Source organism: Shewanella sp. 3_MG-2023 (assembly GCF_030548765.1).
Classification (GTDB): domain Bacteria; phylum Pseudomonadota; class Gammaproteobacteria; order Enterobacterales; family Shewanellaceae; genus Shewanella.
In genome coordinates this window covers 1-57,671 of sequence record NZ_JAUOSH010000004.1, presented here as the reverse complement: position 1 = coordinate 57,671, position 57,671 = coordinate 1, and the positions used below count along the sequence as shown (strand labels likewise).

Here is a 57,671-nt window from a genome sequence, read left to right as displayed (position 1 = left end):
CTACAGCGCCATCAAAAGCCACCAGTAAGTCTTTATTGATGTCGCCCATGTCTTGCTCTGCGCCAGACATCACACCAGGCCAGCGTAGAATGTCGGCTAAGTTAAGCTCGCCATGGCTAGATTCTTTCTTTAACCACTCTGCTGCGTTAAGTAGTTGCTTGGCCAAGTCTTGGTTTAGGCGCATTTCACTGCTGCCAGACTCTGATAGTTCATAACGTAAGTTGACCTCAACCTTGCCGCGGTTTAAGCGTTTACGTAGGCGATCGCGCAATACTGGCTCTAGGCTACGCATTTGCTCTGGTAACCGTAAGTAGGTTTCTAAGTAGCGTTGATTGACTGAGCGGATTTCCCACGAGGCTGTGCCCCATTCGGCTTTGTGCTCAATGCGAGCGTAGGCGGTCATACTTTGGATCATTGTGAACCCTGATTAATTAGCAACGTAAATAGTGTGTCGATTATAGTCTGCTGATTGTGAAGGTCAAAGCTTAGCAAGTTTTATCAACTGGCTTTTGAGCTATTTATACTGGTTAGTGTGCAACTTAAGCGGCTTTTATCAGTCACAGCATTGCGATTAAGGTACGAGTGTCGTCTACCTATCATGGAAATAGTCTGCTGTGGTGACCATAGTCATCGAATTAAGCCGATGAATTGTTTATAGTAGCGGCAATTATTTGCTCACGCCTGCTGCGTGAGTGGTTGTTAATGTTTGGAGTAGTCAATTGGACCATTTTGTGTGGAATCTCGACCCAGTATTAATTTCATTTATGGGTTTACAAGTACATTGGTATGGGGCTTTGTTTGCGGTAGCCATTGCCAGTGGTTTTCAAGTTATGAAGCACATGTACAAAAAAGAAGGTTTAGATGTCGCATCGCTAGATAATTTACTGACTTATTGTGTGGTGGGGATTATTGTTGGCGCCCGTTTAGCCCACTGTTTCTTTTACGATCCAAGTTACTATTTTGCCAATCCAATGAAGATTTTGGCCATTTGGGAAGGCGGTTTAGCCAGCCATGGCGGTGGTTTAGGTGCCATTTTAGCGCTTTACTATTACAAGCGTAAAACCGATATGCCGTTTTTGTTTTTACTTGACCGCTTAGCCATTGCGACAGCGATATTTGGCTTTTTTGTACGGATGGCAAACTTTGCCAATTCAGAGATTTTAGGGCTACCGACCACTAAACCGTGGGGCATTATTTTCGAACGTATTGATATGCTGCCGCGCCATCCGGCGCAGTTATATGAGGCCATTAGCTATTTAGTTATCTTTATTGCTTTGTTTGCTGTGTATAAATTTACCAACTTAAAACAAAAGCACGGGGTTATTTTTGGACTGTTCTTGTGTAGCGTATTCAGCGCACGTTGGGCCATCGAAATGGTCAAGGTTAAGCAAGCCGCTTATGCCACAGATTGGACAATGAGTGCAGGGCAATTATTGAGTATTCCATTTTTAGTGGTAGGTGTGGCGCTGTTGGTGCTGCCTATGATTAAAAAGACTAAGTAGATTTAGCGAGACTATTTACGACTATTAATTGTTTTAAGGCGTTAAAAAGCCGAGTTGGTTGCTGCATGCAGTGATGAGCTCGGCTTTTTTGTATCTAGCTGAAAGCAATGCTAGCGGTATATCAGGGCTAACTTTCTGTAAGTGCTGGCGCTATATAGGTGCGAGTTAAGCTCGGATCATGCGGTAAATCTCATCGATACTGATTGTCTTGCCTTGCTCTAATTTTTTAATTCCTGCGACTATGGCGCTGTTTACTGGGGTTGCCACTTGGTGGTTGAGCCCAAGCTTTACGACTGCGCCATTTAGGTAATCAATTTCTGTGGGGCGCTGTGCGTGTATATCTTGCCACATCGATGAACGTGCGTGCGGGTCGATTGCCAACATGGGTTTTGCTATCAAGGTAAATAAGCTATCAGGTAGCGATAAAATCAGCGGTAGCAAGCGGGGTTTAACTTTGGTGAATTGGGCCAGTGGTAAGTGTGCTTGTTTGCAGACCTTAAGCCACTCTTGCATTGCCATGGCCAGCAGTTTTCGGGTTTTGCGCTGGCTTAATTGCTGCTTTATCGGTACATCACATATGGCGTTTAAGGCGTTATTGAGGTTGAGCAGTAATTTACCATTAATAATGGCCGTCATATCGGTTGCTAATGTGCAGCTGATATTTGCCTGTGCATTGTTCATCGCGGTGTCAATGGCGTGAGTTTGCGGGCATGTTTCGAAGGTAAATACCCCTTCAGTGCCTTTATGAAAGCTGGCGTTGTCTTGCTGCAATACATTAAACGGGGTGATGCCCTGAAAGATTTGCCTTACTTGATTGCGGTTTTTAAAGGCTTGCTGAAGGATTTCAAGGCTACCTAGGCCATTTTGCATTAATACGATGGCGCTTTGCTGGGTTGATATTGCTAATAAGTCATCGATGATGCTGGTGAGTTGGTGGCATTTTAGGGTGACAAAGATGACATCGAATTGCGTTATTTGCTCATTATCGCCGCTATTATTATCACTTTTATTACGGCTCTTATTAACAGACTGGTTGATATCGGTCATCAGTGCATCTGGCATGACGCGTTGATCTAAGCCTTGATAGTCGGTAAGCCGAATACCGTTATTTTCAATAATGCTGTGTTTAATCCGTGGCCGGCAAATAACACTGACATCAAGCTTAGCGAGCTTGAGTTCGCCTGCTAAAAAACAGCCTGTTGAGCCGGCACCAAAGATGGCAATTTTCATGTGTCTCACATCATTTAAACAATATTTAATCCCTCAGTGTGCCGTTTTGTTAATAAAAATCCAATAAGGGTTTTGTTAAGCGTGGCATCCACTGAAACAAGTCACTATAATATGCTGCGAAATTAAGTCATCAATTCCACACTATAGGAAATGCATATGCGTCCAAGCGACAGAACACCTGCACAATCTCGTCCAGTTACGATTACTCGTCAATTTACAGCTCACGCTGAAGGTTCGGTGTTGGTTGAATTTGGTGACACAAAAGTTTTATGTACTGCCAGTTTTGAAGAAGGCGTACCACGTTTTCTTAAAGGCCAAGGCCAAGGCTGGGTAACTGCTGAATACGGTATGCTTCCGCGTTCGACTCATAGCCGTATGCAACGTGAAGCTGCTCGTGGCAAGCAGTCTGGTCGTACTCAAGAAATCCAACGCTTAATCGGCCGTTCATTACGTGCAGCTGTTGATATGAAAGCATTGGGTGAAAACACTATCGTTATCGATTGTGACGTGATTCAAGCTGACGGCGGAACACGTACTGCAGCGATTACTGGTGCTTGTGTTGCATTAGTTGACGCGCTGAACTGGGCTCGTGGTAAAGGTATTTTAAAAACTAACCCGCTTAAGTTCCTTATTGCTGCTGTTAGTGTTGGTATTTATAAAGGTGAGCCAATCTGCGATTTAGAATATATCGAAGATAGCGCTGCTGAAACTGACATGAACGTTGTTATGACAGAAACCGGTAAGATGATTGAGATCCAAGGTACTGCTGAAGGCGAGCCATTCAGTCATGAAGAGCTATTAAGCTTACTTGAGTTAGCCAAGCACGGCATCCGCGAAATCGTGGACATTCAGAAAGCGGCATTAAGCTAAAAATTGATTTGAATTAAGGGCCCATTAGGGCCCTTTTTTAAAATGTATTCTACAAAAAATGATAACAGTATAAAGGAGATAATGTGAAAGCATATCAACGTGAGTTTATTGAATTTGCTCTTGAGCGTCAGGTATTACGCTTTGGTGAGTTCACCTTAAAATCAGGCCGTACTAGCCCTTACTTTTTCAATGCGGGTTTATTTAACACGGGTCGTGATTTAGCGCGTTTAGGTCGTTTTTATGCTGCTGCATTGGTTGATTCTGGTATCGATTACGATTTAGTGTTTGGTCCTGCTTATAAAGGTATCCCGATTGCGACAACTACCGTTGTGGCTTTATGTGATCATCACGATAAAGATGTGCCTTACTGCTTTAACCGTAAAGAGGCGAAAACTCATGGCGAAGGTGGCTCATTAGTGGGTAGCGAGCTTGCGGGTAAAGTGATGTTAGTGGATGATGTGATCACCGCAGGTACTGCTATTCGTGAGTCAATGGAAATCATTGAAGCCCATGATGCAAGCCTTGCAGGCGTATTGATTGCCCTAGACAGACAAGAAAAAGGCAAAGGCGAGTTATCAGCTATTCAAGAAGTTGAGCGTGACTTTGGCTGTGACATCGTGTCTATCGTTAAGCTGTCTGACTTGATCAGCTATTTATCTGAAAAACCTGGCATGGAAAAAGAGCTAGCGTCAGTGAGTGCTTATCGAGCGCAATACGGTATTTAATCTGTTTTGTATTAATAGCGAGAAAGCAAAAGCCAGACATGATGTCTGGCTTTTTTGTGTTTGGTTGTGCAATTACCATCTTCTAATCAATAGTATTTAATTAGCACTTAGACTGATGTAAAAACTCAGCGCGGGTAGCAGGATTTGATTTAAACACCCCACCTAACGCTGTGGTGGTGGTTGAACTGGTTGAGTCCATAACGCCACGGGATTTAACGCAGTAATGCACTGCATCCATTTTTACCGCCACATCTTTGGTTTCAAGCAAGGTTTGTAATGCCACTAACACTTGCTGGGTCAGTCTTTCTTGCACTTGTGGACGCTGGGCAAAAAAGCGCACAATGCGGTTGATTTTTGATAAACCGATGATTTTAGTGCGTGGCAAGTAAGCAACGGTGGCAAAGCCATCAATAGTCACTAAATGGTGCTCACAGGTACTGGTGAGGCTGATATCTTGCACTCGCACCATTTCATCAACGCCCATCTTATTATCGATGACGGTGATTTTAGGGAAGTTCTGGTAATCAAGCCCAGAGAAAATCTCATCAACATACATTTTGGCAATGCGGCGTGGGGTGTCCATCAAGCTATCATCCGATAAATCCAGCGACATTAATGTCAGGATTTCTTTCATATGATGCTCAATTTTCTGCTTACGCTCTTCTGCTGTGTAAGTTTGAGGCAGCATTGGGGTTTCAAGCCCTTGTTCAGTTAGTGCTGCTTTAACTTTCAACGCGGCTTCACTTAGTGCCATCTTATCCTCCAACCACAGGGGTAATACTTAATGAGTGTATGCTAAAAATGACGTTAACGCTTTATGGGCAAGCGCTGCATCAAAGATCAGGGACGGGATAATAACGTGATTTAGGTCAAATTAATATTATTGAAATAAAAAAAGCCGACCTTTTTAGTCAAGTATCGGCTTTGGTGTGAGGCGACAAAATTACAACTTGAGATTATCTTTCAAAAAACTCAACATCTTATTGTAGTATTTGGCTCTATGTTCATCATTATAAAAGCCATGACCCTCATCATCCATGACTAGTTTTTGATAAGGGTATTTGTGCTGCTTTAAGCCTTTTTCTAATGACTCTAACTGCTCAATGGGTGCTCTCTCATCATTGCCGCCATGAACGAGTAATAAGCTGGCTTTAAGCTTATCGGTATTAAAGGCGGGTGACATGGCTTTAAGTTGTTGAGGGTTTTCCCCAAGCACATCTTTTAAATAGCTAGTGCCACTTCGAGATTCTTGTACATCACCTTCTTCAAACATCATTTCTAAATCGTAAACACCGGCAAAGCCAATGGCGCACTTGAATAAATCAGGCTCAATAATGGCACTTTGTAGGGCGCTGTAGCCGCCAAAACTGCCGCCCACAATACAAATGCGATCTTTATCTGCAAAACCTTGGTCAACTACATATTTGGTGCCATCAATGATGTCGTATTGAATCTCAGAGCCCCACTTTTGATAACCGTCTTGTTGAAATTGTCCACCAAAACCACCTGAACCTCGAAAGTTAACCTGTAATACCGCCATGCCTTGATTCGCCAGTAACTGATTTTGTGGGTCAAAGCCCCAATTGTCGCGGATATAATGTGGGCCGCCATGGGGGTTAACAATCAGAGGCAAATTTTTAGCTTCTTTGCCTGCGGGTAAGGTGAGGTAACCAGAAATCGTTTTGCCATCACGACTGGTGAAGCTGATAGGTTTCACTTCAGCCATGGCATCAGGGTCTAGCCAGCTTTTCTCAGACAAAAGATATTCAAGTTTGGTTTTTTCGGTATCAAATAAGTAGTAATCACCAGGGTTGCGGTCATTAAAGGCTTTAACTATCGAGAGTTTAGCATCGTTAGTTTCACTGACTATTTGGATTTGATGTCCAGGTAGTGATGCCAGCAATTGTTTAACTAGTTTGGAGTGGGGATCTTGTTTATCTACAAAGGCATAAGTTGGATATCCGCTATCGAATTCGACGGCATAAAGCTGTTTGGTTTTTTTATTAATCCAATAGTTGCTTGGGTCAACATCTTCATCTTGAACAACCAGTTGCTTTTCGCCGCTAGTTAAATCAATTTTATACACCCCCAAGGTGTGATTGTCTTCTCTGCCTGCGGCAAAAATGGTGTCAGGGTTATTGGCGAATGAAATGGGATAAAAATCAGTCAAACCAAGATTAAGCTTGCTACTGTTCAGCCAATCGCCTTCATGGCGATAAAATATTTGGGTTTTATTTTGACTATCGATACCTGCTACAAATTTTACTTCGCCTGTATGATTGGTTAAAAAGCTAGCTTTACCTATGGGAGAGGTAACGATTTTGCGTCTTTTACCAGTATAGAGATCGACACGATATACATCTTGAAGGCTATCATAACCTCTCGAAAGCGCACTGCTCCATGGTATCGCATTGACCAGCATGTGTTTATTGTTTTCTGGCATTGGATCAAGTATGAATGCAGTGGCATTAATAGCGGTGTTTTTCTTTATATGGGAACCGGTTTGTTGCTCGCCACTGTTATAGCCAAATAAGTATTTTTTGCGTGAGCCATCAGCGTTAATAGCAAATAATTCGCCATAATATTGTGGAATGTCGGACCAACCTTTTAAATAGACTTTTTGTAGCACAATACGTTCATGGTTTGCCCATACATAATTGCCGACTTCGCATTACCTGGAAAGTTGAGCGCATTGAGCAGTTTTTTGGTTTTTGTTTCTAAAATAACTAAGGTTTTTTTGCCATTGTGGCTAGTTAATGCACTGAGGTAATCACCTTCTGGAGAAATTTTGACATCGCTAAACTCTGCCCCTTTACTGAAAAGGCTCGCATCAGATAATGATGCCGCATGAGATATTGAGGGAATAAAGGCCAGCAGACAGGCTGCAATAACAGCAGTGTGTTTCATAAACATCCTTGTTAATTTTTGTAGTGGTAATATTTATCGATAGCTATCGATAAACTAAAGCCAAAGTACGACATTTAATTAACAAATACAATTTATCGGCAACAAAAAACGCACCGAAGTGCGTTTTAGATATGTTGTTGTTTTGTGTTAATTCAACGACCATAATAAGCGATATTAGCAATGCTAATAGGTTAGCTTCTCAACAGTTGCTGCTGAATAAACTGCCACTGTTCATCGAAGTGCTTAGTGGGCTTTTGTTTGAACTCACTACGCACAAACTGAGCGATTCTCCCTTCTGCTACTGCAAGCAGTAGGTTGGCAAGTATGGCTTCGTCGATATTAAAACCTTTGCCTTCACGGAGGGTTTTTTCACGCAGTATTTGTTTGATTTGGGTTTCAATTTTGGCAAACAGTGCGCTAATGCGGCTGCGTAAACGTTCATTTTCACCTAAAAGTGCATCACCATTGAGCACCCGTGAGATCCCCGGGTTACGCTCTGAAAACACCAGTAAGAGTTGCAGTACCAGCTCACAACGTTTCATGGTGTCTTTTTCTTCATCCATGATGATATTCAAGCGCGATAAAATCGCATCTTCAATAAACTCGATCAAGCCTTCAAACATTCTCGCTTTACTTGGGAAGTGGCGATATAACGCCGCTTCTGAAACACCAACTTCAGCTGCCAACTTAGCAGTGGTAATACGTTGACCAGGGCTGGTTTCCAGCATATGCGCAAGGCACTGTAAAATGTGCTCACGACGATTTATTTTTGGGCTAGCCGCCATTATTTATTCCTAGGATTGTGACTACTTGTAAAGGTTATTTGGTGCCAGAATGACCAAATCCACCTTCACCACGTTCTGAGGTATCAAACTCATCGACTAAGGTAAACTGCGCCTGTACTACAGGCACAAAAACTAACTGCGCTAAACGATCGCCTATTTCGATGCTGTAGGCTTTATCGCTGCGGTTCCAGCAAGACACCATTAAGGGGCCTTGGTAGTCTGAATCAATTAAGCCGACTAAATTGCCTAATACGATGCCATGTTTATGACCTAAGCCTGAGCGAGGCAAGATCACGGCAGCTAAGCTTGGATCGGCAACATGTACAGCTATGCCAGTTGGGATTAATACGGTTTCACCTGGCTCGATAACCATGGTGGTATCAATCATGGCACGTAAGTCCATACCTGCACTGCCTGGGGTGGCATAAGCAGGTAAAGGAAACTCGCTGCCAATACGCGAGTCGAGAAGTTTAAGTTCTACAGGTGTTTTCATGATGTTTTAATCTTTGCTGCTATCAAAGTAAGTAATTGCGTTGCCAGTGTCAGTTTGTCTGTTGCGGGTAGTTTTTCACTACCGTCTTTCCAGAACACCTGCAGCGCATTGTTATCGGCGTTAAACCCTAGACCTGCAATTGATACGTCATTGGCAGCAATAAGATCTAATTTTTTGCGTTCAAGCTTGCCACGGGCATATTCTTCTACGTTATCGGTCTCTGCAGCAAAACCTACAGTGAAAGGTCGATTTTTTAGCGCTGAAACGCTGGCTAAGATATCAGGATTGCGAACGAGCGCAAGTTGCATATGCTCAGCCGACTTTTTGATTTTAGATTCAGCGACGGTGGCGATGCGGTAATCGGCCACTGCAGCGCAGCCGATAAAAATAGCTTGGTCTTCAATGTTTTCCATGACGGCATCTAACATCTGTTGTGCTGATTCGACATTGATGCGCTTAACGCCTGAAGGTGTGGCCAGATTAACAGGGCCGCTAATGAGGGTGACTTCAGCGCCCATTTGGGTTGCGGCTGCGGCTAATGAAAAGCCCATTTTACCTGAGCTATGGTTAGAGATGTATCGAACCGGATCGATTGCTTCACGGGTTGGGCCCGCAGTCAGGATCAATTTGTAACCGTTTAATGGTTTTTCAGCTGGGGCGAAATACTGCACCAGTTGCTCAGCAATGGCCAAGGGCTCTTGCATTCGACCTGGGCCGACTTCGCCACAAGCTTGATCGCCACTGGCAGGCCCCCAAACGGTGATGCCTTTACGTTTAATGTTGGCAAGGTTCTCTTGGGTTGCAAGGTTGCGATACATTTGCTGGTTCATGGCTGGGCAAACGATAATTGGCGCTTCAGTAGCAAGGCAGGTGGTGGTTAACAGTTCATCTGCCATACCTGCATTAATACGCGCAATGAGGTTAGCTGTCGCTGGTGCGACGATAACCACATCAGCCCATCTGGCGAGCTCAATATGTCCCATTGCGGCTTCAGCTGCTGGATCGAGTAAATCTGAGGCCACAGGATGACCTGATAGCGCTTGAATTGTCAGTGGGGTAATAAACTCCATGGCGCTTTGGCTCATGACCACACGAACATCAGCACCGCGCTCTTTAAGGCGGCGTATTAAGTCGGCACTTTTATAGGCAGCAATACCACCACCTATGCCTAGAAGGACTTTTTTATTTGTCAGCATGTTTTGCTCAATCCTGCTCATCGCGATATTGCGGCTAAGATATCACAATCTAAATAAGGATGATGATCCGAAATTAAAAATATAGACCATAATGATGTGCTAAGGGTCACAACAACTAAGGGTCACAACTCGCTATTTACAAAAAGTTATTGCTACCCACTATCTATAACTTACTCATACAAGTATGAGTGCCCCCATCACGGATGACATTAAACAAGGAGTGTTTATGGCGATTAAAGACTGGCCTGAAGGAGAAGGGCCAAGAGACAAATTATTACATTTAGGTGCAGGGCATTTATCGGATGCCGAGTTACTGGCGGTTTTACTGCGAAATGGCATAGCAGGTCAAAATGCGGTCGATCTTGCCCGAGATATGATTGGTCAGTTTGGCGGATTAAGGGCTTTATTTTGTGCACCGCGTAGTCAAGTTTGCCAATTGTCGGGTGTTGGGCCGGTAAAATATGCCCAATTACAGGCGGCATCGGAGATTTCTAAGCGAATTTCGCAAGAAAATCTGCGTAGAGGGCAAATTTTGGTAAATCCTGATTTAACTCGGGACTATTTAATGAGACAATTAGCAGACCGATCCTATGAAGTGTTTGCATTACTATTGTTGGATAGCCAACATAGAGTGATTCAATTTGTAGAATTATTCCGCGGAACGATTAATTCTGCATCAGTCTACCCACGTGAAGTGGTGAGCTTGGTGTTGGAAAAAAAAGCTGCGGCAGTCATAGTGTGTCATAATCACCCGTCTGGCATTGCAGAGCCAAGTCAGGCAGATCGGCAAATTACTGACAGATTAAAAAAAGCCTTATCTACTATCGATGTTTCTCTTTTAGATCATATGGTTGTAGGCGATCAGGAGATAGTTTCTTTTGCTGAACGCGGGTGGATAAATTAAACAACGCTTGACCTTATTTTTGTTATCGTGTATAAAATGCGCCCTCTTTGTGCCTCGGGCGACGGCCACACGAGGCACATAAATGCTCGAGCGTTTTAAAATTGTTTTTGGAGAAGATTGACATGTCAAGAGTATGCCAAGTTACTGGCAAGAAGCCTATGGTTGGTAACAACCGTTCGCACGCTAAAAATTCGACTCGTCGTCGTTTTTTACCTAACCTACAAAACCACCGTTTTTGGTTAGAAGAAGAAAAACGCTTCGTGCAACTACGTGTATCTACCAAAGGTATCCGTATCATCGACAAAAAAGGTATTGAAGTTGTTGTTAAAGAACTTCGTGCCCGCGGCGAGAAGGTATAATAGAAAATGGCTAAATCTAAAGGTAATCGTGAGAAGATCAAATTAGTATCTAGTGCTAAAACTGGTCACTTCTACACTACTGAAAAAAATAAGCGTAACATGCCTGAAAAAATGGAAATCAAGAAATTTGATCCAGTTATTCGCCAGCACGTTATGTACAAAGAAGCTAAAATCAAGTAATTGATTTTGTTCTTTTAAAAAAGTCCCTTTATGGGGCTTTTTTTTTGCCTGTCAAAAATGTAATCCAGATCTCCGCGTTATCAATTTCAATCAGTTATGCTTTTCTCTTGCTTTATAAACAACGCCTTACAGTGATAGAGGTCGTTACGCTTATTTTGTCTTCATTATTCACTTATTGACGCTATATTGCCGCCTTATGCATAAACGCCATTTGAACTATTTGGCGGTTATGTGAGCTTATTTACTGCTTTATAGGCACTATTTATGGTCTAAAACTATTACTAATGCGATAAAATGCTTTTAAAGTGAATTTAAATGCAATATTATTGCGTAATTATATTTGTTAGTGGTTTTGTCACTGACTGTTCTGATTGATTATTTGTTTAGGGGTTAATGTGCCTTTAAGAACCACAGAGCTGGTTGATGGTTTCCGCCATTCAGCGCCATACGTTAATGTTCATCGCGGAAAAACCTTTGTTGTCATGCTTGGCGGCGAAGCCCTGCTGCATAATCAATTTAGAGGCATCTTAAACGATGTCGCCTTGTTGCACTCCTTAGGGATTAAAGTGGTGTTGGTCTACGGCGCAAGGCCGCAAATTGATAGCGCCATGCACAGTGCGGGTATTGAACCGAGTTATCACAACGGCGTGCGCATTACTGATGAAGACTCATTAAAAGTGATTAAACAAGTTGCAGGCTCAGTGCAATTTGATATTACAGCAAGGCTGTCAATGAGCCTTGGCAACACCCCAATGCAAAATGCACAAATCAACCTTGTCAGTGGCAACTTTGTTATTGCTCAGCCTTTGGGAGTCGATGACGGGGTGGATTTTTGCCTAACGGGTAAAGTGCGCCGTATTGATACTCAAGGAATTGAACGCCAGCTGGAAAAAAATTGTATTGTATTGATGGGGCCTATTGCGGTTTCTGTCACTGGCGAATGTTTTAACTTAACCGCCGAAGAAGTGGCCACCAAAGTGGCTATAAAGCTTAAAGCCGACAAAATTATTGGTTTTAGTAATACCCACGGCATTTTGGGCAAAGACGGCGAGGTGATTGCTGAGCTGATGCCAAATGGCGCGCAGTCCATCTTGGATGAAATGCAAACGGCGGGTAAATCCTGTGTGGGCACCATGGCATTTTTAAAGGCCAGTATTGATGCTTGTCGTAATGGCATTCCACGTTGTCACTTGGTGAGCTACCTTGAAGATGGCACTTTGCTACAAGAGTTGTTCTCCCGTGAAGGTATTGGTACCCAAATTGTTACTGAAAGCGCTGAGCGCTTAAGACGCGCCACCATTGGCGATATCGGTGGAGTATTAGACCTTATTCGCCCATTAGAGGAGCAAGGGGTGCTAGTGCGCCGCTCCCGTGAGCAGCTGGAAATGGAAATTGAGCAGTTTATGCTTATCGAGCGCGATAGCTTGGTGATTGGTTGTGCGGCGTTATATCCCTTTGAAGAAGATAATGCCGGTGAGTTTGCCTGTTTAGTGGTGCATCAAGATTATCGTGATGCAGACAGAGGTAGCGTGCTACTGAACAATATTATTGGCCAAGCACGGGTGCGCGGTTATTCGAAATTGTTTGCCTTAACCACCCGCAGTATTCATTGGTTCTTGGAGTTCGGCTTTAATATTGTTGATGTTGAACAGCTGCCTAACGCAAAAAAGAAGCTGTATAACTTCCAACGCAATTCAAAAGTTCTGGCGTTAGATTTGTAAGGTTTCTGAAGGCTAAGCAGCTATAGCAATGCCACCGTGGAGTGTCCTTCACGGTGGCATTTTTGTGACTGCTAATCGTTGTTGCTGACGATTTTGGCAATAGCAGGCCTGTAAAAGCCATACCCGTCAGGATGTTATAAAAATTATGTTAATATTCCAAAATGATTAAACAGATTTTATCTGTTGTAAGACACATGAGTAAGTAGGAACAGAATGACTGAAGTCGCATTAGCAGGATTAAGCAATAACGGCATGTTCAATTTTGTCGGGGTGCTGGTTGGGTTAGTAGGGCTAACGGCGCTGATTTGGGTAAAGAAATTACCGAGCACTGCGTTGTATGTTAGCTACGGGATTATTTTATTCCTGTTTATGCTGTTCTCATGGACCCTGTATCAAACCAATAATAGCCAGTTGACGCTAAAGCCTGACAATAAGCCTTTGACGTTATCGATCCCCCTTTACAGTCAGGATTTCAACACGGATGAATTACTTTGGCAGCAAGTGAGAGTAGTGGACTTAACAACTGAATTAGAATTAACTCCACAGTGGCGTACAAACGGCATAGGCATTGCCGGATACTCACTAGGATGGTTTACCCTTAAAAACGGCGATAAGGCGCTGGTGTCACTCACAAGGGACGATGCCTTGCTACTGCCAACCACTAGAGGCTATGTAATGCTAGTAACCCTAGAGGATAACGAGGCCGCAATGAAAGCCATTGCGGCAATGAAGCATTGAAAAGGCGATAGCTATTAGCTTTGCTTTAAGCGGCGACGGCGCTGCAGCGCCATATCAGCGGTAAACAACACTAATGCACTCCAAATAAAGCCAAATGTGACCCCTTTTTCAATATCAAAAGGCTCTTTGAATAAAAATATTGCCAACATGAACATGATACTTGGGCCAATATACTGGAAAAAACCCAGCATGGATAATGGGATACGAATGGCTGCCCCTGCAAAGCACAATAGTGGAATGGTGGTAACAATACCTGCGGCCACTAAGGTTAAGTTCATTCCAATATCGTTAGTGAGCATATTTGCCGATGCGGTATCAAGCGTTAGGGCTAAATAAGCTAATGCCACAGGCAGTAAAATAGCGGTTTCAACCAATAAACCCGCTTTAGCATCAATGTTGACTTTTTTACGTAATAAACCATAAAAACCAAATGATGCTGCCAGCGCTAAAGACACCAATGGGATAGAGCCAAAGGAGATGAGCTGGATGAGCACCCCGATACAGGCAAGCGCCACCGCAAACCACTGTAATTTTCGTAACCGCTCAGATAAAAATACCGTTCCAAGCAATACGTTAAATAGTGGATTAATGAAATAACCTAAACTGGCATCGAGCATGTGGCCGTTGTTAATCGCCCAAATGAAAATCAGCCAATTAAGTGCAATCAGTACCGAGGTCAGCGCCAACACCAGTAATTGTTTTGGCTTTTTCAATAACAGTGTTAGGCGTGAAAATCCGCCAATAAACTGCATTAAAATGATGATAAAGATAAAGGACCACACCACGCGGTGAGCCAAGATTTCGAAGGCTGACACATCAGCCAGTAATTTAAAATACAGTGGTGCTATGCCCCATAAGCAATAAGCACAAATGGCGAGGATAATGCCTTTACGTGTTTCAATATCTTGCATGAATTTCCACAAACAACTGACAAAGAGAGGGCGATTGTAGGTTGCCTTTGCCGATCTCTCAAGCTAATCGCTGGATCATTTTTCAATAAGATCCACTAATTAGCCTCAGCATTATCGCAGTTGGTATAAAGCGGCAAACTAAGATGTTTTAAGTTTATGTTTATGTTGGTTTTTTATGGATTTAGTCCTAATGAGTTAACCCACCATATAGGTCCCAGTACCGAAGGCGATATGGGTACCTTGTTCATTATGTAATTCCATGCGACAGACTGATACCCGATTACCTGAACGAATGACGCAACCAGTGCCAGTAAATATTTCTCCACGTCCAGGGCGCAAAAAATCAACCCGCATATCAATAGTGCCTAAGGTGGTTAGACGTTGTTGTAATTGCTCCAAGGTCCAGTCGTCTCTGCTTGATACTAAGCCGGCAAAACAGGTCAGCCCGCCAACTACATCGAGCAAGGTTGCCGTCACTCCGCCGTGTAAAATATTTTGATGAATATTACCAATAAGCTCAGGCTTCATTTTTATCACCACTTCGACACCATTTTCGTCATAGCGCTTTATCTCTAAGCCGAGTAAATTATGAAATGGCACATGTTGGTCAAATATTTCAGCGACTTGCTTTAATGCTTGTAGTTGGACATCCGTAGTCATCAGCAGCCTTATGGATATAATTATTGTAGAGTATTTAATCTAACGTGTTTCGCGGGATAAAATCAATGCTGCATTATTAGTGAACCTTGCTTTTCCAATTTTATCAGCGGTTTAACATTCACACTAATGCACTAGCGAATGTATAGAATCAATGGATCATCAGATTACCGTGGTTACTGCTAAATATGCAGTTTTGGAATGTAAATACGAAAGATACTGCGTTTTTACACGTTATTTGTATCAAAGTTTTTTTCTCTATTGCGTAACATTGAAACTGTTAAAGAGATGTAACGGCGCACTTGAGTGGTGTAACAATTGATTAACGTGACAATTGACCCAAGTGCTCACACAAAATTTAGAGGGTAGCCAAATGTCATTAAGTAATCACTTTCTTCCTAAGAAAATTGCTGTAGCAGTAATTTTCGCCTTATCAGGAAGTACAGTTTTGCATGCAGAAGAAGCAAGCAAAGAAAATAGCAATCTCGATAATATTGAAAAAATTGTTGTTTCCGCTCGTGGACGCACAGAAACATTGCAACAAATCCCCGATTCAGTAACTGTATTTAGTGATGAAGATATTAAAGCTGCCCGTATCACGACTATTAAAGATTTTTCCGCACTGACACCAAACTTAAACGTATCGAGTAATTTTCGCTCGGGCCTTAACTTTGTCACAGTGCGTGGACTCATAACGCCACAAGTTGGTGAAGCACCTATCGCTTATGTCGTCGATGGCATAACGGTGCCTAATTTAGAATTTATTAATCAAGGCTTGCACGACATAGAGCGAATCGAAGTATTAAGAGGTCCGCAAGGTGCTTTGTATGGTAAAAATGCCATTGGTGGTGCCATTAATATTGTCACCAAGCAAGCAACGGATGAGCTTGAAGGTAGCGTACAAGCCTCAATTGCAGAAGGCAGTGATAAAAAGGTTAACGCTGCAATAAGCGGCCCTATGATAGAAGATAAAGCCTACTATAGGCTTTCTGCAAACTATCAAGATTTTGATGGATTAATCGACAATAATTACCTTAATGAAACCGTCGATTATGTCGACGGTGCTTTCGGTACTCAAGGTATGCTTAAGTTTTATTTGAGTGACGATACGGCGTTGACTTTAAACGGTAGCTATTCTGAGAAAACTCAGGGTAGTAATTATATGGCCTTTATTACTAAAGAAGAATTAGAAGACTTCTCAGTAAAGCCTGATGCCAATGCGGTTGGTCTTGATGAATCAACACTGTGGTCTGTTTCTGCTAAGTTAGAACAAGGGACTGATTATGGTGATTTGACCCTTATTGCTGCTGCAAATGACTCAGATATTATGTTTTTCTCTGATGGCGACTTTACTCATCAAGAGGCTAGTGAAGATAATTTCTATTTCCCCATCACCCAAATAAATCCAATAGAAGAAGATGCTAGCAGCGCTGAAGCGCGCTTTACTTCGCCAAATGATGACAGTTTACGTTGGTCTGTTGGTGCTTACTATGAAGCAAAAAATAGAAGCGTATCTTATGATCAAGTATGGGATATCACGCCGACTGAACGTGTAACTTATCAGGATGTATTAGCCAACATTGCAGCAGATCCAAGTTTAGTCTTTATTGGTGAAAAAACAGTACAAGAAAGCAGTGCTTATGCGGTGTTTGGGCAGACAAACTACGACATTAAAGATGATTTAGAGCTCACACTGGCACTGCGTTATGACTCTGAAGAGCGTGATGCTTATGATGAAAGAGATCCAAGCGCATCGAAAGTGAATGATACTTTTAGTCAGTTGCAACCCAAAGCTTCAATCGCTTGGCAAATGACAGCAGAACACCTGCTTTATAGCACCTATTCGAAAGGGTTTCGATCGGGTGGTTTTAATGAGTACTCCCCTGCTGTTATTCGAAAGTATGAGCAAGAAATTTCCGATACTGTTGAGTTAGGGCTTAAAACCACTTGGCTAGACGGTGCGCTGTGGTTAAATATGTCAGTCTTTCATATTGAACAGCAAGATGCACAATTTACTCGCTTAAACCCAACGACGTTCACGCTGGAAAATTTAAACATTGATGAAGTCGCTATCGATGGTTTTGAGCTCGAAATGTCTGCATCAGTGACTGATGATATCAGTATTAATTTTGGTCTTGGCTTAATCGATAATGAAATTACCAAAAATACAGGCATTGATATTCTGTCTGGTCGAGATTTAGCTGAAACTGAAGGCGGCACTATGCCGTATGTATCAGATTTTAATTTAAATGGTTCAATTGATTACTCAAAAGAAGCCTTTAGCGACTTTGTATTTAAAGCGCGACTTGCCTTCAACACCTTAGGCCCACGTTCATTCGATATTTTCAATGATGATACTGGCGAGTCCGATGCTCATACCTTTGTCAATGCCAATATAGCCATAGAAAACCAGCAGTGGTCAGTGTCATTATTTGCCTCCAACTTAACCGACGAGGCTTCTCCCGAAACGGTATTCCTATTCAACCCTTTAATTCGTATGCGCAATCAGCCTAGACAAGTCGGGGTGCAGGCGCGTTATAACTTCTAGAACGAGACATCGCTAGCGATAATCGCTGGCTGGTGGCAAGTATTACTTACCATCGATTATGGCTAGTTAACATTTAATATAGCTAGCTCAGTCAATAATATTATGACGGGCTAGAGAGGGTTAATTGCCCTAAATTGCAATTAACTTTTGTGAGTAAAAGGTGCAAATTATGACGGTAAGAGTGGCAACAGATGTCGGTGGAACGTTCACCGATCTTGTTTATATTGATGAAGGTAATGTGAAAGCCGTTAAAAGTGATACGACCGCCCCAAATTTTGAGCGAGGTGTGGTTAATGCTGCGATTAAAGCTGAAATTGAGTTGTCAGAGGTCGATTTTTTCGCCCACGGTTCCACCGTTGTTATCAATGCGATTACCGAGCGAAAAGGGGTTAAAACAGGGCTTATCACCACCAAAGGCTTTCGTGATGTGTTAGAGATTGCACGCGGTAATACTCCGGATATTTTTAACAACACATATCAAAAACCTAACCCGTTTGTTGAGCGTCATTTACGTTTAGAAGTTGAAGAGCGTCTCGATTATAAAGGCAATGTTGTCAAGCCGATAAATTTAGACAATTTACAGCACTTGGTGGATTATTTTAAATCTCAGCAAGTTGAAGCTGTAGGGGTGTGTTTTTTACATGCTTATTTAAATCCTGTTCATGAAATTAAAACAGTGCAGGCATTAAAGCTATTGTGGCCTGACGTTAACGTTATTGCGTCACATGAAATATCAAGTGAGTGGCGAGAATACGAAAGAACCAGCACCACAGTGTTATCAGCCTATGTGTTGCCTCCCGCTCAGCAGTATTTGGATAAACTGCAAAGTAAATTACGTGCCAATGGTTTGAAAACTGATCCTTTTATCATGCAATCTAATGGCGGAATAGCCACATTACAATCAGCTCGTGATAATCCAATAACACTGGTTGAATCTGGTCCTGTTGGCGGCATATTAGGGGCGGCAGCCTACGGTGAAGTGATTGGTGATGGCAACATTATGGCGCTCGATATTGGTGGCACGACAGCAAAATGTTCACTTATTCACGATGGTCAAACACGTATCACCACAGAATATGTTTTAGAAAAAACAGCTAAAAAAGCCGGTTACCCTATCAAAACTCCCGTGATTGATATTGTTGAAATTGGCAATGGCGGCGGCAGTATTGCTTGGATTGATGCCGCTAATAGTTTGCATGTCGGTCCGCAAAGTGCGGGTTCTACGCCGGGTCCGGTCGCTTATGGCCGTGGGGGAAGTGCACCAACAACAACGGATGCAAATTTAATTACCGGTAGAATCAATCGTGACAATTTTGCTGGTGGAGCAATACAGCCCGATATTGCCGCAGTGGAAGCGTCTTTTACAGCATTAGCGCAACAGCTTGATGTCACAGCCATGGATGTTGCTCATGGCGTATTAAATATTGCTAACTCTAATATGGTCAATGCGCTTAAGTTAATCTCGGTTAATCGTGGTTACGACCCTCGCGACTTTTCACTTATGGCCTTTGGTGGTGGTGGCGCCTTGCACGCAACCGCTTTAGCCAAAGAATTGAATGCACGCAAAGTCATCATTCCTCCCTTTGCTGGCGTGTTTTCTGCTTGGGGGATGCTGATGATTGACTTGCGTAGAGATTATATTCAAACCCATAGATTCAGTCTTAATCGTCACAGTAAATGTGAAGTGATTAATGCATTTAAAGAAGTGACTTCAAAAGCCAATCTAGATTATGAAAATGATGGTTTGAGCAAGGATAAAGTGAAGCATGAACGGTATGTGGATGCCCGCTATAGTGGGCAAGAGCATACCGTTAAAATTCATGTACCCAGTACTGAACTTGAAGATGCTGATTTTATTAATGAATTGTCAGAGCGTTTTCACCGAACTCATCAGCAGGAATATACGTTTAGACTCAATGACTCAGCGATTGAAGTTGTGAATATTCACTTAGTTGCTTTTGGCATACTAGACAAAGCTAAACTTGAAAAGTTACCAGTAGGTTCATCTACGAATGCTGATGTTGCTTTGATTGGAATGCGAGTGGTTGATTTTGATAATAATACTCAGCAAGAGGCGGCTATTTATGACCGCGAAAAATTACAGCCTGGTATGAAATTTAAAGGCCCCGCTATCATTGAAGAAAGCACCACAACGACGGTTATATTACCGAGTAACAGGGTTGAAGTGGATGATTTTGGCGGACTTCATATTTATCTTCGTGATTAATTGGTTGCAGTAAAAGTATTAAGTTGAGTAGTAAACTATGAATAAACAAGTCGATATATTTACCATAGAAATAATAAAAAATGCGCTAGTGGCTATTGGCGAAGAAATGTTTTTAGCATTAAAACGTAGTAGTAAAAGTCCGATCATTTATGAATCGTTAGATTATGGCATCGGCGTTACCGATGCTCAGGGACGACTCATTTCTCAAGGCAACGGCATCCCTGGATTTATCGGTACATTAGATGCTGGCGTCCAAAATATCATCGCTAAATTTGATCGTGAGAATATTTACCCCGAAGACGTTTTTATCTTAAACGATCCCTATGCGGGTGGAGGGACACATTTATCTGATGTTTGTATGATCCGTCCCATATTTTTTGAAAATGAACTGGTTGCATGGACTGCTAATAAAGCGCATTGGACCGAAATTGGTGGTAAAGATCCTGGTAGTTATAGTGCTGATGCCACTGAAATCTACCAAGAGGGCTTGCAGTTTCCTGGGATTAAAGTGTTTGAACGAGGCGTGCCTAACCAAGCCTTGCTGGATTTAATTGAAGTTAACGTTCGTTTACCTGATATGACATTAGGTGACTTACAAGCATGTTCAGCGTCATTAAAAGTGGGTGAACAACGCTTTGTTGCTGTGATGGAAAAATACAGTAAACAAGTGACATTAACAGCCATTGATAAGCTACTCGAGCATGGTGATGTCATGGTGTTAGAGAAATTCAAGTCACTACCGAAAGGTGTATTTGAGGCTGAAGACGTCATTGATGAAGATGGTATGGGCAATGGGCCTTTTGCGGTAAAGGTCAAAGTGACCATCACGGACACATTATTCACCCTTGATTTTACCGGGTCATCTAAACAAGCTCCCGGGCCTATTAATTGTACGATGGGAGTATTAATTTCTGCGGCGAGAGAAGTCTTCATGGGCATTGTTCAGCCTGATGCGCCTGCAACCGATGGTTGTTTTCGCCGTTTAGAGGTTATTTGCCCACCAGGCACCTTGTTGACTGCAGAGCGCCCAGCACCGGTATCTTCCTATTTTGAAGCCATGGTATGTGCAGCAGATGTGACGCGTAAAGCGTTAGCCGATGTGTTACCTGGCATTGTTACCGCAGGACAATTTGGTTCCGTTTGTACCATGAATTTATCCGGTGAACTGCCTGAAACGGGTGAGCCTTACCTGTTAGTTGAGCCTTTAGTGGGTGGCTGGGGCGCTGCCGTTGGTAAAGATGGCGAGTCTGGTCAGTTTTGTGTGGGTAATGGCGAAACCAGTAATATTCCTGTCGAAATCACAGAAGCGCGATATGGTGTATTAGTGGAACAATATGCCTTTAACAATGATTCGTCTGGTGCAGGTGAATACAGAGGCGGTAATGGTGTTATTCTCGATTATCGAATCCTTTCCGATAATACTGATATTTCAAGTTTTTTTGGTCGTGGAATCACCGCGCCTTGGGGGATTGATGAAGGTCATGATGGCTCATGTAACTATGTCGAAGTGTTCGATGATCAGGACAATCTAAAAGCACGATTTAGTCGAACCAGTCGATATAAGTTGAAAAAAGGCGATCTTCTGCGGTTAGTGACCGGCAATGGTGGTGGTTGGGGCAATCCAAGTAAAAGGCCTAAAGCGGATGTGTTAAATGATATTAAAAATGGTTTTATAACCGAGCAAGATGCGCAGGTTATTTATAATTTTAAATAGCCTCATTACCGCTAAGTTGAATAGATGACATATCTGACTTTTTTAGAATAGATGGGAATAATTAATGCTGCATAAGCTCTTTAATACCAGTGATCCAGATTTGAAATATGGACTGAGTGGACTCGCAACTGCACCTGTTGGCTACCTTGTTTTATTGTTTTTACCCGTGTATTTGGAAGTCGTTGGGATCAAGTTATCGTTGACGGACCAACAAATTGGCTGGTTAGCATCGACTGATGCTGTGGGGTTAGCACTCGCCACATTTATTTTTTCGATATTTATCAAAAAAGTAAACTTTAGACAGGTGTTACTTGTTGGTGTAGTTATTGCGGTTGCGGGAAATTTTCTTTCAGTGTTCACTGAAAATTTTCTGGTACTTTGCTTGATAAGGTCTATTACCGGCTTGGGCGAAGGATTGATTGTTGCTGTGGGGATAAGTGCAATTGGTATGACGAGCAATCCAAATCGTTGGTTTGGGTTTTATACCGCTGCCATCGTTGTGGTTCAGGCGATTGGACTTGCTCTCGTGCCGATTATATTTGATCGCTTATCGTTGTCAGGGGTGTTTATCGCCATGGGATTATTTTACTTAATTCCGCTTTTGGTGATTAAACTGTTACCGCGTAAAAGTGATGACTATAAAGTGAAACAAGGTGTTGAAAAAACGGGAGAGAAACAGCCAACCAAGCAATTAAATTTAGCCCTATTAGGGATACTCTTTTTCTATATGAGTATAGGTGGGGTGTGGACTTATATGTCTTTGATGGGCACCAGTGCTGATTTGGCGCTATCTTATGTTTCTCAAGCGCTTGCCATTGCGATGGTTGCTGGTCTGGTTGGTGCGTTATTTTTTGCCTTTACGGGTGAGTTTGGTAAGCATACGGGGCTATTATTTGTGTCGTTGCTCGTGATGGCGTTATCGTTATTGGTACTCGATAAGGGCTTAAATGAAACACGCTATCTCGTCTCTTTATGCATATTTAGTTTCTTTTGGAGTATTGCTGGTGCGCGGTTATTTGCGATTATTTCTGATGTGGATCATTCCGGGAAATATATCAGCGCCGCGCAGACGGTGGTTGGTGTGGGTTATATCTTAGGCCCTATTTTGGCTTCAACCTTGGTAGAAGGCACAGGCTATCGTGATGTGGTCATTATGGGGACGATATTATTTGCGCTATCTTTTATATTAGTATTGCCTTTAGCCCGTTTAAAAATTCAACTAGCCGTAAGTTATGCTGAAAGCCAAAACAATCAGTGTTGATTCAAACATGACTAATTTGGCTGATGCATCCATCATTCACAACGGCTAATCGATAATATCGATATTTCATTTTCTAAGTATTCTTGGTTTTCAGCTTTCTGATAAATTAATTCAAGTATGTCTCTACCTTGAGTAATACGTCCGAAGGCTGCAAACCCCAATCCATCATCATAACGTTTACCACCATAATTAAGTTCAGGTTGATCATTGATACAGAAAAAGAAACTACCATCAGCAGTTCCTGGCTCAAATCGGGCCATTGAAACCGTCCCATCTATGTGTGAAAGGCCGGTGTCTTTAGTGGTTTCATGAGGGATCCCGGCTAATAAGCTTGAATGTTCCGGGGGCAACCCTGCCTGAATGACATTGATTTTTGCATTAGCATCTTCAGCTTGCTCTGCATTGTCGTTGGTTACAATTCTAAAAATACTACTGTCATTAAATAGCTGGCTATCGACATATTCTAAAAAGTTAGTCACAGTAATTGGCGCTTCTTGCATAAATAACTTGATCGTAATATTGCCTAATTGTGTTCGAAGCAAAACACTGGGGTGATGATTCATCATATTCCAATTTCATTTGTGATTTTAATTTTTATTATGCGGTATATTCAGGATATATTATTTAGTTTTTGAGGGGTCAAACACAATAATCTGTTGATTTTAAAGTCGCTTGAGCATTTATTTTCATATGGGGCAAAAATGGTAAAAAAACATATTAAGTTAGACAGAATGAATCGTCGTATTTTGTCAGAATTACAAAACAATGCTCGGATTAGTAATAATGATTTATCGGAAATCATTGGTTTGTCGCCAAGTGCCTGTTTGCAACGCGTAAAAGCCCTTGAAGACGCTGGCTTCATTATTGGCTATACCATGGTGACGAATGTGGACAAGTTATGTGTCAACGTGAAGGCTTATGCGCATTTTGTATTGAAAAGTAATACATACCAACATTGCGGAGTATTTGAAAAAGGCATCAAAAAATATACCGAAGTCGTCGATTGTATGAAGGTAAATGGCAGCATTAATTACATTGCTTTTATGATGTGCTCTACGGTTGAAGATTTTAATCGCGTTTGTAATGACATGATGCAAGAAGACTTGGGTATTGAAAAAATCACCAGCCATTTTGTACTGGATACTGCAAAATGGTTTGGTGGCTATCCTTTAGAGACTTTAGAGTGGAAAGCACAAGAAGAATAATGATTTCATTGGCTAGTGGCTAGTGGCTAGTGGCTAGTGGCTATTTATATGATGATATCGCTGTTACTCATCGTGCCATGTTTAATCGGCGCTTACCTAAGCTTTTATGATTAATCAATATTTCCACTGATTGCCTCTGCACTAGGGCTGTTCTAGCACACGATGATATGGCGTATTATTTCCGTGGTTGTTGTTTGTGTGCAGACATATGCACTGCAGTGCTTTAAAATGCCAAATCAGTTCTCAAGCCTTATTGATGGATAATCTTATTTCTAGCCAAGCAGACACTCAAGCTCCAGCGCAAGATCCTGCAACGCCAGTTGTTGAGGATGTGCTTGGACAACAATTACAGCAAATCTTTGGTTACCGTGACTTTCGTGAAGGACAGCGGGAAATTATCGAGCAGACCCTAAGTGGCCAAGATACCCTAGTGATTATGCCAACCGGTGGCGGTAAGAGTATGTGTTATCAATTACCAGCTTTGGTGCTTCCTGGGTTAACCATTGTGGTATCGCCGCTGATTTCATTAATGAAAGATCAAGTGGATAGCTTGACTCAGTCGGGTGTCGCTGCCGCTTATTTGAATTCCTCTTTACCCCGCGATGAAACCGTTGAGATTTTAAAACGCTTACATAAAGGTGAAATCAAACTGCTTTATGTATCACCAGAGCGTTTGCTGCGGCCTGACTTTATCGAGCGGATGCATGAGTTACAAATCTCACTGTTTGCCATTGATGAGGCTCACTGTATTAGTCAATGGGGTCATGATTTTAGACCTGAATATGCCGCCCTTGGCCAACTGAAACAGTTGTTCCCGTATGTGCCACTGATGGCGTTAACCGCGACGGCCGATCAGGCCACCCGTGAAAGTATTTGTCAGCGCCTTCAAATCAGTCCTTTTTGTTTACTCTCCAGTTTTGATCGCCCCAATATTCGCTATACCGTGGTTGAAAAACTTAATGCCGCTAACCAGCTCAAACAGTTTTTACAATTGCAAAAGGGCAGTAATGGCATCATTTATTGTAGTAGCCGTAGGCGAGTCGATGAAGTTGCCGATCGCTTAAAACTGCAAGGCTTTAGTGCAGCGGCGTATCATGCGGGGATGACCCAAGAAGAGCGTGGCGCGATTCAAGATAAGTTTTTAAAAGACAAAATCGATATTGTGGTCGCCACTGTGGCATTTGGTATGGGGATTAACAAATCCAACGTCCGCTTTGTGGTGCATTACGATATCCCCAAAAGTGTAGAGTCTTATTATCAAGAAACAGGCCGTGCCGGCCGTGATGGTTTAGATGCCGAAGCTTATATGTTGTTTGATCCTGCCGATATAGGCCGCGTTAAGCACTTGATTGAGCAATCAGAACCTGGCCCACAGCAAGACGTTGAATTACATAAAATGAATACCATGGCAGCCTTTGCTGAAGCGCAAACCTGCCGTCGACAAGTATTACTGCATTACTTTGATGAAAGTGGCTCAAAACCTTGTGGTAACTGTGATATTTGTCTCGACCCTCCTAAGCGTTATGATGGCAGCGAAGATGCCAAAAAAGTGCTGTCGTGCATTTTTAGACTCAATCAATATTTCGGTGTTAACCAAGTCATTGATGTACTGCGGGGCTCAAAAGCCGCCAACGTGATGGATCGCGGCCATAACAAGCTGTCCACTTGGGGCATTGGTAAAGATCACAGTCATGAATATTGGCTCAGTGTGATTAGGCAACTTATTCATTTAGGTTTAGCTAGCCAAGATATTACTCGCGGCTCTTCAGTAAAGCTAAATGAATCAGCACGACCAATATTACGCGGGGAAGCCAGCTTACAGCTAGCTGAACCTCGCATTCAATTAGTGACTACTAAGCGCCGCACCAGTTCATCACGTGCACCGCAGCAATATGATCGTAAATTGTTTGCCAGGCTCAAGCTACTGCGCCGTGAACTGGCTGAAAAACATGATGTGCCACCATACTTGGTGTTCAATGATGCCACCTTAGCGGAAATGGCGGCGATGGTGCCCATCAGTGCCGGTGAAATGCTGGCAGTAAATGGTGTCGGTGAGCGAAAGCTAAGTCGCTTCGGCGGTGATTTTCTTGATGAAATTAGTCAGTATTTGATTGAGAATTAACTCACTCGCCTTCAAGGCTATGTTAATTGCTTTAGCTTAACCTGCTTATCTGCAGCATTGGCGGTGACTACTTAGCCGCTAATGCTGGTTCTAGTTCCTTATAAACACTCCTACCTAATCATTTGATGGCTTTGATTGCCCTAGTATGTTTGCATTTTAAAACAAGCATGTCATGGTTTATCTTCCTCGCTTAGCCTCGTAAAGAGCTAAGCTTCTTTGTGCTTAGATATAACTAAAGCCTTCCTTTAAACAGATTAATATTAGAAATTTTAAATCCATTTTTTTGCATATTAATAAAGTCAAAAATAAACGATAAATTACGTGTAAACAGCAGTGTACGGGCATGTGGGGATTTATTTGTGCTTAAAAGCGATGAGTAAATCAGGCTTTTAAGCTGCAGTGTTGCACAAAAGATGAATAAATTGGGGTTGACACAGCCAGCTGGTCAGGATAAAAAGTGGGTATAGATAAATTAATCGCAGAATAATTAGTTAAATAAAATGAATATTTATAGTGGTAACATTTTACTGGGTCTCCTTCTTCTCTTACGCAATATTTGCGCGGAGTCCTTTGTGTTACAAGCTAAATAAGTTTACTAGTATTCACAAACCCCGCGCTAATAGCCGCGGGGTTTTTTGTTTCTGCCTCTGATTGATTTATATAACAAACAAAAAGTCTAATGAACTAAATGAGCAAAGCACTCAAATCCATTAGCAAAGCGAACAAACTTTAACGTGAATAACCAGGTTCGATGGAGAAAAAGATGTCCGATAGAGTCATAATATTTGATACCACATTAAGAGACGGCGAGCAGGCGTTAGCAGCCAGTTTAACGGTTAAAGAAAAGCTGCAAATTGCATTGGCTCTTGAGCGTTTAGGTGTTGATGTTATGGAAGTGGGCTTTCCTGTGTCATCGCCTGGTGATTTTCAGTCAGTGCAAACCATTGCAAAAACCATTAAAAATAGCCGAGTGTGTGCCTTATCTCGTGCATTAGAAAAAGATATCGATGCCGCAGCGCAAGCATTATCTGTTGCTGATCAGTTTCGAATTCATACCTTTATTTCAACCTCAACCATTCACGTTGAAAGCAAATTAAAGCGTTCATTTGATGACGTATTAGAAATGGCAGTGAGTGCGGTTAAATATGCCCGCCGCTTTACTGACGATGTTGAGTTCTCTTGTGAAGATGCTGGGCGTACCCCCATTGATAACCTTTGCCGTATGGTAGAAGAAGCTATTAAAGCGGGTGCTAGAACCATTAATATCCCAGATACCGTGGGTTACACCGTCCCAAGTGAGTTTGGCGGCATTATTCAAACCTTATTTAACCGAGTGCCGAATATCGATCAAGCGGTGATTTCGGTGCATTGTCATGATGATTTAGGTTTATCGGTAGCGAACTCAATTACTGCTGTTGAGCATGGTGCTCGCCAGATTGAATGTACGGTTAATGGTATTGGTGAGCGCGCTGGTAATTGTTCATTAGAAGAAATAGCGATGATTTTGGCAACCCGCAAGAATTTACTCGGGCTTGAAAACAACATTAATGCCAAAGAAATTCACCGCACTTCATCCCTTGTAAGCCAGCTATGTAATATGCCGATTCAGGCTAATAAAGCGGTAGTGGGGACTAATGCATTTTCGCATTCATCAGGTATTCACCAAGATGGCATGCTAAAAGCTAAAAATACCTATGAGATCATGACGCCTGAAAGCATTGGCCTTAATCGTAATAACTTGAATATGACTTCGCGCTCAGGTCGACACGTGATTAAGCACCGCATGGAAGAAATGGGCTATAAAGAAACCGATTATGATATGGACAGTCTTTACGATCAGTTTTTGAAATTGGCAGATAAAAAAGGCCAAGTATTTGATTATGATCTTGAAGCCTTAGTGTTTATCGAAGCGCAATCTCAAGATGATGATAAGTACTCACTGCAACATTTAATGGTGCACTCAGATTCAACTGAAGGTGTAGCCACTGCCACGGTGCGTATAGTGGTTGATGACAAAGAAATAACCGAAGCGGCAACCGGTAATGGCCCAGTCGATGCGGCATACAATGCTATTGCCCGTGCAACTGGTCGCAGCATCAATATTACTAATTACAAATTAAGCGCTAAAGGCGAAGGGCAAAACGCCTTAGGCCAAGTGGATATTACAGCTGAATACAATCAGCAAACATTCCATGGTGTCGGCTTGGCAACAGATGTTGTCGAGTCATCGGCTCAAGCGTTAGTTCATGTAATGAACTTAACCTATCGCGCTGATAAAGTGGCTGATTTTAAACAACAGATTCATAAAGAAAGGGAGTTAGGTGGAGTATGAGTTATCAAATAGCTGTATTGGCCGGAGATGGTATTGGGCCAGAAGTCATGGCTGAGGCACGTAAAGTGCTTAATGAAGTTGAAGCCCGATTTGCGCTGGACATTGAATATGCTGAGTACGATGTGGGTGGTATTGCCATTGATAACCATGGTTGCCCGCTGCCTGATGCAACCTTAAAAGGCTGTGAAGCCTCAGATGCCATTTTATTCGGCAGTGTTGGCGGGCCTAAGTGGGAAAACTTAGCCCCCAATGATCAGCCAGAGCGTGGCGCATTATTACCGCTACGTGGTCACTTTGAACTGTTTTGTAATTTACGTCCGGCAAAATTACACGCAGGGCTTGAACATATGTCACCATTGCGAAGTGATATCTCTTCACGTGGCTTTGATGTGTTATGTGTGCGTGAATTAACGGGTGGCATTTACTTTGGTAAGCCAAAAGGTCGTCAAGGCGAAGGCCTGGATGAAGAAGCCTTCGATACCATGCGCTATAGCCGTCGTGAAATAGAGCGTATTGCCCGAATTGCGTTTCAGTCTGCTCAAGGTCGCCGCAAAAAAGTCACCTCAGTAGATAAAGCTAACGTATTAGCCTGTTCAGTGTTATGGCGTGAAGTGGTTGAAGAAGTGGCTAAAGACTACCCTGATGTGGAGCTTGAACATATCTACATCGACAATGCCACCATGCAATTATTACGTCGCCCAAATGAATTTGATGTGATGCTGTGTTCGAACCTATTTGGTGACATAGTGTCAGACGAAATTGCCATGTTAACCGGCTCAATGGGGCTATTATCTTCAGCAAGCCTTAACAGCAGCGGTTTTGGTATGTATGAACCTGCTGGTGGTAGTGCACCTGATATCGCAGGTCAAGGCATTGCTAACCCTGTGGCGCAAATTCTATCTGCAGCCTTATTACTACGTCATAGCTTAAAACTTGAAGATGCCGCGAGTGCGATAGAACGCGCAGTAGGTAAAGCCTTATCAGCTGGCTATTTAACTGGTGAGCTATTAAGTAGCGATGAGCGTCATAATGCAAAATCAACCAGTGAAATGGGTGACTATATCGCTAATGCTATTAAGGAAGGTGTCTAATGGCAGCAAAAACCTTATATGAGAAAGTATGGGATGCCCATATTGTCGCATCACCTGACTCAGAAGCGCCGATTGTTTATGTTGACCGTCACTTGGTTCATGAAGTGACATCACCACAGGCTTTTAGTGGTTTAAAAACAGCGGGTCGTAAATTACGCGCCCCTGAAAAAACCTTTGCCACTATGGATCATAATATTTCGACCTTAAGTGCTAGCCTTGATGCCATGAGCCCAATGGCGCGTATTCAGGTGGAAACCCTAGCGCAAAATTGTAAAGAATTTGGCGTGAAGCTATATGACATCCATCATCCAAATCAAGGCATAGTCCATGTCATGGGGCCAGAGCTTGGTATTACCTTGCCCGGTACTGTGATTGTTTGTGGTGATTCACATACAGCAACCCACGGCGCTTTTGGCGCATTAGCATTTGGTATTGGCACCTCTGAAGTTGAGCATGTGTTAGCCACCCAGACGTTACGTCAGTTAAAAGCTAAAACCATGAAAATTGAAGTCCGTGGTCATGTGGCTGAGGGCATTACGGCTAAAGATATTGTATTGGCTATCATTGGCCGTTTGGGTATGGATGGCGGTACCGGTTACGTGGTTGAGTTTTGCGGCGAAGCCATTGAAGCTTTATCAATGGAAGGGCGCATGACCTTATGTAATATGGCCATTGAAATGGGGGCCAAAGCTGGCATGGTCGCACCTGATCAAACTACTTTTGATTATCTTGAAGGTCGTGAATTTGCCCCTAAAGCTGATGCTTGGACGCAAGCAGTTGCAGATTGGACCGCACTTAAAACGGATGCTGATGCAGTATTTGATGCCGAAGTGGTACTTGAAGCTGCAGAAATCGCGCCGCAGTTAACTTGGGGCACTAATCCAGGCCAAGTGGTATCTATTGATGCACAAGTGCCTAACCCTGAGTCTGAGCCCAATGCAACTGTGCGTGACAGCATGGAAAAAGCGCTTGAGTATATCGGCCTGACTTCTGGCACCAATATGGTGGATATTGCGGTTAATAAAGTCTTTATTGGCTCATGTACTAACTCCCGTATTGAGGATTTACGTGCCGCAGCCCATCATGCTAAAAACCGTAAAGTGGCCGAAGGCGTCACCGCTATTGTGGTACCGGGTTCTGGACAGGTGAAACTGCAAGCAGAAGCGGAAGGTTTAGATAAAATATTCCTAGAGGCAGGGTTTGAATGGCGCTTGCCTGGTTGCTCAATGTGCCTGGCAATGAACGATGACCGTTTAGAGGCTGGCGATCGCTGTGCATCTACTAGTAATCGTAACTTTGAAGGTCGCCAAGGGCGTGGCAGTCGAACTCACTTAGTGAGCCCTGCTATGGCTGCAGCTGCAGCGATTGCCGGTCACTTTGTTGATATTCGTAAGCCTTATTAATTGGCAACCCACTAGGAGAAACAGATGCAAGCTTTTACAGCACATACGGGTTTAGCGGTTGCAATAGATAGCGCAAATATTGATACCGACCAAATTATCCCGAAGCAATTTTTATCAAAAGTCACTCGTGATGGTTTTGGGGTGCACTTATTTCATGATTGGCGTTATTTAGATGACGCGGGCGAGCAGCCTAACCCGACTTTTTCACTTAACTTACCGCGTTATAAAGGCGCGTCTATATTGCTAGCACAAGAAAACTTTGGCTGTGGATCAAGTCGAGAACATGCACCGTGGGCATTAGCTGACTTTGGGCTACGGGTGATTATCGCGCCAAGTTTTGCAGATATTTTTTACGGTAACTCCATTAACAATGGCTTATTACCTGTGAAGTTAACCGCAGCGGAAGTGAGCCAATTAATGGCTGAAGTTGATGCTCAAGAAGGAGCTGAAATCAGTGTTGATTTGCAAGCTCTTACTGTAACGTCACCACAAGGCAGTACATTTAGCTTTTCATTGGCAGAGTCAGCAAGGCACAAGCTGCTTAATGGTTTAGATGCCATCGGCTTAACGCTGGAATTTGCTGCGGCAATTAGCGACTATGAAGCCAATATTCCTGCTTGGCGTGGCTGATGTAAGAGTGACGAGTCAATTGTAAGTTCAACATTGGCTATTAACATTTAAGCTTACACTTGTACCAACGTGGTATTAAATAAAGCCTTCTAGCTAACCCTAGAAGGCTTTTTTATGTGTCTCAACAATAATTTACTATATATCACATTGTATTTATTGGTTTATTTATTCATAAGATTTGGCGGTTTATATCGGTAGTTAAAAAAACTATAAAATTCAGCGCAGGTTTGTGAGTTGTATATTATTTAGTAAGTTATTGAATATCAATATTAAAAATATTTTGGTTAACTATTTTTAATATGCTTCAGCGAATCAATTAGTGTAATTGACGCTTTTTTCTCGCTTGGTGTGTGATCCTTATCACTTAAAAATATTGCAAACACCGAAAAGGTAGTTATTTCTTCTGTTTTTAGGCATTTAGTTGTAAATATATTCTGCATCAGTACACTTGCCCCGATTTCAAATTGAGCTATTGCTCTAATGATGTAAGAGATTAAGCAAATAATAAATTTGCATACCCGGGGACAAATGATGAAAAAGAAATTATTAACCGTGGCAGTAAGCGCCATGCTGTTAGGGGCAACGACTCAAGTAAGTGCAGCAGGCTTTCAATTAGCTGAATATTCTTCTACAGGTTTAGGCCGTGCTTTTGCTGGTGAAGCTGCGATGGCGGATAATGCTGGCGCCCAAACTAAAAACCCTGCCATGTTGACTTACCTTGAAGGTCGCCAATTGTCTGCAGGTGCTATTTATATTATGCCTAATGTTGATGTGCTGGGTGAAACCAGTATTTCATCGCCTTTATTAGGGGCTGATCCAATTGTTATCCCAAGCAACGCCATCGATTTTGCCGGTGATGCGCTTATCCCAAATTTTTATTACTCGAATCAGTTAAACGATAACTGGACTTGGGGCCTGGCTTTTCATTCAAATTACGGCTTAGCGACAGAATTGGATGCAACTCATTCAGCAGCGATATTTGGTGATGATACTGCAATCACCACCGTAGAATTTAACCCAAACATTGGCTATAAAATCAATGATGCGGTTAGCATTGGTGCGGGTCTGCGTATTGTTTACGGTGAAGGTAATGTTGGCGCATCAATGCCAGGTTGGATTGATGGTATTAAAGCTCAGTTGCCTGATTTAGCACCTATGCTTCCGGCTGCTGGCACAAGTCTTAAATACATGGAAGGTGATGATATCGCCATCGGTTGGAAAATTGGTTCTAGCTGGCAGATTAATGACAAGCACCGTTTAGGTTTTGCTTATCACAGTGGGGTAGAGCTAGAACTGGACGGCCATGCGTCTGGGCTACTTTATGACGGTGGTCAAAATGTTAGTATTGAAGGTTACTTACCGATTGAGATCCCTGCTTTTGCAGAGCTTGCATCTCATCACCAATTAACTGAAAACTGGGCCATGCACGCCAGCGTTAACTGGACTCAGTGGAGTGTTTTTGATGAGTTGGTAGCATACTTCCCTGGCGAAACTAAGCCAATTGACTCAACAACGGGTTTACCATTGGAGTCTGATTTAGTTAAAGAAGAAAACTTCAAAGATAACTGGCGCTTTGCACTAGGTACCACTTACCAGCTCAATGACAAGTGGTTAGTTCGTGGCGGTATGGCACTAGATCAAGGTGCTGCGCAAGACGAATACCGTTCCACAACAATCCCAGATTCAGATCGTTTATGGTTTAGTGCCGGTGCGGGTTATCAAGCCAGTAAAAACCTTACGGTTGATTTTGCCATCACTTACATCAAAGGCATTGGTGATGCACCAATTGATGAGACTCAAGACTTATTAGGTTTAGCGTCTGTGAACTACAGCGGTGATGTTGAAGCCGATGTGTGGTTAGCAGGTGTGCAGTTTAGCTACAAAATGTAGTCGACAGTATTATTAATACATTTAAAGCCTCGCAATTGCGGGGCTTTTTGTTATTTGAAAATCATAAGACTAATATCGATACGCCAGCTATATTTGACAAGCCAAAGTATGAAGTAAAGCCATCGTCATATGCTAAGTTATTAGGTGCTTACTGGCTTTACCCCAAAGTGACATAGCATGTCTAGGTAGAATAAACCCTTATAACTGTGATGACAGCACAAGCATTGCAATGTAAAGCATGATAAATCACATAAATAAACGGGTAGTTGATTCACTACTTTCAGTTTATGTGAACAAACTAAAATAAATAATATGAGATAGTGATATGCAAGCTAAGAAATACATTATTGCATTAGATCAAGGCACAACCAGCTCTCGTGCCATTGTATTTGACCATAAAGCCAACATGGTTGCGGTAGCGCAGCGTGAGTTTACCCAGATTTATCCTCAGGCCGGTTGGGTCGAGCATGATCCAATGGAGATTTGGTCATCTCAAAGTTCATCATTGATTGAAGTGCTATCTCGAGCAGGTATTAGCGGTGATGATGTTGCCGCTATGGGCATCACCAACCAACGTGAAACCACCGTAGTGTGGGATAAAAAAACCGGCAAGCCGATTTATAACGCCATTGTGTGGCAGTGTCGTCGCAGCCAAAGTATATGCCAGCAACTCAAAGCCGATGGTTATGAAGCTTATATTAAATCCGCCACAGGCTTGGTGCTCGACCCGTACTTTTCCGCCTCAAAAATCAAGTGGATTCTAGATAATGTTGAAGGTGCAAGAGAAAAGGCCGAGGCCGGTGAGTTGTTATTTGGCACCATAGATACCTGGCTGGTGTGGAAGCTCACAAAAGGCAAAGTACATGTTACTGAACCCACCAACGCCTCACGGACCATGTTGTTTAACATCCATCAGCAGCAGTGGGACGACAAGTTATTAACGGCCTTTGGTATTCCGGCTTCGATGTTACCTGAAGTGAAACCCTCTTGTGCGGTCTACGGTTCAACCAGCATTGTCGGTGGCGATATTACCGTGGCGGGTATGGCAGGGGATCAGCAATCGGCATTATTTGGTCAATTATGTTTTGAACCTGGAATGGCCAAAAATACCTATGGCACAGGCTGTTTTTTACTGATGAACACCGGTGATAAGGCAGTGGTATCGGATCATGGCCTATTAACCACCATTGCTATAGGCGCTGATTTAAAGGTTAACTATGCCCTTGAAGGGGCAGTATTTATGGGCGGCGCGGTGATCCAATGGCTGCGGGACGAAATGGGCTTGATCCAAGATGCTCATGACACTGAATACTTTGCCAATAAAGTGGACGACACCAATGGGGTATATTTAGTACCAGCCTTTGTCGGCTTGGGCGCTCCGTATTGGGAAGCGGATGCCAGAGGCGCGATTGTCGGACTTAGCCGCGGGGTTAATCGTAGCCATATTATTCGCGCAGCGTTAGAAGCCATTGCATATCAAAGCAAGGATTTACTCGAGGCAATGATACAAGACTCAGGGGTCGAACTTAAACAAATCCGCGTTGATGGTGGCGCAGTGGCAAATGAGTTTTTAATGCAGTTCCAAGCCGACATCAGCAATGTTGATGTGATCCGTCCGCAAGTGACTGAAACCACAGCCATGGGAGCAGCCTTTTTAGCAGGTCTTGCGGTTAACTTTTGGCAGTCTACAGAAGAGTTACAAAACATTGCCGTGGCTGATAAGCATTTTTCACCAGCAATGGATGATAGCTGTCGTCAGGATTTGTATCGCGGATGGAAAAAGGCGGTGAGGAAAACCATCGGCTAAAGGGCATTTTTAAATCACTGGTAAACGACTAAATTTCAATATCAATATGCTTGAAGTTTGTATCGTCGTTAGTGGCCGGATTTGCATCATCGGTGTTGTTGGTTTGAGCAAGCTGTTTTCTGGTTAATGGCGCTGGTGGCAATTGTGTTTGCGGCGCTTCATGGCTATCAGCACTGATAACAGCTGAGTCAGTGACTTTTTTCACCTCTTTTTTAGGCGTGGTGACTTGTCTTGGCGGTCTGGCAGTCACTGCATAGAGAATATCTAGGTTCATTATTACCTCCTTCAAGGCTGTATTCAGTATATCTTGTTATCGGCCGTTTTGATTGTAAATTGAGCGGCTAATGGTTTGAATATATGACGCCAGCAGTCATCCTTGTTTGAGGATGTTTTAGCGTAAAGGCAATATTAAAAGTTTGGAATTTGCTTAGGTTTAAAAGCGCAAGGCAGCAATAAAATTTGTTGAACTGGTTTTTCTCACATCGTGAGCGAATATTTATTATACAAGATATAACTTTGATACAGTGGGCATTGTCATTTTAAGATGATAATGGTCAATTTTTAGCACATTTTAGTCACATTTTACTCGATAGAGTCGTTGTTATGTGTATGGTTTCGTTCATTTAGCCCCATAAAATCCACTTTCCTCCACCTAGAACAAATTAAATCAAATTTGCTGCGAACCCGCTTCAGAACTGGATTTAATTAATCTTCTCATCCCTTGACAATACTTGTGTTGTGTCCCTAAACTTAAGGGTTGTGGGGAATTGTGGATTTTTGTGGGAATTTTAATAACAAATCATAGGGATTAATGATCGTGTTTCGGGGCGCCAGTGCGATAAATATGGATGCAAAAGGACGGATCGCAATACCAATGCGATACCGAGAATCCTTGCGTGTTGAGCACAGTGGCATTGTCGTCATCACCGTTGATATCCAATCAGCTTGTTTATTGATTTATCCAATCCATGAATGGGAACTGATAGAAGCAAAACTAATGCAGCTGTCAGACACCAATCACATTGAACGATCCATGAAACGAAGATTATTAGGCCACGCTCATGAATGTGAGTTAGATGGTAATGGTCGTGCGCTCGTTCCCCCCGCATTAAGACAATTTGCCAGCCTGCAAAAGAAAACCATGCTGGTGGGTTTGCTGAATAAGTTTGAGTTGTGGGATGAAGCCGCTTGGCAGTTGCAGATGGACGAAAGTCATCAGCTAATTCAAGCAGAAGATCTCACTAGCCATGAAAGATTAGCTAATTTTTCATTATAAATAATTAATTAAGAAGAGTCTGATGAGCCAAGAATTTGCCCATTTATCTGTACTGCTACAAGAAACCGTTGATGGTTTAAATATCCAAGCGGATGGCATCTATATTGATGGCACCTTTGGTCGTGGTGGTCATTCAAGGCATGTGCTGAGTCAGCTCGGTGAAAACGGCCGCTTGATTGCCATCGATAGAGATCCGCAAGCCATTGAAGCGGCTAAACAGTTCGCCGATGATCCTCGCTTTCAAATTGTGCATGGTGGCTTTGGTCAGTTGGCCGAATACGTTACTGAGTTAGGTTTGAAAGGCAAAATCAATGGCGTGTTATTGGATTTAGGTGTGTCTTCACCGCAATTAGATGATGCTGAGCGTGGTTTTAGTTTTTTACGTGATGGTCCATTGGATATGCGTATGGATAACAGCCAGGGTCAAACGGCCGCTCAGTGGTTAGCGAGAGCTGAAATTGAAGATATGGCTTGGGTATTTAAAACCTATGGCGAAGAGAAAAACTCGCGTCACATCGCTCGCTGTATTGCTGCTGATCGAGATGAAAAACCCTTTTTAAGAACCAAAGATTTAGCTGACCTTATTGCCCGAATTACTAAAAATAAAGAGCGTAATAAGCATCCTGCAACGCGGGTGTTCCAGGCGATTAGAATTTATATCAATAGTGAATTAGAGCAAATTGATCAAGCCCTTGAAGGTGCTGTGTCGGTACTGGCCCCAGAAGGGCGTTTATCGGTGATCAGTTTCCATTCATTAGAAGATCGTATGGTGAAGCGCTTTATTCGTCGCCATAGCCAAGGTGAAAGCGTACCTCATGGCTTGCCCATCACTGAAGCTGAAATTAATAAATCTAAAAAGTTAAAAGCCATTGGTAAGGCGATGAAGCCTTCTGATGTCGAAATTGAACAAAACCCACGAGCAAGAAGCTCGGTGTTGCGCGTTGCGCAGCGACTTGATTATTAATTACTGAGGTTATATTGGCACCGTCATCAATCAATTTATCCCGCATTGTGTTAGCCGATATTTGGCAGCACAAGTGGATATTATTGCTGACGCTAATTGTAGTCGGCAATGCGATGAGTGTGGTGTATACCAGCTATGCGACCCGAAAACAGACCTCGCAATTAGATCAGCTATTACAAGAACGTGATCGTTTAGATATTGAATGGCGCAACTTGTTGCTGGAAGAGCAATCTAAGTCAGAACACAGTCGAGTGACAAGGATCGCCACCAAAGATTTAAAAATGGTGCGACCACTACCTAAAGAAGAAGTGGTTATAAGGCTGCAATGAGAAAGGAATAATGAGCAGACAAGCTAAACGTAAATTAAACCCTGAACTGATCCCATGGCGACTATTCGTTGTGGTGGGTTTTGTGCTGCTGCTGTTTACTGCGTTAATTGCCCGTGCCGCCTATATTCAAATTATTGAGCCTGAAAAACTACGTCACGAAAGTGACATGCGCACCTTACGCACCACCAGTAATCAAGTACAGCGCGGCCTAATCACCGACAGAAATGGTGAAATGCTGGCAGTGAGTGTGCCAGTACGAGCTGTGTGGGCTGATCCTAAAATTTCCCACGATAAAGATGCATTTAAAGATATGCGCCGCTGGAAAGCGCTGGCAGATATTTTACATGAGCCAGTTGATGAGATTGTGAGTAAGGTGCAGCGCGACCCTAAAAGGCGCTTTATTTACCTTAAGCGTCAAGTGACCCCTGCGGTAGCGGAATACATCAAGCAACTGAAAATTGCTGGCATCTATTTAAAGTCTGAATCACGCCGCTATTATCCCGCAGGTGAAACTGCCGCCCAGCTAGTGGGTTTAACTAATATTGATGATGTAGGCATTGAAGGCATCGAAAGTGCTTACGATAGCTGGCTTACTGGTACCCCTTCAAAACAAAAAGTCCGTAAATCCCGCGATGGTAAAGTAGTACAGCGTTTAGATATGGTGGAAGAAGGCGAGAGCTCAAATGATTTAGTCTTGAGTATCGATCAACGCATTCAGCAGCTAGCTTATCGCGAATTAAAACGCGCCACAGAAATAAACCAAGCCACTTCAGGCTCAGTGGTGGTACTTGATGTACACACCGGCGAAGTACTGGCGATGGTGAATACACCGTCATATAACCCCAATTCTCGAGAAAACTTACAATCTCACCGCATGCGCAACCGCGCCTTAACCGATACTTTTGAGCCGGGCTCCACTGTAAAACCTTTTGTGGTCGCAGCTGCGCTGCAAGCGGGCACTGTTGAACGTGATGATATGATTAACACCTCACCAGGCTGGATGCGTGTCGGTGGCCGTCAAGTGCGTGATACGGTTAATTACGGCAATATGACCTTAGATAAAATCTTGGTTAAGTCTAGTAACGTGGGGATCAGTAAAGTCTCTTTATCGATGCCCGTGCAAGAATTATTGGGGACTTACCAGTCAATGGGCTTGGGTAATTATTCAGGAATTAACTTAGCAGGTGAAAGCGCCGGCCTTATCCATGATCGTCGTCGTTGGTCTGACTTTGAACGCGCGACCTTATCTTATGGCTATGGTTTAACGGCCACCCCACTGCAATTAGCCAGAATGTATGCCACTTTAGGTAGCGGCGGTGTCTTGTATCCAGTATCAATTTTAAAGCTAAAACAAGCACCTAAAGGTGAACAAGTTATTTCACAGCAAGTCGCCCAAGATGTCATGGAAATGATGCTAGGGGTAACTGAACGTGGCGGCACCGCCACCAAAGCCCATATTGATGGTTATCCTATTGCGGGTAAAACGGGTACTAGTCGTAAGTCTGTCGCCGGTGGTTACGGTGATGATTATGTCGCACTGTTTGCCGGGGTTGCGCCAGTGCATAATCCCCGTTTAGCTATTTCTATTGTGGTTAATGAACCCAAAGGCGACCGTTATCACGGTGGCGATGTGGCAGGCCCCGTATTTGCAAAAATTATGTCTGGTGCGTTACAGATGCTGAATGTAGAACCATTAAATGAACAAGAAAAAGTTAAATTGGCCGCCATTGCTAAGAGGGCTGAATAATGCTGCTTAGTGATTTATTAGCACCCTGGTTTCATTATGCTGGCGTTGAGTCAGTGGATACGCTGAGCCTTGATAGCCGCCAAGTATCCCAAGGTGGTTTATTTGTCGCCTTGCCAGGCCACAAGGTTGATGGCCGTAAATTTATCAGTAAAGCCATTGAAAGTGGTGCAGTGGGGGCGTTAATTCATACCGATAACCCTGATGAACATGGTCAAGTTGAATACCAAGATAATGGCGCGGTGCTGATATCGTTTTTTCAATTAACTCGGCAGCTTTCGGCTGTTGCAGCGCAGTTGTATCCGGTTAATCATTCACCAATGGCGATTATTGGGGTTACGGGAACTAATGGTAAAACTTCTGTTAGCCAGCTTATTGCGCAATTGGTATCACTTAAACAGCAAAAAGCTGCAGTCATGGGTACATTGGGCAATGGTGTTTGGGGTCAATTAATCGATAGTGGCAATACCACTGCTGATGCCATTACTTTGATCCGTCAATTACACCAATTTCAAGCCGAACGGGTCAATGTGTGCGCCATTGAAGTCTCCAGTCATGGCTTAGTGCAAGGCCGAGTGGAAGCCGTGCCTTTTGATACTGCTATTTTTACTAATTTAAGTCGTGATCACCTTGATTACCATGGTGATATGGATGCTTATGGCGCAGCTAAAAAGCGTCTGTTCACCTTTTCCTGCGTCAAAAATGGTTTGATTAATCTTGATGATGGTGTTGGTCAGCAATGGTTCGATGAGCTAACAACAGATTCCATCTATGGCTTTAGCATTAGCGCCAATAAAACGGCGCAATTTTATACTGACAATATGCAGTTCAATGATGCTGGTGTGCAGTGTGATTTTGTTTACCCACACCTGGATAATCACAGCGGCCAAAAAACGACTTTAGCACTACGCGGACGCATTGTTTCGCCTTTATTGGGTGACTTTAACTTAGCAAACCTTGTGGCAGCCCTAAGTGGCTTGTATTTGCAAGGTTATGACATGCAAGAGTTACTTGAATTAGTGCCACTATTAACGCCCGTTGCTGGTCGCATGGAGCGCTTTAATCAGCCAAAGGGGCCCACCTTGGTAGTTGATTATGCCCATACTCCGGATGCTATCGAACAAGCGTTAAAAGCGCTGCGGATTCATTGTAAAGGCAAGCTTTGGTGTGTCTTTGGTTGTGGCGGTGATAGAGATAAAGGCAAGCGGCCTTTAATGGCCCAAGCGGCCGAGCAGTTTGCGGATACTGTGATGGTCACCAGTGACAATGCTCGTAGTGAAGATCCTGCGGCCATTATTGAGGATGTATTAGCGGGTTTGGCATTTCCTGAGCGTGCACTCACACAAGTTGATCGCATTAAGGCAATTAACACCGTGGCTTCACTGGCTCAAACAGGCGATATTGTGTTGCTTGCAGGTAAAGGCCATGAAACCTATCAAGAGGCCAATGGCATCAGAACTGAATATGATGAAAGAGCACTGGCTATCGAACTCACTCAGCCAACGTCTAACATGGCATTAAAGGAGCGCTTATGATTGCCCTGATGCTTTCACAGCTGGCGCAAACCCTTAGTGGCAAGCTCGTGGGCGATGACATTTGTATTGATGATGTCAGCAGTGATAGCCGAGCGATGCAAGCCAATACCTTATTTGTGGCGTTAAAAGGCTTACGTTTTGATGGCCATAGCTTTGCAAAAACCGCCATTGATAATGGCGCTAAAGCCTTATTGGTTGAACGTCAGCTTGAGCTTGATATTCCGCAAATTATAGTGGCAAATAGCCAAATAGCCATGGGCGAAATCGGCGGGTTAGTGCGCGCTAAAGTAAACCCTAAAGCCATCGCTTTGACGGGCTCAAATGGCAAAACTACAGTAAAAGAAATGGTGGCAGCTATTTTAAGCCAGCATCATAGCGTGCTTTATACCGCGGGTAATTTTAATAATGAAATCGGGGTACCGTTAACCTTATTGCGATTAACCCAAGAGCATGAATATGGCGTTTTTGAACTGGGCGCCAATCATCAAGGCGAGATTAACTATACTTCATCTTTGGTGATGCCTCAGGTGGCGCTGGTAAATAATATCGGCCATGCACACCTGGAAGGTTTTGGTTCAATTGAAGGCGTGGCTCACGCCAAGTCGGAAATCTTTAACCACCTCAGCGCAGATGGCACCGCCATTATCAATGCCGATGATGACTTTGCTGAGTTTATGGCGCAAAAATCAGCCGCATTTAAGCAGCTACGTTTTTCTAAAGTAGCCACCACAGATGCAGATATTAAAGCATTAGCGCTTAAAGCTGATGCAAGTGGTTGTTATGCCTTTAATTTAGAAGTTTCTGGTCAGTCCCATTTTGTGCAGCTTCCTTTAGCAGGAGAGCATCAGGTCAGTAATGCTTTAGCTGCCAGCGCCATTTGTACTGCATTAGGCGTCGCCCTCAAAGATATTATTAACGGGCTTTCAAGCCTAACGCCAGTAAAAGGGCGAATGGTGCCGCACAAGCTGGGGCGTATTTTACTGGTTGATGATAGTTACAATGCCAACCCAACATCAGTGGACGCTGCGATTAACTGGTTAAAACAAACTCGAGGTTTTCGATGTTTAGTGCTGGGAGATTTGGGTGAATTGGGCGACAATAGCGCCCTTTTGCATGCCGAGGTCGGCCAACAAGCCAAATCAGCGGGTATTGATGCCTTGTTTTGTTGCGGACAGCTAAGCGCTGAAACCAGCAAAGTCTTTGGTTCTGAACACTTTAGTGATTCAAAATCCGTCGCGCAGGCAATGATTAAAAAAGTAAATCAGTTATCGGGTGAGGTAACTATTTTAGTTAAAGGTTCACGAAGCGCAGCAATGGAAACTGTAGTCGAAGTGTTGTTGGATGCCAATGGGCGTGGGGAGTTTGTGTAGATGCTGGCTTATTTAGCTGAGTATTTAACCCAATTTTATAGCGGGTTTAATGTTTTTTCATATGTAACGTTTAGAGCGATCTTAGGTTTGATGACAGGGCTTATTTTTAGCTTGTGGTTTGGTCCTAAATTGATTGAACGTTTGCAGTTATTACAAATTGGCCAAGTGGTCAGAAATGACGGCCCAGAGTCACATTTTAGTAAGCGTGGCACCCCTACAATGGGTGGTTTGCTGATCTTGGCAGGCATATTTGTCAGTGTTTTATTATGGGGTGATTTATCAAATCGATATGTCATCGTCATGCTATTTGTATTAGGTACTTTTGGCGCGATTGGTTTCTTAGATGATTATTTGAAAGTGGTAAAAAAAGACTCTAAAGGTCTGATTGCTCGCTGGAAATATGCATCGCAATCCATAGCGGCATTAGCGGTAGCCATCTATTTATATAGCTCGGCAACGCTGCCGGGTGAAACCCAGCTAGTGGTGCCATTTTTAAAAGATGTGATGCCGCAACTTGGACTGCTTTATATTGTCCTTGCGTACTTCACCATAGTGGGTGCCAGTAACGCGGTTAACTTAACCGATGGTCTTGATGGTTTAGCTATCATGCCAACTGTTATGGTAGCAGCTGCATTTGCATTGATTGCCTATTTATCAGGTCATGCACAGTTTGCGAGTTATTTACATATTCCACACTTGCCGGATGCTGGTGAACTAGTGATTGTATGTACCGCGATAGTCGGGGCTGGTTTAGGGTTTTTATGGTTTAACACCTACCCAGCGCAAGTGTTTATGGGTGATGTAGGCTCATTAGCATTAGGTGCAGGATTGGGCGCCATTGCAGTGTTAGTCCGCCAAGAAGTGTTATTGGTGATTATGGGCGGCGTTTTTGTGATGGAAACGGTGTCGGTGATTTTACAGGTGGGTTCATATAAATTGCGCGGTCAGCGGATTTTTAGAATGGCACCTATTCACCACCATTACGAATTAAAAGGTTGGCCGGAGCCAAGAGTGATTGTGCGCTTTTGGATTATTTCACTATTCCTAGTCATGCTAGGGCTGGCAACGCTTAAGTTAAGGTAGTTAGCAATGCAAACATGCTATTCACACATCGTATTGGGATTAGGCGCAACAGGTATTTCTGTTGTGCGCTACTTAATGTCCCAAGGTATTACCCCACTGGTGATGGATAGCCGCAGAACGCCGCCTGGAAGCGATACTCTGGCAGCAGAGTTCCCTGAGGTTGAACTAATTACTGGTGGCTTTATGTGCCGCTCTTTAGTGCAGGCGCAGCAAATTATTGTCAGTCCAGGCATCGCTATTGATACGCCGGAAATTCGCGCGGCGATGGACATGGGTATTGAAGTGATTGGCGATGTGGAGCTGTTTGCCCGTGCGGTTGCTGAAAAGTCACCTTGCGTGGTAGCGATTACTGGCTCAAACGGTAAAACCACTGTGACTACCTTGGTTTACGACATATTAAAAGCAGCCGGTAAAAAGGTCGCTGTTGGCGGCAATATTGGTATTCCAGTATTAGATTTACTGGCAACCGATGCGGATATTTTTGTATTGGAGCTATCTAGCTTTCAGCTGGAAACCACTTTTAGCTTAAATTGTGTGGCGGCAACCTGCCTTAATATTAGTGAAGATCATATGGATAGATATCATGATCTGCATGCTTATAGAGAAGCTAAGTTACGCTTATATCCACAAAGCCGCTTTGTGATGTTTAACCGTGATGACCCACTGACATTTCCTGATGAGCCAACAAACCAAAATACCTTTGGTTTAGGTGTACCTGAAGGCGATGCTTGGGGGATTGCTGATGGCAAGATTTTCCACGGTGAAAGTGAAATCATGAATCTGCATGAGGTCAGTTTAATCGGCAGTCATAATCACGCCAATTTACTTGCTGCTATGGCACTAACCGATGCTTGCGGTATTGATAAAAAGTTTATGACCGAGGTTGCCAGCAACTTTAAAGGTCTTGAACATCGTTGTGAAATGGCGGGTATTAAGCAAGGCGTTACCTATATAAATGACTCTAAGGCGACTAATGTTGGTGCAACTGTAGCGGCATTAAATGGCTTAAGTGATCATTTAGGTGACTTAGTACTGATTGCTGGTGGAGACGGTAAAGGCTCAGACTTTAAAGAGCTGAGGGAGTCGCTCAATAACGTCACTCAATTAATTACCTTTGGTAAAGATGGTGCAAAAATCGCAGCTTTAAAGGCTGATAGTATTCAGGTCAGCGATCTTGCTGCAGCGGTCAATAAAGCCGTAGAAATAACGTTCTCAGGCGATATCGTATTGTTGTCACCAGCTTGTGCGAGTACTGATATGTACAAAAACTTTATGGAACGCGGCAATGACTTTAAGCAATTAGTGGAGCAAATTGCCGATGGCGAAGGCTGAGCAGCAACTTAGCTTATTCCAACAAGTCCTCAAGCGGCCGTGGCCTAATATCTTGTCTGAGAGTGGGCCTAGTGAGCAGCTATATGACCGCAGTTTATTGGTTGCGGTAATGGGCTTGATTGCATTTGGTTTTGTGATGGTGATGTCTGCCTCAATGCCAGAAGCGCAAAAACTGACAGATAACCCATTTCATTTTATTTATCGTCATGTGGCGTATTTAATGGGTTGTGGCGTGATTGCTTACGCTGTGCTCAATATAGAAATGAAAACCTGGGAACGCTATAGCGCGTATTTGGTGCTGGCTGTGTTACTGATGCTGGTTGCAGTCTTGATTGTCGGAACCACAGTTAATGGCGCGACGCGCTGGTTAAGTGTTGGACCGGTGCGAATTCAAGTGGCTGAAATCGCAAAGTTTGTGTTTATTGTTTACATGGCGGGATATTTAGTCCGTCGTCATGGTGAATTAAGGGAGAACAGTAGGGGTTTTATTAAGCCTATTATCGTATTTACCTTATTCGCAGTATTGATTTTAGCGCAACCAGATTTAGGTACCGTAGTGGTATTGTTCGTCTGCACTGTAAGTCTGTTATTTCTTGCTGGTGCACGGATTTTAGACTTTTTAGTGTTGATGTTTTTTGGTATTGGCTCGTTTATCTTTTTGGTGATTTTTGAGCCTTACCGGATGCGGCGGGTAACCTCATTTATGGACCCGTGGGAAGACCCATTTGGTAGCGGATATCAGTTGACTCAGTCATTAATGGCTTATGGCCGTGGTGACTTATTCGGTCAAGGTTTAGGTAATAGTATTCAAAAATTATCTTACCTGCCTGAAGCGCATACCGACTTTATCTTTGCCGTGATTGGTGAAGAGTTAGGCTTCGTAGGTATTGTTTGTGTATTAACAGTATTGTTTTTTGTGGCATTTAGAGCCATTCGATTGGGCAATTTATGTTTGAGTATTCAACGCCCGTTTGAAAGTTATTTAGCCTACGGTATTGGTATTTGGATTTGTTTCCAAACAGTGGTTAACGTTGGCGCCAGTATCGGTATGTTACCGACTAAAGGCTTGACGTTACCTTTTATTAGTTATGGTGGCAGTAGTTTGTGGGTGATGACAGCGGCAGCGATGTTATTGATCCGCATCGACCATGAACGGCGAATAAGTTTGATTCAAGCGGTGCAAGGGAGAGTAAAAAAATGAGCCCTAATATGACCAACGCACCGAAATTATTGGTAATGGCGGGCGGTACAGGTGGACATGTGTTCCCTGCATTAGCGGTAGCTAAAGCGTTAGCAGATAAAGGTTGGCAAGTTCGTTGGTTAGGGACGGCCGACAGAATGGAGGCAAGGTTAGTGCCTCAGCATGGGTTTGATATTGAGTTTATCGATATTAAAGGGGTGCGTGGCAATGGCATTATTCGAAAATTAGCCGCGCCTTTTAAAATTTTACGTTCAATCATTCAGGCAAAAGCCTTTATTAATGAATATAAGCCCGATGTTATTTTAGGCATGGGTGGCTTTGCCAGTGGCCCTGGCGGGGTTGCGGCTAAATTATCAGGCATTCCACTGGTGCTGCATGAGCAAAATGCCATCCCAGGAATGACCAACAAGTTGTTATCTAAGATTGCCAGCAAAGTATTGTGTGCATTTCCCAATACATTTTTGCCCGCAGTTAAAGCGGAGGTGGTCGGCAACCCTATTCGTCAAGAGTTGCTTGAGTTAGGACAAAGCGCCAAATTTGCTGAAGATGAAGCCTTAAAAGTATTAGTGGTGGGCGGCAGTTTAGGCGCCAAAATTTTTAACGATGTTATGCCAGCTGTTGTGGCGCATATTAGCCTGCATCATTCGGTGACCGTTTGGCATCAGGTGGGCAAAGGCAATGAAGCGAAAGTAAAAGCGCTTTATCAAGATAAAGGTCAAGCTGCTAGCGTCAATGTAGCTGAGTTTATTGATGATATGGAAGCGGCTTATCGCTGGGCAGATGTGGTTGTTTGCCGTTCTGGTGCATTAACCGTATCAGAGCTGGCAGCCGTAGGACGCGGCAGTATCTTGGTGCCTTATCCACATGCTGTGGATGATCACCAAACTAAAAATGCTTCAGTATTAGTTGAAGCGGGAGCGGCATTTTTATTACCGCAAACCATATTAAATGCAGATAATTTAGCTGAGAAGTTAACCCTCTTTGCTGAAAACCGACAAGTTGTTTCACAGATGGCACATCAAGCCAGAAGTGTTGCTGTATTAGATGCAACCCAACGAGTCGCGAGTATTTGTGCTGAATTAGCACGAAAGGATTGACATGACCAAGACAGAAAAGTACGCCCAATTACGCACCATGATCCCAGAAATGCGACGGATTAAGAAAATCCATTTCGTCGGTATTGGCGGTGCTGGTATGGGTGGAATTGCAGAAGTATTAGTGAATGAAGGCTACCACATCAGTGGATCTGACATCGCTGAAAACACAGTGACACAAAGGTTAGCCAGTTTAGGCGCTAAGATTATTATTGGCCATCAGGCGCAAAGCGTGGTTGATGTGGATGTGGTGGTCGTGTCAACGGCTATTAACAACGAGAACCCAGAAATCATTGAAGCGAAGCAGCGCCGCATTCCTATAGTGCGCCGTGCTGAAATGCTTGCTGAGTTAATGCGTTATCGCCATGGTGTAGCCATTGCAGGCACGCACGGTAAAACCACTACAACTAGCTTAATTGCCAGTGTTTATGGCCAAGCTGAGCGCGATCCGACATTTGTGATTGGCGGCTTATTAAATAGTGCTGGTACTAATGCGCGTTTAGGCACTAGTCGTTATTTGATTGCAGAAGCCGATGAAAGTGATGCCAGCTTTCTGCATTTGCAGCCAATGGTGAGTGTGGTTACCAATATTGAAGCTGATCATATGGATACCTATGGCGGCGATTTTGAAAAATTGAAAACAACCTTTGTCGACTTTTTACATAACCTGCCTTTTTATGGTGTTGCGGTGATGTGTATTGATGATGAAGTGATCCAAGAGATTATGCCAAGAGTTGGCCGTCAGGTTGTGACTTACGGTTTCAGTGAGCAAGCAGATGTACAGGCGCTTAACTTTAAGCAAGTTGGTCATCAAAGCCAATTTAGCGTGCGCCGTAAAAACCGTGATGATTTAGATATCGTGTTAAATCTACCTGGCGAACACAATGTACTTAATGCGCTTGCTGCTATTGCAGTGGCATCAGAAGATGAAATAGATGATGAAGCGATTGTAACAGCCCTTGCTGACTTTGAAGGCATTGGGAGACGTTTTCAGCATCTTGGCGAGTTTGATACCGCTAATGGCAAGGTGATGCTAGTTGATGATTACGGTCATCACCCAAGTGAAGTATTGGCAACGATTAAAGCCGCTAGAGCAGGTTGGCCAGATAAGCGTTTAGTGATGGCCTATCAGCCTCATCGTTACAGCCGTACTCGCGACTTATATGATGACTTTATCGAGGTGCTGTCACAGGTAGATGGACTGCTATTACTGGATGTCTATGCCGCTGGCGAAAGTGTCATTCCTGGTGCAGATGGACGCGCTTTATGTCGCTCTATCCGTTTAAGAGGTCAAGTGGAACCGATATTTGTGGCTTCACCTGAGCTATTAACCGATGTATTGCCTGACGTATTGCAAGAGGGTGATTTATTGCTAACCCAAGGTGCAGGTAATATCGGCGCTTTGTCCAAATTGCTAGCTACAACCAATTTAGGTTTTGATAATTTAAACAATGCTAAAAGTGGTGAGTAATTTTTGCACTATAAATGATTGTAAAATAGATACTTTATTACAATCGGTATGCTAGATATAATGGTGAATTGGCCAATGAAAGTGACATTGTACATTGTGGAGTTACAGTAACCGTGGCGTGGAGTGATAAAGCCCGTCAGTTACGAAGCCATTTGAGTGAAATCAACTGGTACTTGTATACCGGGTTATTGTTTTTGCTCATGGTGTTAATGACCATTGTCTGGGCCAGTTTAAAGTTAAATACGCTGCTTAATGATGCAGATGCCTTGCCCATTGAGGCCGTAGCAATTCACGGCGAGCGTTTATATACCAGTGACGCAGATATTCAAGCGGCGCTACAGGCCTTGATGCAGAGCAGCTTTTTTAGTGCCGATGTGGTTGAAGTGCAGCACGCTTTAGAGGCTTTACCTTGGGTATATCGCGCCTCAGTCAGACGCGAATGGCCAGCTAAGTTGAAAGTGAACTTGCAAGAGCAACAAGCGGTAGCGCATTGGAATGGCAATGATTGGCTTAATGTGGACGGTGAAGCGTTTAAAGCCCAGGCCCATCCCATGATTAATGCCTTGCCTATGTTGTCAGGTCCTGAGGATATGTCAGCTGAAGTGTTAACTAGCTATCAGCAATTAGCAGATTTATTAAGTATTAATGGCTTTACCTTAGCAAGTTTAAGTTTAAGCCCACGCCATGCTTGGCATGCAACATTAGATAACGGCATTCTTCTTGAATTAGGTCGAGAAGATAAGATGTCGAGAATACAAAGATTTATAAATGTTTACCCTGAAATAATACAAAATAAAAAGCCAATAGCGACAATTGATTTGCGCTATGACACAGGTGTCGCAGTTGGCTGGGATGATACTAAAACAGAGAGTCGACATTAATGACCAAGAATCAGGAAAGAAATCTTATCGTAGGCTTAGATATCGGTACATCTAAGGTCGCAGTTATTATTGGCGAAGTACTGCCAGATGGCGAGATAAGCGTGGTTGGTTTAGGTAATCACCCTTCTCGTGGTATGGACAAGGGCGGCGTAAATGATCTGGATTCGATTGTAAGAAGTGTACAACGTGCATTAGACCAAGCTGAATTGATGGCCGATTGCCAAGTATCATCAGTGTATTTAAGTATTTCAGGTAAACATATCGCCTGCCAAAACGAAAACGGCATGGTGTCAATTAATGACGAAGAAGTTACCCAAGAAGATGTGGACAATGTCATCCATACAGCTCGTTCGGTGAAAATCCCGACAGAGCGAAGAATTTTGCATGTGTTACCACAGGAATACTCAATTGACGTTCAAGACGGGATAAAAAGCCCAATTGGTATGTCGGGTATGCGAATGGAAGCCAAAGCGCACATCGTTACTTGTGCTAACGACATGGCGAAAAATATCACTAAGAGCGTTGAGCGCTGCGGCCTAACTGTTGATGACTTGGTGTTTGCAGGTATTGCATCAGCTGACTCAGTGCTGACCAATGATGAAAAAGATTTAGGCGTGTGTATTGTTGATATCGGTGGTGGCACCACAGATATTGCGGTTTATACCAACGGTGCACTAAGGCATTGCGCAGTGATATCAGTCGCAGGCAATCAAGTCAGTAGTGACATAGCTAAAATATTTAGAACACCGCTGACCCATGCAGAGCAAATCAAAGTACAGTTTGCCAGCGCCAGAAGCGCTATGGTTAGTCGCGAAGATAGCATTGAAGTCCCCTCAGTTGGTGGCAGACCTTCTCGCAGTATGTCACGTCATACGTTAGCAGAGGTTGTCGAGCCAAGGTATCAAGAGCTATTTGAATTAGTGCTTAAAGAATTAACTGACAGTGGTTTAGAAGATCAAATTGCTGCAGGGATCGTGTTAACAGGCGGTACATCAATGATTACCGGCGCGGTGGATATTGCTGAAGCAACATTTGGCATGCCAGTAAGGGTTGCATCACCGCTACCAGTTAAAGGATTAAATGAATATGTAGATCAACCTATTTACGCTACAGGAATAGGTTTGCTTCATTACGGCGCCAGACGCGTAATCGAACGTCAGTTCGAACGTCCTGAACGTCAAGGGGTTACCAGTCTTTTGAATCGGGTCAAAAGCTGGTTTAAGGGTGAATTTTAATAACGCAGACAAACGGAGATCAGACTATGTTTGAGATCATGGACACTCATAACGACGAAGCGGTGATTAAAGTCATCGGCGTCGGTGGTGGCGGCGGTAACGCAGTCGAACATATGGTAAAGCACAGCATCGAAGGTGTTGAATTTATCGTAACTAACACGGATGCTCAGGCATTACGTAAGTCAGGTGCTGGTTCAACTATTCAATTGGGGCGTGATGTCACCAAAGGTTTAGGTGCTGGAGCAAACCCTGATGTTGGTCGTCAAGCGGCAGAAGAAGATAAAGAAAACATTCGTGCAGCAATCAAAGGATCTGACATGATCTTTATTGCCGCAGGTATGGGCGGTGGTACCGGTACTGGTGCAGCCCCTGTTGTGGCTGAAATTGCCCGTGAAGAAGGCATTTTAACCGTTGCTGTAGTCACAAAGCCTTTTCCATTTGAAGGCAAAAAACGCATGTTATTTGCTGAGCAAGGTATTGCAGAGCTGGCAAAGCATGTTGATTCATTGATTACTATACCTAACGAAAAGTTATTGAAAGTATTGGGCCGTGGTACATCATTATTAGATGCATTTGCTGCAGCTAATAACGTATTGCTAGGCGCAGTGCAGGGTATTGCTGAGTTAATTACTCGTCCTGGTTTAATCAACGTGGATTTCGCCGACGTTAAAACGGTTATGTCTGAAATGGGTAATGCCATGATGGGTACAGGCGTTGCAACTGGTGATGATCGCGCTGAAGAAGCGGCAGAAGCTGCTGTGGCTAGTCCATTACTAGAAGATATTGATCTTGCTGGCGCTCGTGGCGTATTGGTGAATATCACCGCTGGTTTAGATATCAGTATTGAAGAGCTAGAAACAGTGGGTAACCACGTTAAAGCTTATGCATCTGATAACGCAACAGTAGTAGTCGGTGCAGTAATTGATCCTGAAATGAGCGAAGAGCTACGCGTAACTGTAGTTGCTACAGGTATCGGCGCAGAGAAAAAGCCTGATATTCAATTAGTGACAAAACCAGTTTCACGCCCAGAGCCTGCACCAATTGAAGTTAAAGCTGAGCCAGTTGAAGAGCAAGTTGCGGCAACAAATTATGTTGCACCAACAGGTAATGCTGTTCCTGCTCAGCAACCAGTAGCACAGCCAACAGCTCGCGCAGATGGTGACTATTTAGATATCCCAGCATTTTTACGTAAACAAGCTGATTAATTACAGTTTGGTAGTAAATTTAGAATGTTGAATGCATAAGATGTTGATAAAATGTTGCTTGTGTAAGTAGAGGCGTATTAAAAACCACTAAATGGTACTTTTTTTGTGGAAAGGCAATTTTATGGTAGTATACCGCCTCAGCTTGCTGGGTAAACTCAGTATATATAGCGCATGAATGTTTATTTTAAAGTGATTAAAACGGGTAACTGAATGATTTTTCAAAGAACTGTTCAAAAGATGGTGAAGAGTACTGGTGTCGGGCTTCATTCCGGCAACAAGGTCACTCTGTGCATTATGCCCGCACCTGTCAATACTGGTATCGTACTTCGTCGTACAGATTTAAGCCCTGCAGTGGAAATTCCTGCTAAGGCTCATCTTGTGCGTGAAACAACTATGTGTACGGCATTAGTTAATGATGAAGGTGTTCGCATTTCAACTATCGAACATTTATTTGCAGCACTTGCAGGCCTTGGCATTGATAACGCAGTTATTGAAGTTGATGCTCCTGAAATCCCGATTATGGATGGCAGTGCAAGTCCGTTTGTTTTTTTACTGCAAAGTGCAGGTATTAAAGAGCAAGCAGTCGCTAAAAAATATATCAAAATCAATAAAACTGTGCGTGTTGAAGACGGCGATAAATGGGCTGAGTTAAAGCCATTTAAAGGCTTTAGAGTGGATTTTAAAATCGACTTTAATCACCCAGAAATCTCTCGTAGTCAACAGCATATGGTTATGGATTTTTCAACATCTGCATTTGTGAAAGATATCAGCCGTGCAAGAACATTTGGTTTTATGCGAGATATTGAATATCTTCGAGCCAATAACTTAGCACTGGGTGGCAGCATGGAAAATGCCGTCGTGCTTGATGAATATCGTGTCCTTAACCCTGATGGTCTGCGTTATGAGGACGAATTTGTTAAGCACAAAATTCTTGATGCTTTTGGTGATTTATATGTCGCAGGGCATGCTATTGTTGGTGAGTTCTGTGCGTATAAAACGGGTCATGCTTTAAATAACCAATTGGTTAGAGCGTTATTAGCCCAACAAGAAGCGTGGGAGTTAGTCAGCTTTGAAAATGAAGTCGATGTACCGTTAAGCTTTATGGTACCCGGCGCAGCGTCTTTCGCATAATATAGTTAAGATTGCCTATTACGGCTGGCCAATGCAGCCAGCCGTTTTAGTTTTTCACCTAGTGACCCTTCAACATGATCAGCCAACGTTTGTAAATGTTCTGCCGCGACAGGGCTAATAGTTGCGTAATTAGTTGAGGTTTTGCTTGGTGATATTGCTAACCCTGGGTTAACTTTAACCTCTATAGCGGTAAGCATTGGAAGGGTTTCTTCCTTAAGTTGTTGCAGTAATTTGGTCTTTTGGAAGTTTATTCTAGCAGCCCAAGCAGCCGATGTAGTTTCAATTACAAGAACACCCTGCCGAAGATTAGCGACTTTAAGCTGTTCAACAACAGGACCTGTTAAACTCTGCTTTACGTAATTATTAAGTTGATTTAATAGTTCTGCTTTTTCAGCCAATGCCGGTAATTGTCCAGATTGATGTAGTAAGCTACTGAGATCTTGCGGGGGCTTTTTCATATGATAATAAGATGGCTGAGTTAGGCTATGAGTGTAACAGTTTTTATCCAAGGTCGAAACGGAGTAACTCGCTGGCATCCTAGCAAGCGTTGGTTACTTCTACCTATCCTATTAGTTGTAGCGGGAACCGGCATCTATCAACAAAGTGCCGATCGTTTTGCTGAGCAACAAACCAAAGTTGATGAAAATAAAAAGTTGCGCGAGCAACAAAAGCAGCAAGTCATTAGCCTCAAACAAGCAACAGAAACCCAATTAGCCACATTGGTGACTCATGTCGCCTCTATGCAAGCAAAAATTACCCGCCTCGAAGCCCTCGGTCAGCAAGTTGCTGAAAATAATTTACTCGAAGATCAATTCGACTTTGCCACAGAAGTGGGTGTCGGAGGATTGAGTGAAATAGGCACAGGCGTGGAAATAAACCAACTGTTAAATGATATGACCCAGTTGGTATCAAGAATTGATAATAATAATGTTCAGCTGTCTCTACTTGAAACAGTGTCAACTAATCTCCATATAGATGAAGAACGTTATATATCAGGGCGGCCAATCGTAAAAGGTTGGTTATCTTCGCCCTACGGTTTACGGAATGACCCTTTTAATGGTCGTAGAACAATGCATAAAGGTATTGATTTTGCGGGCACTGAAGGCGGCGATGTTATTGCAACTGCTGCAGGTGTAGTAACGTGGTCTGGAAATATGCTTGGATATGGTGGGTTAGTCGAAATTGATCATGGAAATGGTCTTCGAACCCGCTATGGACACAACAAATCTATGTCAGTAAACCTAGGTGACGTCGTTGCCAAAGGCGATAAAATTGCCAGTATGGGAAGCACAGGCCGTTCAACTGGTCCCCACGTGCATTACGAAGTTTTGCGAAACGGACAGCAAATAGATCCAAGAAAGTTCGTCTATCGCAAAGCGAGTTAATAACATTTTCGGTTAAGTCGCTCATTTGAGCTCAACCTACAAGAGATAAGTGATTAAGATGTTAGGCAAATTACTGACAAAAGTATTCGGCAGTCGTAACGACCGTACCTTGAAAGGTTTAGGTAAAGTTGTAACTAAAATTAATGCATTAGAAGCTGAATATGAAAAGCTGACAGATGAACAACTAAAAGCAAAAACAGACGAGTTCCGTCAGCGTATTGAAAATGGTGAAACCTTAGATGCGCTTATGGCAGAAGTATTTGCCACAGTGCGTGAAGCATCTAAACGTGTTTTCGAAATGCGCCACTTCGATGTGCAATTACTCGGTGGTATGGTACTTGATAGTAACCGCATCGCTGAGATGAGAACCGGTGAAGGTAAAACCTTAACCGCAACTCTGCCAGCATATTTAAATGGTATTACCGGTAAAGGCGTCCACGTCATTACCGTGAATGATTACCTTGCACGTCGTGATGCGGAAAATAACCGTCCATTATTTGAATTCCTAGGGCTTAGCGTTGGTATTAACGTGGCAGGCCTTGGTCAAGCAGAAAAGAAAGAAGCGTATAACTCTGATATTACCTACGGGACTAACAACGAGTTTGGTTTCGATTACCTGCGTGACAACATGGCGTTCTCTCCTCAAGAGCGAGTTCAACGTCCGCTGCATTACGCACTGATTGATGAAGTTGATTCAATCTTAATTGATGAAGCGCGTACACCATTGATTATCTCTGGTGCAGCAGAAAATAGCTCTGAGCTATATATCAAAGTAAACACCCTTATTCCTAACCTTATCGTTCAAGAGAAAGAAGATACAGAAGATGAGATTGGTGAAGGTGATTTCAGTATCGATGAAAAAGCCAAACAAGTTCATTTTACAGAGCGTGGCCAAGAAAAAGTTGAATTACTGTTAGTTGAGCTAGGTGTGCTCAATGAAGGTGATTCACTGTATTCAGCAGCTAACATCTCATTACTGCATCACGTAAATGCAGCATTAAGAGCGCATACCTTATTTGAACGTGATGTTGATTACATTGTTCAAGACGGTGAAGTGATTATTGTTGATGAACATACTGGCCGTACCATGCCAGGTCGTCGCTGGTCAGAAGGTTTACATCAAGCTGTTGAAGCAAAAGAAGCAGTCAACATTCAAAATGAAAACCAAACATTAGCGTCAATCACATTCCAGAACTACTTCCGTCAATATGAGAAGCTAGCAGGGATGACAGGTACAGCTGACACTGAAGCATTCGAGTTCCAACATATTTATGGACTTGATACCGTCGTGGTACCAACTAATAAGCCAATGGTACGTAATGATATGCCTGATTTGGTTTATCTTACAGCAACAGAAAAATACAATGCCATCATTGAAGACATTAAAGGTTGTCGCGAACGTGGTCAGCCTGTGCTTGTGGGTACGGTATCAATCGAGCAATCAGAATTATTAGCGACCTTATTAAAGCAAGCTAAGATCCCACATTCAGTATTGAACGCCAAGTTCCATGAAAAAGAAGCAGACATTGTTGCTCAAGCAGGTAGCGCTGGAGTAGTGACTATCGCAACTAACATGGCCGGTCGTGGTACCGATATCGTGTTAGGTGGCAACTGGAAAGTTGAAGTTGATGCATTAAAGGATCCAACTGAAGATCAAATCGCTCGCATTAAAGCAGAATGGCAAGTTCGTCATGATGCAGTTATTGCTTCGGGTGGTTTACACATTTTAGGCACCGAGCGTCACGAGTCACGTCGTATCGATAATCAGCTTCGTGGTCGTGCAGGCCGTCAAGGTGATGCGGGTTCATCGCGCTTTTATCTTTCAATGGAAGATAGCTTAATGCGTATCTTCGCATCTGAAAAAGTATCTGGCATGATGAAAAAACTGGGTATGGAAGAAGGCGAAGCCATCGAACATCCTTGGGTATCTCGTGCAATTGAAAATGCGCAACGTAAAGTAGAAGCGCGTAACTTCGATATTCGTAAGCAATTACTTGAATATGATGATGTCGCTAACGATCAACGCCAAGTTGTTTATTCTCAGCGCAATGAGTTAATGGACGCAGAAAGCATTGAAGACACCATTTCAAATATTGAACAAGATGTCGTTAGTGGTGTGATTGATCAATATATTCCACAGCAGTCTGTAGAAGAATTGTGGGACGTACCAGGTCTAGAGCAGCGTCTTGCCCAAGAGTTTGGTCTTCAACTAACCATTCAACAATGGTTAGATACAGAAGATGACCTTCACGAAGAAACTTTACGTGAGCGTATTGTATCAAGCTGGAGCGAAGCATATAAAGCTAAAGAGCAGATGGTTGGTGAGCAAGTGCTACGTCAGTTCGAAAAAGCAGTCATGCTACAAACATTAGATGGTCTGTGGAAAGAGCATTTAGCAGCAATGGATCACTTGCGCCAAGGTATTCATTTACGTGGTTACGCACAAAAGAATCCAAAGCAAGAGTATAAACGTGAATCATTTGAGTTATTCCAACAAATGTTGGAGTCACTAAAACACGATGTCATCAGTGTACTCTCTAAGGTACAGGTTCAAGCACAATCAGATGTTGATGATATGGAGCAGCGTCGTCGTGACGAAGAAGCCAAGATCCAACGTGAATACCAGCATGCAGCATCAGAATCGCTAACAGAGAATAAAGAAGCTGAAGCAGCAACGCCAAGAACTGTGATTAGAGACGGTGAGAAAGTTGGCCGTAATGACCCTTGTCCATGTGGCTCAGGTAAGAAGTACAAGCAGTGTCACGGTAAACTGACCTAAAACACCGCAATATTTAATAATTTAAAAGGCAGCTATTTTTAGCTGCCTTTTTTGTACCTAATATATAGTATAAAAAACAGTCGTCTCAAGTGTTTTTGTGGATAATACTGGGGGTAAAATCTGGGTAACGTGTGATTAATAAAAAAGATCGCAAATAATGCGAAAAACTTTTAAAAAGCCCTTGCACCAATTCAGAATCTGCCTATAATGCGCATCCACTGACACGGCAAACCACGCACTAGCATGGG

48 protein-coding genes and 1 pseudogene (1 of these 49 running past the window's edge) are annotated in these 57,671 nt (G+C 43.1%); 37 read left to right on the top strand and 12 right to left on the bottom strand.

Annotation, left to right across the window (positions count from 1 at the left end; genetic code table 11):
• On the bottom strand, nucleotides 1–415 hold the 5' end (the start) of the coding sequence (locus Q4591_RS03430; protein ID WP_102440189.1) for a YicC/YloC family endoribonuclease. It extends 449 nt beyond the left edge of the window; 415 of the gene's 864 nt are visible here — the first part of the coding sequence; its start codon is at nucleotides 413–415; its stop codon lies beyond the left edge, outside the window.
• Between the two features lie 304 nt (nucleotides 416–719).
• On the opposite strand from Q4591_RS03430, the gene lgt reads away from it, so the two are divergent.
• On the top strand, nucleotides 720–1,502 hold the full coding sequence (gene lgt, locus Q4591_RS03425) for a prolipoprotein diacylglyceryl transferase (protein ID WP_102520343.1): 783 nt from the start codon (nucleotides 720–722) through the stop codon (nucleotides 1,500–1,502).
• Nucleotides 1,503–1,667: 165 nt separating this feature from the next.
• Here lgt and Q4591_RS03420 read toward each other — a convergent pair whose 3' ends face one another.
• Nucleotides 1,668–2,732 (bottom strand): 2-dehydropantoate 2-reductase, encoded by a 1,065-nt coding sequence (locus Q4591_RS03420; RefSeq protein ID WP_102520342.1) that lies wholly within the window; start codon nucleotides 2,730–2,732, stop codon nucleotides 1,668–1,670.
• Nucleotides 2,733–2,888: 156 nt separating this feature from the next.
• On the opposite strand from Q4591_RS03420, the gene rph reads away from it, so the two are divergent.
• Both rph and pyrE read left to right on the top strand, forming a co-directional pair.
• Nucleotides 2,889–3,602 carry a ribonuclease PH gene (gene rph / locus Q4591_RS03415; RefSeq protein ID WP_102440192.1) on the top strand — a complete coding sequence of 238 codons (714 nt, stop codon included), beginning with the start codon at nucleotides 2,889–2,891 and terminating at the stop codon, nucleotides 3,600–3,602.
• 83 nt (nucleotides 3,603–3,685) lie between these two features.
• Nucleotides 3,686–4,327, top strand: coding sequence for an orotate phosphoribosyltransferase (gene pyrE / locus Q4591_RS03410; protein ID WP_102440193.1), 642 nt, complete (start codon nucleotides 3,686–3,688; stop codon nucleotides 4,325–4,327).
• Nucleotides 4,328–4,427: 100 nt separating this feature from the next.
• On the opposite strand, the gene folE is transcribed toward pyrE, so the two are convergent.
• The 5 genes and pseudogenes from folE to coaBC all read right to left on the bottom strand — a co-directional run bounded on the left by folE (nucleotide 4,428) and on the right by coaBC (nucleotide 9,708).
• A complete protein-coding gene (gene folE / locus Q4591_RS03405; RefSeq protein ID WP_303459391.1) occupies nucleotides 4,428–5,081 on the bottom strand; it encodes a GTP cyclohydrolase I FolE in 654 nt (217 codons plus the stop codon).
• 189 nt (nucleotides 5,082–5,270) lie between these two features.
• Nucleotides 5,271–7,240, bottom strand: a pseudogene (locus Q4591_RS03400) (alpha/beta hydrolase family protein).
• A 185-nt stretch (nucleotides 7,241–7,425) separates the two neighbouring features.
• Nucleotides 7,426–8,019 carry a nucleoid occlusion factor SlmA gene (gene slmA / locus Q4591_RS03395; RefSeq protein WP_076538032.1) on the bottom strand — a complete coding sequence of 198 codons (594 nt, stop codon included), beginning with the start codon at nucleotides 8,017–8,019 and terminating at the stop codon, nucleotides 7,426–7,428.
• 34 nt (nucleotides 8,020–8,053) lie between these two features.
• Nucleotides 8,054–8,512 (bottom strand): dUTP diphosphatase, encoded by a 459-nt coding sequence (gene dut, locus Q4591_RS03390; RefSeq protein WP_076538029.1) that lies wholly within the window; start codon nucleotides 8,510–8,512, stop codon nucleotides 8,054–8,056.
• Nucleotides 8,509–9,708 (bottom strand): bifunctional phosphopantothenoylcysteine decarboxylase/phosphopantothenate--cysteine ligase CoaBC, encoded by a 1,200-nt coding sequence (gene coaBC, locus Q4591_RS03385; RefSeq protein ID WP_102476564.1) that lies wholly within the window; start codon nucleotides 9,706–9,708, stop codon nucleotides 8,509–8,511. The genes dut and coaBC overlap by 4 nt, the downstream gene beginning before the upstream one ends.
• Before the next feature lie 226 nt (nucleotides 9,709–9,934).
• Between coaBC and radC the strand changes: the two genes are divergently transcribed.
• From radC to Q4591_RS03360, 5 genes are all read left to right on the top strand, one after another.
• On the top strand, nucleotides 9,935–10,612 hold the full coding sequence (gene radC / locus Q4591_RS03380; RefSeq protein ID WP_102440196.1) for a DNA repair protein RadC: 678 nt from the start codon (nucleotides 9,935–9,937) through the stop codon (nucleotides 10,610–10,612).
• Nucleotides 10,613–10,734: 122 nt separating this feature from the next.
• Nucleotides 10,735–10,971 (top strand): 50S ribosomal protein L28, encoded by a 237-nt coding sequence (rpmB, locus tag Q4591_RS03375; RefSeq protein WP_055025225.1) that lies wholly within the window; start codon nucleotides 10,735–10,737, stop codon nucleotides 10,969–10,971.
• A gap of 6 nt (nucleotides 10,972–10,977) precedes the next feature.
• Nucleotides 10,978–11,151, top strand: a complete 174-nt coding sequence (gene rpmG, locus Q4591_RS03370; RefSeq protein ID WP_011494790.1) for a 50S ribosomal protein L33 — start codon at nucleotides 10,978–10,980, stop codon at nucleotides 11,149–11,151.
• Nucleotides 11,152–11,546: 395 nt separating this feature from the next.
• The gene (argA, locus tag Q4591_RS03365; protein WP_102440197.1) at nucleotides 11,547–12,872 is read left to right on the top strand and encodes an amino-acid N-acetyltransferase; all 1,326 of its coding nucleotides are present in this window, start codon (nucleotides 11,547–11,549) and stop codon (nucleotides 12,870–12,872) included.
• A 213-nt stretch (nucleotides 12,873–13,085) separates the two neighbouring features.
• Nucleotides 13,086–13,610, top strand: a complete 525-nt coding sequence (locus Q4591_RS03360; protein WP_303459388.1) for a PH domain-containing protein — start codon at nucleotides 13,086–13,088, stop codon at nucleotides 13,608–13,610.
• Nucleotides 13,611–13,624: 14 nt separating this feature from the next.
• Here the strand turns inward: Q4591_RS03360 and rarD are convergent, their stop codons facing one another.
• Together rarD and Q4591_RS03350 are read right to left on the bottom strand one after the other, a co-directional pair.
• Nucleotides 13,625–14,521, bottom strand: coding sequence for an EamA family transporter RarD (gene rarD, locus Q4591_RS03355; RefSeq protein WP_303459386.1), 897 nt, complete (start codon nucleotides 14,519–14,521; stop codon nucleotides 13,625–13,627).
• Between the two features lie 195 nt (nucleotides 14,522–14,716).
• Nucleotides 14,717–15,181: a thioesterase family protein gene (locus Q4591_RS03350; protein WP_102440200.1), complete on the bottom strand. Its 465-nt coding sequence runs from the start codon at nucleotides 15,179–15,181 to the stop codon at nucleotides 14,717–14,719.
• Nucleotides 15,182–15,551: 370 nt separating this feature from the next.
• Here Q4591_RS03350 and Q4591_RS03345 point away from each other — a divergent pair, with 370 nt between their 5' ends.
• The 4 genes from Q4591_RS03345 (at nucleotide 15,552) to Q4591_RS03330 (ending at nucleotide 22,928) form a co-directional block, all read left to right on the top strand.
• Nucleotides 15,552–17,726, top strand: coding sequence for a TonB-dependent receptor (locus Q4591_RS03345; RefSeq protein WP_102476560.1), 2,175 nt, complete (start codon nucleotides 15,552–15,554; stop codon nucleotides 17,724–17,726).
• 169 nt (nucleotides 17,727–17,895) lie between these two features.
• Nucleotides 17,896–19,953: a hydantoinase/oxoprolinase family protein gene (locus Q4591_RS03340; RefSeq protein WP_303459382.1), complete on the top strand. Its 2,058-nt coding sequence runs from the start codon at nucleotides 17,896–17,898 to the stop codon at nucleotides 19,951–19,953.
• 37 nt (nucleotides 19,954–19,990) lie between these two features.
• Nucleotides 19,991–21,667 (top strand): hydantoinase B/oxoprolinase family protein, encoded by a 1,677-nt coding sequence (locus Q4591_RS03335; RefSeq protein WP_102476558.1) that lies wholly within the window; start codon nucleotides 19,991–19,993, stop codon nucleotides 21,665–21,667.
• A gap of 64 nt (nucleotides 21,668–21,731) precedes the next feature.
• The gene (locus tag Q4591_RS03330; RefSeq protein ID WP_102476557.1) at nucleotides 21,732–22,928 is read left to right on the top strand and encodes an MFS transporter; all 1,197 of its coding nucleotides are present in this window, start codon (nucleotides 21,732–21,734) and stop codon (nucleotides 22,926–22,928) included.
• A 32-nt stretch (nucleotides 22,929–22,960) separates the two neighbouring features.
• Here Q4591_RS03330 and Q4591_RS03325 read toward each other — a convergent pair whose 3' ends face one another.
• Nucleotides 22,961–23,494, bottom strand: a complete 534-nt coding sequence (locus tag Q4591_RS03325; protein ID WP_241905000.1) for a peptidylprolyl isomerase — start codon at nucleotides 23,492–23,494, stop codon at nucleotides 22,961–22,963.
• A gap of 135 nt (nucleotides 23,495–23,629) precedes the next feature.
• Between Q4591_RS03325 and Q4591_RS03320 the strand changes: the two genes are divergently transcribed.
• From Q4591_RS03320 to glpK, 8 genes are all read left to right on the top strand, one after another.
• Nucleotides 23,630–24,133 carry an Lrp/AsnC family transcriptional regulator gene (locus Q4591_RS03320; protein ID WP_303459371.1) on the top strand — a complete coding sequence of 168 codons (504 nt, stop codon included), beginning with the start codon at nucleotides 23,630–23,632 and terminating at the stop codon, nucleotides 24,131–24,133.
• Between the two features lie 256 nt (nucleotides 24,134–24,389).
• On the top strand, nucleotides 24,390–26,255 hold the full coding sequence (gene recQ / locus Q4591_RS03315; protein WP_303459369.1) for a DNA helicase RecQ: 1,866 nt from the start codon (nucleotides 24,390–24,392) through the stop codon (nucleotides 26,253–26,255).
• Between the two features lie 763 nt (nucleotides 26,256–27,018).
• On the top strand, nucleotides 27,019–28,587 hold the full coding sequence (leuA, locus tag Q4591_RS03310; protein ID WP_102440202.1) for a 2-isopropylmalate synthase: 1,569 nt from the start codon (nucleotides 27,019–27,021) through the stop codon (nucleotides 28,585–28,587).
• Nucleotides 28,584–29,678, top strand: a complete 1,095-nt coding sequence (gene leuB / locus Q4591_RS03305) for a 3-isopropylmalate dehydrogenase (protein ID WP_102440203.1) — start codon at nucleotides 28,584–28,586, stop codon at nucleotides 29,676–29,678. Before leuA ends, leuB begins: the two co-directional genes overlap by 4 nt.
• Nucleotides 29,678–31,081 carry a 3-isopropylmalate dehydratase large subunit gene (leuC, locus tag Q4591_RS03300; RefSeq protein ID WP_102476554.1) on the top strand — a complete coding sequence of 468 codons (1,404 nt, stop codon included), beginning with the start codon at nucleotides 29,678–29,680 and terminating at the stop codon, nucleotides 31,079–31,081. Before leuB ends, leuC begins: the two co-directional genes overlap by 1 nt.
• 24 nt (nucleotides 31,082–31,105) lie before the next feature.
• On the top strand, nucleotides 31,106–31,711 hold the full coding sequence (gene leuD, locus Q4591_RS03295; RefSeq protein ID WP_102440205.1) for a 3-isopropylmalate dehydratase small subunit: 606 nt from the start codon (nucleotides 31,106–31,108) through the stop codon (nucleotides 31,709–31,711).
• A gap of 531 nt (nucleotides 31,712–32,242) precedes the next feature.
• Complete coding sequence (locus Q4591_RS03290; RefSeq protein WP_102440206.1) at nucleotides 32,243–33,601, top strand: outer membrane protein transport protein; 1,359 nt, start codon at nucleotides 32,243–32,245, stop codon at nucleotides 33,599–33,601.
• A gap of 325 nt (nucleotides 33,602–33,926) precedes the next feature.
• On the top strand, nucleotides 33,927–35,408 hold the full coding sequence (gene glpK / locus Q4591_RS03285) for a glycerol kinase GlpK (protein ID WP_102440207.1): 1,482 nt from the start codon (nucleotides 33,927–33,929) through the stop codon (nucleotides 35,406–35,408).
• A gap of 28 nt (nucleotides 35,409–35,436) precedes the next feature.
• Here the strand turns inward: glpK and Q4591_RS03280 are convergent, their stop codons facing one another.
• Nucleotides 35,437–35,682, bottom strand: a complete 246-nt coding sequence (locus Q4591_RS03280) for a hypothetical protein (RefSeq protein ID WP_102530900.1) — start codon at nucleotides 35,680–35,682, stop codon at nucleotides 35,437–35,439.
• 543 nt (nucleotides 35,683–36,225) lie between these two features.
• On the opposite strand from Q4591_RS03280, the gene mraZ reads away from it, so the two are divergent.
• The 15 genes from mraZ to lpxC all read left to right on the top strand — a co-directional run bounded on the left by mraZ (nucleotide 36,226) and on the right by lpxC (nucleotide 53,259).
• Nucleotides 36,226–36,684: a division/cell wall cluster transcriptional repressor MraZ gene (gene mraZ, locus Q4591_RS03275; RefSeq protein WP_102440224.1), complete on the top strand. Its 459-nt coding sequence runs from the start codon at nucleotides 36,226–36,228 to the stop codon at nucleotides 36,682–36,684.
• A gap of 22 nt (nucleotides 36,685–36,706) precedes the next feature.
• Entirely contained in the window at nucleotides 36,707–37,648 is a 942-nt protein-coding gene (gene rsmH / locus Q4591_RS03270; protein ID WP_102440209.1) for a 16S rRNA (cytosine(1402)-N(4))-methyltransferase RsmH, read from the top strand.
• A gap of 14 nt (nucleotides 37,649–37,662) precedes the next feature.
• Nucleotides 37,663–37,977, top strand: a complete 315-nt coding sequence (gene ftsL / locus Q4591_RS03265; RefSeq protein WP_102440210.1) for a cell division protein FtsL — start codon at nucleotides 37,663–37,665, stop codon at nucleotides 37,975–37,977.
• Nucleotides 37,978–37,987: 10 nt separating this feature from the next.
• A complete protein-coding gene (locus Q4591_RS03260) occupies nucleotides 37,988–39,724 on the top strand; it encodes a penicillin-binding protein 2 (protein WP_102440211.1) in 1,737 nt (578 codons plus the stop codon).
• Entirely contained in the window at nucleotides 39,721–41,256 is a 1,536-nt protein-coding gene (murE, locus tag Q4591_RS03255; RefSeq protein ID WP_102476551.1) for a UDP-N-acetylmuramoyl-L-alanyl-D-glutamate--2,6-diaminopimelate ligase, read from the top strand. Before Q4591_RS03260 ends, murE begins: the two co-directional genes overlap by 4 nt.
• Nucleotides 41,253–42,626, top strand: a complete 1,374-nt coding sequence (murF, locus tag Q4591_RS03250) for a UDP-N-acetylmuramoyl-tripeptide--D-alanyl-D-alanine ligase (protein WP_303459360.1) — start codon at nucleotides 41,253–41,255, stop codon at nucleotides 42,624–42,626. The genes murE and murF overlap by 4 nt, the downstream gene beginning before the upstream one ends.
• Nucleotides 42,627–43,709 (top strand): phospho-N-acetylmuramoyl-pentapeptide-transferase, encoded by a 1,083-nt coding sequence (gene mraY / locus Q4591_RS03245; protein ID WP_102440214.1) that lies wholly within the window; start codon nucleotides 42,627–42,629, stop codon nucleotides 43,707–43,709. It abuts the gene before it with no gap.
• 6 nt (nucleotides 43,710–43,715) lie between these two features.
• Nucleotides 43,716–45,041, top strand: coding sequence for a UDP-N-acetylmuramoyl-L-alanine--D-glutamate ligase (murD, locus tag Q4591_RS03240; protein ID WP_102440215.1), 1,326 nt, complete (start codon nucleotides 43,716–43,718; stop codon nucleotides 45,039–45,041).
• Nucleotides 45,028–46,242, top strand: a complete 1,215-nt coding sequence (ftsW, locus tag Q4591_RS03235) for a cell division protein FtsW (protein WP_102440216.1) — start codon at nucleotides 45,028–45,030, stop codon at nucleotides 46,240–46,242. The genes murD and ftsW overlap by 14 nt, the downstream gene beginning before the upstream one ends.
• Nucleotides 46,243–46,250: 8 nt before the next feature.
• Nucleotides 46,251–47,339, top strand: a complete 1,089-nt coding sequence (gene murG / locus Q4591_RS03230; protein ID WP_102440225.1) for an undecaprenyldiphospho-muramoylpentapeptide beta-N-acetylglucosaminyltransferase — start codon at nucleotides 46,251–46,253, stop codon at nucleotides 47,337–47,339.
• A 1-nt stretch (nucleotide 47,340) separates the two neighbouring features.
• Complete coding sequence (gene murC / locus Q4591_RS03225) at nucleotides 47,341–48,807, top strand: UDP-N-acetylmuramate--L-alanine ligase (RefSeq protein ID WP_102440217.1); 1,467 nt, start codon at nucleotides 47,341–47,343, stop codon at nucleotides 48,805–48,807.
• 152 nt (nucleotides 48,808–48,959) lie between these two features.
• Nucleotides 48,960–49,688: a cell division protein FtsQ/DivIB gene (locus tag Q4591_RS03220; protein WP_076538400.1), complete on the top strand. Its 729-nt coding sequence runs from the start codon at nucleotides 48,960–48,962 to the stop codon at nucleotides 49,686–49,688.
• A complete protein-coding gene (gene ftsA / locus Q4591_RS03215; protein WP_076537973.1) occupies nucleotides 49,688–50,923 on the top strand; it encodes a cell division protein FtsA in 1,236 nt (411 codons plus the stop codon). Before Q4591_RS03220 ends, ftsA begins: the two co-directional genes overlap by 1 nt.
• 26 nt (nucleotides 50,924–50,949) lie before the next feature.
• Entirely contained in the window at nucleotides 50,950–52,128 is a 1,179-nt protein-coding gene (ftsZ, locus tag Q4591_RS03210) for a cell division protein FtsZ (protein WP_102440219.1), read from the top strand.
• A gap of 210 nt (nucleotides 52,129–52,338) precedes the next feature.
• Nucleotides 52,339–53,259, top strand: a complete 921-nt coding sequence (gene lpxC / locus Q4591_RS03205) for a UDP-3-O-acyl-N-acetylglucosamine deacetylase (RefSeq protein ID WP_076537968.1) — start codon at nucleotides 52,339–52,341, stop codon at nucleotides 53,257–53,259.
• A 5-nt stretch (nucleotides 53,260–53,264) separates the two neighbouring features.
• Here the strand turns inward: lpxC and Q4591_RS03200 are convergent, their stop codons facing one another.
• The gene (locus Q4591_RS03200; RefSeq protein WP_076537966.1) at nucleotides 53,265–53,717 is read right to left on the bottom strand and encodes a DUF721 domain-containing protein; all 453 of its coding nucleotides are present in this window, start codon (nucleotides 53,715–53,717) and stop codon (nucleotides 53,265–53,267) included.
• A gap of 27 nt (nucleotides 53,718–53,744) precedes the next feature.
• Here Q4591_RS03200 and Q4591_RS03195 point away from each other — a divergent pair, with 27 nt between their 5' ends.
• Entirely contained in the window at nucleotides 53,745–54,644 is a 900-nt protein-coding gene (locus tag Q4591_RS03195; RefSeq protein WP_102440220.1) for a M23 family metallopeptidase, read from the top strand.
• Nucleotides 54,645–54,702: 58 nt separating this feature from the next.
• Nucleotides 54,703–57,423: a preprotein translocase subunit SecA gene (gene secA / locus Q4591_RS03190; protein WP_102440221.1), complete on the top strand. Its 2,721-nt coding sequence runs from the start codon at nucleotides 54,703–54,705 to the stop codon at nucleotides 57,421–57,423.
• Nucleotides 57,424–57,671: the final 248 nt, after the last annotated feature.

Excerpts from the sequence above, each read along its gene's own strand:
- Q4591_RS03345 (WP_102476560.1), top strand. The coding sequence starts at position 15,552 with ATGTCATTAAGTAATCACTTTCTTCCTAAGAAAATTGCTGTAGCAGTA.
- ftsA (WP_076537973.1), top strand. The coding sequence starts at position 49,688 with ATGACCAAGAATCAGGAAAGAAATCTTATCGTAGGCTTAGATATCGGT.
- Q4591_RS03420 (WP_102520342.1), bottom strand. The coding sequence starts at position 2,732 with ATGAAAATTGCCATCTTTGGTGCCGGCTCAACAGGCTGTTTTTTAGCA.
- Q4591_RS03195 (WP_102440220.1), top strand. The coding sequence starts at position 53,745 with ATGAGTGTAACAGTTTTTATCCAAGGTCGAAACGGAGTAACTCGCTGG.
- glpK (WP_102440207.1), top strand. The coding sequence starts at position 33,927 with ATGCAAGCTAAGAAATACATTATTGCATTAGATCAAGGCACAACCAGC.
- rpmB (WP_055025225.1), top strand. The coding sequence starts at position 10,735 with ATGTCAAGAGTATGCCAAGTTACTGGCAAGAAGCCTATGGTTGGTAAC.
- murF (WP_303459360.1), top strand. The coding sequence starts at position 41,253 with ATGATTGCCCTGATGCTTTCACAGCTGGCGCAAACCCTTAGTGGCAAG.
- ftsW (WP_102440216.1), top strand. The coding sequence starts at position 45,028 with ATGGCGAAGGCTGAGCAGCAACTTAGCTTATTCCAACAAGTCCTCAAG.
- lpxC (WP_076537968.1), top strand. The coding sequence starts at position 52,339 with ATGATTTTTCAAAGAACTGTTCAAAAGATGGTGAAGAGTACTGGTGTC.
- Q4591_RS03330 (WP_102476557.1), top strand. The coding sequence starts at position 21,732 with ATGCTGCATAAGCTCTTTAATACCAGTGATCCAGATTTGAAATATGGA.
- folE (WP_303459391.1), bottom strand. The coding sequence starts at position 5,081 with ATGGCACTAAGTGAAGCCGCGTTGAAAGTTAAAGCAGCACTAACTGAA.
- Q4591_RS03325 (WP_241905000.1), bottom strand. The coding sequence starts at position 23,494 with ATGATGAATCATCACCCCAGTGTTTTGCTTCGAACACAATTAGGCAAT.
- Q4591_RS03280 (WP_102530900.1), bottom strand. The coding sequence starts at position 35,682 with ATGAACCTAGATATTCTCTATGCAGTGACTGCCAGACCGCCAAGACAA.
- leuC (WP_102476554.1), top strand. The coding sequence starts at position 29,678 with ATGGCAGCAAAAACCTTATATGAGAAAGTATGGGATGCCCATATTGTC.
- rsmH (WP_102440209.1), top strand. The coding sequence starts at position 36,707 with ATGAGCCAAGAATTTGCCCATTTATCTGTACTGCTACAAGAAACCGTT.
- recQ (WP_303459369.1), top strand. The coding sequence starts at position 24,390 with ATGGATAATCTTATTTCTAGCCAAGCAGACACTCAAGCTCCAGCGCAA.
- murG (WP_102440225.1), top strand. The coding sequence starts at position 46,251 with ATGACCAACGCACCGAAATTATTGGTAATGGCGGGCGGTACAGGTGGA.
- Q4591_RS03320 (WP_303459371.1), top strand. The coding sequence starts at position 23,630 with ATGGTAAAAAAACATATTAAGTTAGACAGAATGAATCGTCGTATTTTG.
- leuB (WP_102440203.1), top strand. The coding sequence starts at position 28,584 with ATGAGTTATCAAATAGCTGTATTGGCCGGAGATGGTATTGGGCCAGAA.
- Q4591_RS03260 (WP_102440211.1), top strand. The coding sequence starts at position 37,988 with ATGAGCAGACAAGCTAAACGTAAATTAAACCCTGAACTGATCCCATGG.
- rpmG (WP_011494790.1), top strand. The coding sequence starts at position 10,978 with ATGGCTAAATCTAAAGGTAATCGTGAGAAGATCAAATTAGTATCTAGT.
- dut (WP_076538029.1), bottom strand. The coding sequence starts at position 8,512 with ATGAAAACACCTGTAGAACTTAAACTTCTCGACTCGCGTATTGGCAGC.
- rph (WP_102440192.1), top strand. The coding sequence starts at position 2,889 with ATGCGTCCAAGCGACAGAACACCTGCACAATCTCGTCCAGTTACGATT.
- mraY (WP_102440214.1), top strand. The coding sequence starts at position 42,627 with ATGCTGGCTTATTTAGCTGAGTATTTAACCCAATTTTATAGCGGGTTT.
- coaBC (WP_102476564.1), bottom strand. The coding sequence starts at position 9,708 with ATGCTGACAAATAAAAAAGTCCTTCTAGGCATAGGTGGTGGTATTGCT.
- slmA (WP_076538032.1), bottom strand. The coding sequence starts at position 8,019 with ATGGCGGCTAGCCCAAAAATAAATCGTCGTGAGCACATTTTACAGTGC.
- rarD (WP_303459386.1), bottom strand. The coding sequence starts at position 14,521 with ATGCAAGATATTGAAACACGTAAAGGCATTATCCTCGCCATTTGTGCT.
- murC (WP_102440217.1), top strand. The coding sequence starts at position 47,341 with ATGACCAAGACAGAAAAGTACGCCCAATTACGCACCATGATCCCAGAA.
- Q4591_RS03200 (WP_076537966.1), bottom strand. The coding sequence starts at position 53,717 with ATGAAAAAGCCCCCGCAAGATCTCAGTAGCTTACTACATCAATCTGGA.
- Q4591_RS03360 (WP_303459388.1), top strand. The coding sequence starts at position 13,086 with ATGACTGAAGTCGCATTAGCAGGATTAAGCAATAACGGCATGTTCAAT.
- radC (WP_102440196.1), top strand. The coding sequence starts at position 9,935 with ATGGCGATTAAAGACTGGCCTGAAGGAGAAGGGCCAAGAGACAAATTA.
- Q4591_RS03335 (WP_102476558.1), top strand. The coding sequence starts at position 19,991 with ATGAATAAACAAGTCGATATATTTACCATAGAAATAATAAAAAATGCG.
- leuA (WP_102440202.1), top strand. The coding sequence starts at position 27,019 with ATGTCCGATAGAGTCATAATATTTGATACCACATTAAGAGACGGCGAG.
- murD (WP_102440215.1), top strand. The coding sequence starts at position 43,716 with ATGCAAACATGCTATTCACACATCGTATTGGGATTAGGCGCAACAGGT.
- secA (WP_102440221.1), top strand. The coding sequence starts at position 54,703 with ATGTTAGGCAAATTACTGACAAAAGTATTCGGCAGTCGTAACGACCGT.
- Q4591_RS03290 (WP_102440206.1), top strand. The coding sequence starts at position 32,243 with ATGAAAAAGAAATTATTAACCGTGGCAGTAAGCGCCATGCTGTTAGGG.
- Q4591_RS03350 (WP_102440200.1), bottom strand. The coding sequence starts at position 15,181 with ATGACTACGGATGTCCAACTACAAGCATTAAAGCAAGTCGCTGAAATA.
- Q4591_RS03340 (WP_303459382.1), top strand. The coding sequence starts at position 17,896 with ATGACGGTAAGAGTGGCAACAGATGTCGGTGGAACGTTCACCGATCTT.
- ftsZ (WP_102440219.1), top strand. The coding sequence starts at position 50,950 with ATGTTTGAGATCATGGACACTCATAACGACGAAGCGGTGATTAAAGTC.
- leuD (WP_102440205.1), top strand. The coding sequence starts at position 31,106 with ATGCAAGCTTTTACAGCACATACGGGTTTAGCGGTTGCAATAGATAGC.